General features: G+C 69.5%; 50 protein-coding genes and 1 tRNA gene (2 of these 51 cut by a window edge). 29 read left to right on the top strand and 22 right to left on the bottom strand.

Annotated elements, in window-relative coordinates:
* The 8 genes in view from COA17_RS03915 to COA17_RS03880 are tightly spaced (at most 42 nt apart) and all read left to right on the top strand, a layout consistent with a single transcriptional unit that may run on beyond the window.
* Positions 1 to 160, top strand: partial view of an ABC transporter permease gene (locus COA17_RS03915; RefSeq protein WP_096610255.1) — the final stretch only. The gene continues 656 nt to the left of window position 1, outside the view; 160 of the gene's 816 nt are visible here — the last part of the coding sequence; its start codon lies off the left edge, out of view; it ends in the stop codon at positions 158 to 160.
* Positions 157 to 918, top strand: coding sequence for an ATP-binding cassette domain-containing protein (locus COA17_RS03910; protein ID WP_096610253.1), 762 nt, complete (start codon positions 157 to 159; stop codon positions 916 to 918). The genes COA17_RS03915 and COA17_RS03910 overlap by 4 nt, the downstream gene beginning before the upstream one ends.
* A 42-nt stretch (positions 919 to 960) precedes the next feature.
* Positions 961 to 1,440 carry a CopG family ribbon-helix-helix protein gene (locus COA17_RS03905; RefSeq protein ID WP_096610251.1) on the top strand — a complete coding sequence of 160 codons (480 nt, stop codon included), beginning with the start codon at positions 961 to 963 and terminating at the stop codon, positions 1,438 to 1,440.
* Positions 1,437 to 2,261 (top strand): urea amidolyase associated protein UAAP1, encoded by an 825-nt coding sequence (locus COA17_RS03900; protein WP_066485520.1) that lies wholly within the window; start codon positions 1,437 to 1,439, stop codon positions 2,259 to 2,261. The genes COA17_RS03905 and COA17_RS03900 overlap by 4 nt, the downstream gene beginning before the upstream one ends.
* 17 nt (positions 2,262 to 2,278) lie before the next feature.
* The gene (locus tag COA17_RS03895; RefSeq protein ID WP_096610249.1) at positions 2,279 to 2,920 is read left to right on the top strand and encodes an urea amidolyase associated protein UAAP2; all 642 of its coding nucleotides are present in this window, start codon (positions 2,279 to 2,281) and stop codon (positions 2,918 to 2,920) included.
* Positions 2,917 to 6,513, top strand: coding sequence for an urea carboxylase (gene uca / locus COA17_RS03890; RefSeq protein WP_096610247.1), 3,597 nt, complete (start codon positions 2,917 to 2,919; stop codon positions 6,511 to 6,513). The genes COA17_RS03895 and uca overlap by 4 nt, the downstream gene beginning before the upstream one ends.
* On the top strand, positions 6,510 to 8,273 hold the full coding sequence (atzF, locus tag COA17_RS03885; protein ID WP_096610245.1) for an allophanate hydrolase: 1,764 nt from the start codon (positions 6,510 to 6,512) through the stop codon (positions 8,271 to 8,273). The genes uca and atzF overlap by 4 nt, the downstream gene beginning before the upstream one ends.
* Positions 8,274 to 8,290: 17 nt before the next feature.
* The gene (locus COA17_RS03880; RefSeq protein ID WP_425442671.1) at positions 8,291 to 9,220 is read left to right on the top strand and encodes a Vgb family protein; all 930 of its coding nucleotides are present in this window, start codon (positions 8,291 to 8,293) and stop codon (positions 9,218 to 9,220) included.
* Between the two features lie 488 nt (positions 9,221 to 9,708).
* On the opposite strand, the gene COA17_RS03875 is transcribed toward COA17_RS03880, so the two are convergent.
* The 5 genes from COA17_RS03875 to COA17_RS03855 all read right to left on the bottom strand — a co-directional run bounded on the left by COA17_RS03875 (position 9,709) and on the right by COA17_RS03855 (position 14,258).
* Entirely contained in the window at positions 9,709 to 10,044 is a 336-nt protein-coding gene (locus COA17_RS03875) for a UrcA family protein (protein ID WP_342746832.1), read from the bottom strand.
* A gap of 116 nt (positions 10,045 to 10,160) precedes the next feature.
* Complete coding sequence (locus COA17_RS03870; protein WP_245857402.1) at positions 10,161 to 10,550, bottom strand: hypothetical protein; 390 nt, start codon at positions 10,548 to 10,550, stop codon at positions 10,161 to 10,163.
* Complete coding sequence (locus COA17_RS03865; protein ID WP_096610239.1) at positions 10,537 to 12,138, bottom strand: tetratricopeptide repeat-containing sulfotransferase family protein; 1,602 nt, start codon at positions 12,136 to 12,138, stop codon at positions 10,537 to 10,539. Before COA17_RS03865 ends, COA17_RS03870 begins: the two co-directional genes overlap by 14 nt.
* Positions 12,139 to 12,141: 3 nt before the next feature.
* Positions 12,142 to 13,059 (bottom strand): sterol desaturase family protein, encoded by a 918-nt coding sequence (locus COA17_RS03860; protein WP_066487688.1) that lies wholly within the window; start codon positions 13,057 to 13,059, stop codon positions 12,142 to 12,144.
* Positions 13,060 to 13,319: 260 nt separating this feature from the next.
* Positions 13,320 to 14,258, bottom strand: coding sequence for a LysR family transcriptional regulator (locus COA17_RS03855; protein WP_066487695.1), 939 nt, complete (start codon positions 14,256 to 14,258; stop codon positions 13,320 to 13,322).
* A gap of 119 nt (positions 14,259 to 14,377) precedes the next feature.
* On the opposite strand from COA17_RS03855, the gene COA17_RS03850 reads away from it, so the two are divergent.
* The 4 genes from COA17_RS03850 to COA17_RS03835 all read left to right on the top strand — a co-directional run bounded on the left by COA17_RS03850 (position 14,378) and on the right by COA17_RS03835 (position 18,129).
* Complete coding sequence (locus COA17_RS03850; RefSeq protein WP_096610237.1) at positions 14,378 to 15,385, top strand: isopenicillin N synthase family dioxygenase; 1,008 nt, start codon at positions 14,378 to 14,380, stop codon at positions 15,383 to 15,385.
* Positions 15,382 to 16,248: a hypothetical protein gene (locus tag COA17_RS03845; protein ID WP_096610235.1), complete on the top strand. Its 867-nt coding sequence runs from the start codon at positions 15,382 to 15,384 to the stop codon at positions 16,246 to 16,248. Before COA17_RS03850 ends, COA17_RS03845 begins: the two co-directional genes overlap by 4 nt.
* A 196-nt stretch (positions 16,249 to 16,444) precedes the next feature.
* Complete coding sequence (locus tag COA17_RS03840) at positions 16,445 to 17,488, top strand: sterol desaturase family protein (protein WP_245857400.1); 1,044 nt, start codon at positions 16,445 to 16,447, stop codon at positions 17,486 to 17,488.
* Positions 17,485 to 18,129: a hypothetical protein gene (locus COA17_RS03835; RefSeq protein WP_342746826.1), complete on the top strand. Its 645-nt coding sequence runs from the start codon at positions 17,485 to 17,487 to the stop codon at positions 18,127 to 18,129. The genes COA17_RS03840 and COA17_RS03835 overlap by 4 nt, the downstream gene beginning before the upstream one ends.
* A 16-nt stretch (positions 18,130 to 18,145) precedes the next feature.
* Here COA17_RS03835 and phhA read toward each other — a convergent pair whose 3' ends face one another.
* Positions 18,146 to 19,009 carry a phenylalanine 4-monooxygenase gene (phhA, locus tag COA17_RS03830; RefSeq protein ID WP_096610231.1) on the bottom strand — a complete coding sequence of 288 codons (864 nt, stop codon included), beginning with the start codon at positions 19,007 to 19,009 and terminating at the stop codon, positions 18,146 to 18,148.
* 67 nt (positions 19,010 to 19,076) lie between these two features.
* Entirely contained in the window at positions 19,077 to 20,870 is a 1,794-nt protein-coding gene (locus COA17_RS03825; protein ID WP_096610229.1) for an ABC transporter ATP-binding protein, read from the bottom strand.
* A gap of 297 nt (positions 20,871 to 21,167) precedes the next feature.
* On the opposite strand from COA17_RS03825, the gene COA17_RS03820 reads away from it, so the two are divergent.
* From COA17_RS03820 to COA17_RS03765, 12 genes are all read left to right on the top strand, one after another.
* On the top strand, positions 21,168 to 22,856 hold the full coding sequence (locus COA17_RS03820; RefSeq protein ID WP_096610789.1) for a DUF4153 domain-containing protein: 1,689 nt from the start codon (positions 21,168 to 21,170) through the stop codon (positions 22,854 to 22,856).
* Between the two features lie 235 nt (positions 22,857 to 23,091).
* A complete protein-coding gene (locus tag COA17_RS03815) occupies positions 23,092 to 24,528 on the top strand; it encodes a methyl-accepting chemotaxis protein (protein WP_096610227.1) in 1,437 nt (478 codons plus the stop codon).
* Between the two features lie 152 nt (positions 24,529 to 24,680).
* Entirely contained in the window at positions 24,681 to 26,222 is a 1,542-nt protein-coding gene (locus COA17_RS03810) for a methyl-accepting chemotaxis protein (RefSeq protein WP_070321453.1), read from the top strand.
* A 193-nt stretch (positions 26,223 to 26,415) separates the two neighbouring features.
* Positions 26,416 to 26,685, top strand: coding sequence for an STAS domain-containing protein (locus COA17_RS03805; RefSeq protein WP_070321454.1), 270 nt, complete (start codon positions 26,416 to 26,418; stop codon positions 26,683 to 26,685).
* Positions 26,686 to 26,704: 19 nt separating this feature from the next.
* Positions 26,705 to 28,930 carry a chemotaxis protein CheA gene (locus tag COA17_RS03800; protein ID WP_096610225.1) on the top strand — a complete coding sequence of 742 codons (2,226 nt, stop codon included), beginning with the start codon at positions 26,705 to 26,707 and terminating at the stop codon, positions 28,928 to 28,930.
* Positions 28,927 to 29,799 carry a CheR family methyltransferase gene (locus COA17_RS03795; protein ID WP_245857397.1) on the top strand — a complete coding sequence of 291 codons (873 nt, stop codon included), beginning with the start codon at positions 28,927 to 28,929 and terminating at the stop codon, positions 29,797 to 29,799. Before COA17_RS03800 ends, COA17_RS03795 begins: the two co-directional genes overlap by 4 nt.
* A complete protein-coding gene (locus COA17_RS03790; protein ID WP_066489545.1) occupies positions 29,796 to 30,836 on the top strand; it encodes a protein-glutamate methylesterase/protein-glutamine glutaminase in 1,041 nt (346 codons plus the stop codon). Before COA17_RS03795 ends, COA17_RS03790 begins: the two co-directional genes overlap by 4 nt.
* Positions 30,833 to 31,384: a chemotaxis protein CheD gene (locus COA17_RS03785; protein WP_066489592.1), complete on the top strand. Its 552-nt coding sequence runs from the start codon at positions 30,833 to 30,835 to the stop codon at positions 31,382 to 31,384. Before COA17_RS03790 ends, COA17_RS03785 begins: the two co-directional genes overlap by 4 nt.
* Before the next feature lie 35 nt (positions 31,385 to 31,419).
* On the top strand, positions 31,420 to 31,794 hold the full coding sequence (locus COA17_RS03780; protein WP_066489543.1) for a response regulator: 375 nt from the start codon (positions 31,420 to 31,422) through the stop codon (positions 31,792 to 31,794).
* A gap of 11 nt (positions 31,795 to 31,805) precedes the next feature.
* Entirely contained in the window at positions 31,806 to 32,267 is a 462-nt protein-coding gene (locus tag COA17_RS03775) for a chemotaxis protein CheW (RefSeq protein WP_066489537.1), read from the top strand.
* Positions 32,268 to 32,342: 75 nt separating this feature from the next.
* Entirely contained in the window at positions 32,343 to 33,332 is a 990-nt protein-coding gene (locus COA17_RS03770; RefSeq protein ID WP_245857395.1) for a chemotaxis protein CheB, read from the top strand.
* A 5-nt stretch (positions 33,333 to 33,337) separates the two neighbouring features.
* Positions 33,338 to 33,652 (top strand): hypothetical protein, encoded by a 315-nt coding sequence (locus COA17_RS03765; protein ID WP_096610221.1) that lies wholly within the window; start codon positions 33,338 to 33,340, stop codon positions 33,650 to 33,652.
* A 7-nt stretch (positions 33,653 to 33,659) separates the two neighbouring features.
* Here COA17_RS03765 and COA17_RS03760 read toward each other — a convergent pair whose 3' ends face one another.
* The 4 genes from COA17_RS03760 to lepA are packed head-to-tail and all read right to left on the bottom strand — an operon-like array spanning position 33,660 to position 37,547.
* Positions 33,660 to 34,268 (bottom strand): ATP-binding cassette domain-containing protein, encoded by a 609-nt coding sequence (locus tag COA17_RS03760; RefSeq protein WP_070321515.1) that lies wholly within the window; start codon positions 34,266 to 34,268, stop codon positions 33,660 to 33,662.
* Positions 34,258 to 34,944, bottom strand: a complete 687-nt coding sequence (modB, locus tag COA17_RS03755) for a molybdate ABC transporter permease subunit (protein ID WP_070321516.1) — start codon at positions 34,942 to 34,944, stop codon at positions 34,258 to 34,260. The genes COA17_RS03760 and modB overlap by 11 nt, the downstream gene beginning before the upstream one ends.
* Complete coding sequence (modA, locus tag COA17_RS03750) at positions 34,941 to 35,702, bottom strand: molybdate ABC transporter substrate-binding protein (protein WP_096610219.1); 762 nt, start codon at positions 35,700 to 35,702, stop codon at positions 34,941 to 34,943. Before modA ends, modB begins: the two co-directional genes overlap by 4 nt.
* A 48-nt stretch (positions 35,703 to 35,750) precedes the next feature.
* Positions 35,751 to 37,547 (bottom strand): translation elongation factor 4, encoded by a 1,797-nt coding sequence (gene lepA / locus COA17_RS03745; RefSeq protein WP_070321518.1) that lies wholly within the window; start codon positions 37,545 to 37,547, stop codon positions 35,751 to 35,753.
* Positions 37,548 to 37,673: 126 nt separating this feature from the next.
* Here lepA and COA17_RS03740 point away from each other — a divergent pair, with 126 nt between their 5' ends.
* The gene (locus COA17_RS03740; RefSeq protein WP_231792300.1) at positions 37,674 to 38,669 is read left to right on the top strand and encodes an SH3 domain-containing protein; all 996 of its coding nucleotides are present in this window, start codon (positions 37,674 to 37,676) and stop codon (positions 38,667 to 38,669) included.
* A 38-nt stretch (positions 38,670 to 38,707) separates the two neighbouring features.
* On the opposite strand, the gene COA17_RS03735 is transcribed toward COA17_RS03740, so the two are convergent.
* The 5 genes from COA17_RS03735 to COA17_RS03715 form a co-directional block, all read right to left on the bottom strand.
* Complete coding sequence (locus COA17_RS03735; RefSeq protein ID WP_066491450.1) at positions 38,708 to 39,226, bottom strand: AAA family ATPase; 519 nt, start codon at positions 39,224 to 39,226, stop codon at positions 38,708 to 38,710.
* Positions 39,223 to 39,825, bottom strand: coding sequence for a nicotinamide riboside transporter PnuC (pnuC, locus tag COA17_RS03730; protein WP_066491457.1), 603 nt, complete (start codon positions 39,823 to 39,825; stop codon positions 39,223 to 39,225). Before pnuC ends, COA17_RS03735 begins: the two co-directional genes overlap by 4 nt.
* A 47-nt stretch (positions 39,826 to 39,872) precedes the next feature.
* Positions 39,873 to 40,928 carry a LacI family DNA-binding transcriptional regulator gene (locus COA17_RS03725; RefSeq protein ID WP_096610217.1) on the bottom strand — a complete coding sequence of 352 codons (1,056 nt, stop codon included), beginning with the start codon at positions 40,926 to 40,928 and terminating at the stop codon, positions 39,873 to 39,875.
* Positions 40,929 to 41,036: 108 nt separating this feature from the next.
* A complete protein-coding gene (locus COA17_RS03720; protein WP_096610215.1) occupies positions 41,037 to 42,836 on the bottom strand; it encodes a glycoside hydrolase family 9 protein in 1,800 nt (599 codons plus the stop codon).
* A 2-nt stretch (positions 42,837 to 42,838) separates the two neighbouring features.
* The gene (locus tag COA17_RS03715; RefSeq protein WP_096610213.1) at positions 42,839 to 45,970 is read right to left on the bottom strand and encodes a TonB-dependent receptor; all 3,132 of its coding nucleotides are present in this window, start codon (positions 45,968 to 45,970) and stop codon (positions 42,839 to 42,841) included.
* A gap of 185 nt (positions 45,971 to 46,155) precedes the next feature.
* Here COA17_RS03715 and COA17_RS03710 point away from each other — a divergent pair, with 185 nt between their 5' ends.
* The 3 genes from COA17_RS03710 to COA17_RS03700 are packed head-to-tail and all read left to right on the top strand — an operon-like array spanning position 46,156 to position 50,470.
* Positions 46,156 to 47,634, top strand: a complete 1,479-nt coding sequence (locus COA17_RS03710) for a tryptophan halogenase family protein (protein WP_245857394.1) — start codon at positions 46,156 to 46,158, stop codon at positions 47,632 to 47,634.
* The gene (locus COA17_RS03705; protein ID WP_096610209.1) at positions 47,631 to 48,974 is read left to right on the top strand and encodes a tryptophan 7-halogenase; all 1,344 of its coding nucleotides are present in this window, start codon (positions 47,631 to 47,633) and stop codon (positions 48,972 to 48,974) included. Before COA17_RS03710 ends, COA17_RS03705 begins: the two co-directional genes overlap by 4 nt.
* Positions 48,971 to 50,470 carry a tryptophan halogenase family protein gene (locus COA17_RS03700; RefSeq protein ID WP_096610207.1) on the top strand — a complete coding sequence of 500 codons (1,500 nt, stop codon included), beginning with the start codon at positions 48,971 to 48,973 and terminating at the stop codon, positions 50,468 to 50,470. Before COA17_RS03705 ends, COA17_RS03700 begins: the two co-directional genes overlap by 4 nt.
* An 8-nt stretch (positions 50,471 to 50,478) precedes the next feature.
* On the opposite strand, the gene COA17_RS19840 is transcribed toward COA17_RS03700, so the two are convergent.
* The 4 genes from COA17_RS19840 to nagZ form a co-directional block, all read right to left on the bottom strand.
* Complete coding sequence (locus tag COA17_RS19840; RefSeq protein ID WP_245857391.1) at positions 50,479 to 51,882, bottom strand: family 16 glycosylhydrolase; 1,404 nt, start codon at positions 51,880 to 51,882, stop codon at positions 50,479 to 50,481.
* Positions 51,883 to 51,908: 26 nt separating this feature from the next.
* Entirely contained in the window at positions 51,909 to 53,336 is a 1,428-nt protein-coding gene (locus COA17_RS03690; RefSeq protein ID WP_096610205.1) for a GH1 family beta-glucosidase, read from the bottom strand.
* Positions 53,337 to 53,513: 177 nt separating this feature from the next.
* Positions 53,514 to 53,590: transfer RNA gene (locus COA17_RS03685), tRNA-Pro, on the bottom strand.
* 108 nt (positions 53,591 to 53,698) lie between these two features.
* Positions 53,699 to 54,703: a beta-N-acetylhexosaminidase gene (gene nagZ, locus COA17_RS03680; protein WP_096610203.1), complete on the bottom strand. Its 1,005-nt coding sequence runs from the start codon at positions 54,701 to 54,703 to the stop codon at positions 53,699 to 53,701.
* Positions 54,704 to 54,826: 123 nt separating this feature from the next.
* Between nagZ and COA17_RS03675 the strand changes: the two genes are divergently transcribed.
* Positions 54,827 to 55,693: a MipA/OmpV family protein gene (locus tag COA17_RS03675; RefSeq protein ID WP_096610201.1), complete on the top strand. Its 867-nt coding sequence runs from the start codon at positions 54,827 to 54,829 to the stop codon at positions 55,691 to 55,693.
* Positions 55,694 to 55,703: 10 nt separating this feature from the next.
* Here the strand turns inward: COA17_RS03675 and COA17_RS03670 are convergent, their stop codons facing one another.
* Positions 55,704 to 56,444: an SPOR domain-containing protein gene (locus COA17_RS03670; protein ID WP_066489128.1), complete on the bottom strand. Its 741-nt coding sequence runs from the start codon at positions 56,442 to 56,444 to the stop codon at positions 55,704 to 55,706.
* Positions 56,444 to 57,671 carry the 3' portion of an arginine--tRNA ligase gene (gene argS / locus COA17_RS03665; RefSeq protein ID WP_096610198.1) on the bottom strand. Its footprint extends 500 nt past the window's final position, so only the last 1,228 of its 1,728 coding nucleotides appear in the window; the start codon falls outside the window, past its right edge; the stop codon is at positions 56,444 to 56,446. Before argS ends, COA17_RS03670 begins: the two co-directional genes overlap by 1 nt.

Here is a 57,671-nt window from a genome sequence, read left to right as displayed (position 1 = left end):
CGGGCTGGGCTACCGCATCTTCCTGGTGCGCCGTTACTTGGCGATGGACGTCATCATTCCCTACGTCGCGTGGATCGCGCTGCTGGCGATCACGATGGACGCGGCGTTCGTCTTCCTCAGCCGGCGGCTGTTCCCCTGGGCGCATGGAGGCGGGCATTGAGCACGATCCTGAGTCTGCGCGACATCTGGGTCGAATATGGCGACAAGATCGTTCTGGAGCGCGTCAACCTGGACGTCGCCGCCGGATCGTTCGTGTCGATCATCGGCCCGTCCGGGGCAGGAAAGAGCAGCCTGCTGCGCCTGATCCTGGGACAGGAGGCGCCGACGCGCGGACGCATCCTGCTCGACGACATGCCGCTGACGCCCGAATGCGGGCCGGACCGCGGCGTCGTGTTCCAGCGCTATTCGGTGTTCCCGCACCTCTCGGTACTTCGCAACACGATGTTCGGGCTGGAATGCGCGCAGGCGCCGCTGACCGCACGGCTGTTCGGCCAGCGCCGCCGCGCGGCGGAGGAGGAGGCGGCCGAGATGCTGCGCGCGGTCGGGCTGGGCGACAGCCTGCACCTGTACCCAGCGCAAATGTCGGGCGGGATGCAGCAGCGGCTGGCGATCGCGCAGGCACTGTTGAAGCGGCCGCGCATCCTGCTGCTCGACGAGCCGTTCGGCGCGCTTGATCCGGGCATCCGCTCCGACATGCACGCGCTCATCACCCGCTTGTGGCACGACTATGCGCTGACGATCGTGATGGTGACGCACGACATCCGCGAGGCGTTCTCGCTGGGGACGCGCGTCCTGGCGCTCGACAAACGCCGCCACGATCCGCACGCGCCGCACCGTTTCGGCGCCACCGCGGTCTACGACCTGCCGCTGCGCCCGCGCACGCCGCCACCGGCATCGGACGATGCTGCAGCTGCGTAATATTACGATTGACGTTGTTTGTAATAATTGAGAGGGTCACTCATGACCACAGAATCCACCAGTCTCGCCCGGCTCAGCATGAGCCTGCCGGCCGACCTGTTCCGGCAGCTCGACACGATGGTCGAGGAACGCGGTCTGCCGTCGCGCTCCGGGCTGATCGCCGAACTGATCCGCCACGCGCTCGCCGAACATGAAGCGTTCACCCGTCCCGACAAGATGCTCGCGGGCACCGTCACGCTGGTCTATCGCGGCGACCGCGGCCGCGTGCGCCACCAGCTGGCGCAGATGCAGGCCGATTACCTCAAGGAAGTGATCTCCTCGCAGCACGTCTTCCTGGAGGACGACCAGTCGCTGGAAGTGCTGCTGGTGCAGGGGCCGGCGGTGCGGCTGAAGTCGCTGTGCGACGCGCTGCGCCGGGTGCGCGGCGTCCAGCAGCTCCAACTCGTCACCACCACCTCGCTGCTGCCGCCGCTCCACGAACAGGACGGCGCCGCCGCGCCGCTGACGGGAGCCGCCGCATGACCGCGCCGCTCGCCGATCCGAATGCCGCACGCGATCATGCGCGGTCGATGGCCGGTACCGTCGTGGAGGCGATGCCGATGCTGCCGCCGGTCGCCGACGACCTGCCGGCCGGCGTCGACCCCGCCGATCTGGTCTGGGAAGAGACGATCGCCGCCGGCGGCTATGCCACGCGCCGCCTGTCGCGGGGGTCACGGGTGCGGCTGATCGACCTGCGCGGCGACGCCTGCGCATCGTTGCAGCTGTTCAATGCCGACATGCCGACCGAGCGGCTGAACGTCGCCGATACGGTGAAGGTGCAGTGGAACGCCTATCTGGAACAGGGCAAGCTGCTGCTGTCCGACATGGGCCGGGTGCTGATGAGCATCGAGGCGGACGACGCCGGCACGCACGACACCTTCTGCGGGCCGTCCACCCCGACCAGCAACGCGGCGCGCTACGGCAATGGCGCCAACAGCGGCCCGCACCCCAATGCGCGCGACCGCTTCCTGCTGGGCGTCGCCAAGCACGGGCTGGGGCGGCGTGACGTCCATCCCTGCGTGACGCTGTTCAAGGGCACGCGGATCGAGGCCGACGGCACGGTGACGCCGGTGACCGGCCCGTTCGCGCCCGGGCGCAGCGTGGTGCTGCGCGCCGAGATGGACGTGATCCTGGTCGTCGCCAACTGTCCGCATGTCCTGGACCCGCGACCGGCGTGGACGGTCACGCCGCTGCGCGCCACCGCGTGGCGCGGGCCGGTCACGCCCGAGGATGACGCCATCCGCATTGCGACGCCGGAGGGCCTGCGCGCCTTCCGCAACGTCGAAGACTATTTCCGCCGGTGAAAGGGACTATTGGTCGCATGAGCGCCGATCCGTATCTGTCGGGCCTGCCCGGCCCCGTCGTCCACGACGTTGTCGTCCCCGCCCGCGCGCCCTGGCTGCACCATGTCGCCGCCGGCCAGACGCTGCGCATCGTCGACCTGGAGGGCAACCAGGCGGTCGACTTCCTGCTATACGCCGCGGCCGACGACGCGGAACGCTATAGCGCGCAGGACACGATCGCGGCGCAGGGCAACCTGTTCCTGCGCGAGGGCACGGTACTACGCTCGAACGAAGGGCGCGCGATGATGACGATCGCGGCCAGCGCGGTCGAATATCACGACACGATCGGCGGCGCCTGTTCGTGCGAATCCAATACCCTGCGCTACGGCCATCATACCAAGGCGCAGCACGCCTGCGTCGAGAATTTCCTGGAGGCGAACCTGATCGAGGGCCGCGGCAAGCGCGACATCGTGTCGAACATCAACTTCTTCATGAACGTGCCGGTCGAGGCCGACGGCGCACTGGGGATCGTCGACGGCATTTCCGCGCCCGGGCTGACGGTGGACCTGCGCGCGGAGATGGACGTGATCGTCGTCGTGTCCAACTGTCCGCAGATCAACAACCCGTGCAACGCCTTCAATCCGACGCCCGTGCGCATGATCGTGGCGGCCGCGGCATGAGCGTGACGACCGTCCTGATCGCCAATCGCGGCGCGATCGCCACCCGCATCATCCGCACGCTGCGCCGCATGGGGCTGCGCTCGGTCGCGGTCTATTCCGAGGCGGACGAAGGCTCGCTCCACGTTGCCGAGGCGGACGAGGCGGTGTGCATCGGCGCGGCGCGCGCGGCGGACAGCTACCTCAACGTCGCCGCGATCCTCGATGCGGCGCGCCGCACCGGCGCGGATGCGATCCATCCCGGCTATGGCTTCCTGGCGGAGAATGTCGATTTCGCGGAGGCGTGCGCGGCGGCCGGGATCGTGTTCATCGGCCCCACCTCCGACAATATCCGCACCTTCGGACTGAAGCATAGCGCGCGGGCGCTGGCCGCCGCGCATGGCGTACCGCTGGCGCCGGGCACCGATCTGCTGACCGACGAGGAAGAAGCCGTCGCGGCGGCGAGCACCATCGGCTTCCCGGTGATGCTGAAGGCGACCGCGGGCGGCGGCGGCATCGGCATGCGCGTGTGCGAGGATGAGGCGGCGGTGCGCGATGGCTTCGCCGCGGTCGCGCGCCAGGGGCTGGGCAGCTTCGGCGACGCGGGCGTGTTCCTGGAACGCTACATCCGCCGCGCGCGGCATATCGAGGTGCAGGTATTCGGCGACGGCGCCGGCCGCGTCGTCGCGCTGGGCGAGCGCGACTGTTCGCTTCAACGCCGCAACCAGAAGGTGGTGGAGGAGGCCCCCGCCCCGCTGCTCCCCGCCGCGGTGCGCAGCGCGCTGATCGAGGCGGCAGTGCGGCTGGCGCAGGCGGCGAATTACCGCTCCGCGGGCACCGTCGAATTCCTGTACGATGCCGAACGGGAGGAGTTCTTCTTCCTGGAGATGAACACCCGCCTCCAGGTCGAGCATGGCGTCACCGAGGAGGTGATGGGCGTCGACCTGGTCGAATGGATGATCCGCGGCGCCGCGGGCGACTTCGCCTTCCTCGACACCCCGCTTGGCGCGCCGCGCGGCCATTCGGTTCAGGTGCGCCTGTATGCCGAGGATCCCGCGCTCGACTACCGGCCGACCTCCGGCACGCTGACCCACGTCGCCTTCCCCGCCGATGCGCGGGTGGAGACGTGGTGCATGGCGGGCAGCACCGTCAGCGCATGGTACGACCCGATGCTGGCCAAGCTGATCGTCCATGCCGACGATCGCGACGCGGCGGTCGCGGCAATGCAGGCCGCGCTGGCGGCGACGCGGATCGACGGGATCGAAACCAACCTGCGTTGGCTTCGCGAGGTGGTGCGCGCCGACGCCTTCACCAGCGGCGAGGTATCGACCCGCGCACTCGACACGATCGACTATCGCCCGCGCGCGATCCGCGTCGTCAGCGGCGGCACCGCGACGACGATCCAGGACTGGCCCGGTCGTCAGGCAATGTGGGCGGTCGGCGTGCCGCCGTCGGGGCCGATGGATGACCAGTCGTTCCGGCTCGGCAACCGCCTGCTCGGCAATGCGGAGGGGACCGCCGGGCTGGAAGTGACGATGACCGGCCCGACGCTGGCCTTCACCGCCCCTGCGCGCATCTGCCTGACCGGCGCCGATTTCGGCGCGACGCTGGACGGGATCGCGGTCCCGCTGGGCGTCGCGATCGACGTGGCGGCGGGTCAGACGCTCGCGCAGGGCCGGGCGCGTGGCGGCGGGATGCGGGGCTATATCCTGGTCGCCGGCGGGTTCGACATCGCCCCCTATCTCGGCAGCTGCGCGACGTTCGAGCTGGGACAGTTCGGCGGCCATGCCGCCCGCCGGCTGCTCGCCGGGGACACGCTGCACCTGGGCGATACGCCTACCGAGGTGCCGCTGGACACGGTGGCGCTGCCGGCGCTGTCGAACGAATGGACCGTGCGCGTCCTGTACGGCCCGCACGGCGCGCCCGATTTCTTCACCGACGACGATATTGCGACGATCGTCGATGCCGAATGGCAGGTGCATTACAACAGCAACCGCACCGGCGTGCGCCTGATCGGCCCCAAGCCGCACTGGGCGCGCCCCGACGGTGGTGAGGCGGGGCTGCACCCGTCAAACATCCACGACAATCCCTATGCGATCGGCGCGGTGGACTTCACCGGCGACATGCCGATCATCCTCGGCCCCGACGGCCCGTCGCTGGGCGGATTCGTGTGCCCCTTCGTCATCATCGCCGCAGACCGTTGGAAAGTGGGGCAACTGGTGCCGGGCGACCGCGTGCGCTTCGTGCCGGTCAACATCGACGATGCGACGATGGCTGACACGCTGCAACGCCGGTTGGTCGAACAGGGCAGGCCCGCCGATGCCGGCCCCGCGCGCCCGATCGCGACGCTGTCACCGGTGCTGGCGGAACTGCCCGCCGGCAAGGGGCGCCCGCGCACCGTCTATCGCCAGCAGGGCGACCGCAACATCCTGGTCGAATATGGCCCGATCGTCCTCGACCTGGAGCTCCGCATCCGCGTCCATGCGCTGATGACCGAGCTGGAGCGGATGGCGGTGCCGGGGATCGTCGATATCGTGCCGGGCATCCGCTCGATCCAGTTGCACCTCGACGGGCGGCAGCTCGATCAGCGCGCGGCGCTGGCGCTGCTGATCGCTGCGGAGGACCGGCTGGGCGATCTGGAGGATGTCACCATTCCGTCGCGGATCGTGCACCTGCCGCTCAGCTGGCGCGACCCCGCTACGATCGAGACGATCCAGAAATATATCGGCGCGGTGCGCGACGATGCGCCGTGGTGCCCCGACAACATTGAGTTCATCCGCCGCATCAACGGCCTGCCCGATGTCGCCGCGGTCGAAAATCTGATCTTCGAGGCCAATTACCTCGTCATGGGGCTGGGGGACGTCTATCTCGGCGCGCCGGTCGCCACGCCGATCGACCCGCGCCACCGGCTGGTAACGACCAAGTACAATCCGGCGCGCACCTGGACGCCGCCCAACGTCGTCGGGATCGGCGGCGCGTATATGTGCATCTACGGTATGGAGGGCCCGGGCGGCTACCAGCTGTTCGGCCGGACGTTGCAGGTGTGGAACACCTATCGCCAGACCGACTCGTTCGTCGACGGAAAGCCATGGCTGCTGCGCTTCTTCGACCAGATCCGCTTCTACCCGATCAGCGCCGAGGAGCTGGTGGAGTGGCGCCGCGACTTCCCCAGTGGGCGGCGCGCGTTGCGCATCGAGCCGTCGGAGTTCCGGCTGGCGGATTATCGCGCCTTCCTGGCCGAAAATGCCGAGGACATCGCCGCATTCGAGGCACGGCGGCAGGCGGCCTTCGACGCCGAGCGCGCCGACTGGCAGCGCCGCGGCGAGTTCGACCGCGTCGCCACCCTGACCGAGGAGGACGCGCCTCCCCCCGCCGCGATCGAGGTGCCGGCGGGCGCCGACGTGATCGAGGCGCCGTTCGGCGGCAGCGTGTGGAAGCTGCTGGTCGCGGCGGGTGACGCGGTCGAGGCAGGCGACACGATCGCGGTGATCGAGGCGATGAAGATGGAATGCCCGGTCGAAAGCCCCGCCGCGGGCACGATCGCCGCGCTCTATATCGAGGAACGCCAGCCGCTCCAGCCCGGATCGCCGATGCTGGCGCTGAAGGCGCACGCATGAACGCGCGGCTGAGCGCCACCGCCATCGCGGCGGACGTCGCCGCCGGCCGCACCAGCGCGGTCGCGGTGGCGCAGGCCGCGCTGGACCGGATCGCCGCCTATGACGCGATCCAGCCGCAGGTGTGGATCGCCCGCGTCGCCCCCGAGGCGCTGATCGCGGCGGCGCGCGGGGTCGACGCGCGGGTTGCCGCGGGCGAGGTACTGCCGCTGGCGGGTGTGCCCTTTGCGGTGAAGGACAATATCGACGTCGCGGGGATGGAAACGACCGCCGCCTGCCCCGCCTTCGCCTATCGTGCCGAGCGGTCGGCGACGGTGGTGGAACGGCTGATCGCAGCCGGTGCGCTGCTGCTGGGGAAAACCAATCTCGACCAGTTCGCGACCGGGCTGGTCGGCACGCGCTCGCCCTATGGTATCCCGCGCAATGCCAGCAATCTTGCCTATGTCAGCGGCGGATCCAGTTCGGGATCGGCGGTGGCGGTGGCGGCGGGGGTGGCGGCGTTCGCACTGGGCACCGACACTGCGGGGTCGGGCCGCGTGCCCGCCGCGTTCAACCATTTGATCGGGTTCAAGCCCAGCAAGGGCCGCTGGAGCACGCGCGGGCTGGTGCCGGCGTGCCGCACGCTCGACTGTATCACCGTCTTCACCGACGACACCGCCGATGCGCGGCTCGTCGACGGCGTGCTGGCCGGTTTCGACGCGGATGATCCCTATTCGACGCCACTGGCCGATCGCGGCGTCGCGGCGGGGCGGATCGGGGTGCCGCGCCGCGGGCAGCGAATGTGGTTCGGGGATGCGCAATCGGAGTATCTCTACGACCGTGCGCTGGCGACGCTGGCGGCGGGTGCGGAGATCGTCGAGATCGACATTGCGCCGCTGCTGGAGGCCGCGCAGCTGCTGTACGGCGGGCCATGGGTGGCGGAGCGGACGGCCGCGATCGGCGATCTGCTGACCCGCGCGCCCGATGCGATCGACCCGACGGTGCGTGCGGTGGTGGCGCCGGGCGCGGACATCGACGCGGTGACGCTATGGCGCGGGATGTATCGGCTGGCGGAGCTGAAACGCCATGCGGACATGCTGTTCCAGGACATTGATCTGCTGGCGTTTCCGACGACGGGCACCACCTATCGCGTCGCCGAGCTGCTGGCCGCGCCGGTCGCGCTCAACAGCAACCTGGGGTTCTACACCAATTTCGTGAACCTGCTGGACATGGCGGCAGTCGCGGTGCCCGCGGGCGTGCGCGACAATGCGACCGGGTTCGGGATCACGCTGATCGGGCCGGCGGACAGCGACCGCGCGCTGCTGGACGTGGCCGATCGCTATCTGGCGGCGGCCGACCTGCCGCCGCCGCCACCGCTGGATACGGGGGACAGAATGGACAAGGTGAAGCTTGCGGTTGTCGGTGCGCATCTGAAGGACATGCCGCTGCACTGGCAGCTGACGTCGCGCGAGGCGGTGTTCGTAGGGGCCTTCCAGACCGCGCCGACCTATCGTTTGTACGCGATGGCGGACAGCGTGCCGCCCAAACCGGCGCTGGTGCACGACGAAAGCGGCGCCGGAATCGCGGTCGAGGTATACGAACTGGACGTCGCCGCCTTCGGCAGTTTCGTGGTCGAGGTGCCCGCGCCGCTGGCGATCGGCACGGTCGTGCTGGCGGACGGCAGCAGCGTGAAGGGCTTTGTCGCGGAGCCGCGCGCGCTGACGGGGGCGCAGGACATCACCGATCTGGGCGGCTGGCGCGCCTATATCGCGCAACGCGCGTGAGGAGGAACACGGATATGATGCGTTGGGGGGCAGCATTTGCGGCGATGGCGCTGACGGGCGGCATGGCACCGGCGGCGATGGCGCAGAAGGAACAGGTCATTTCCGTACCCGGTTTCGCCGACTTTCTGGCGGTGGACGGGACGACGGTATGGGCCACCAATCGCGGCCGCGTGGAGCAATGGTCGCTGGACGGAAAGCGCGCTGACGTGCCGATGGGGCGGCCGTGCGGCGCGATGGCGTTCGCCAACGACACATTGTGGGTCGCCGATTGCGAGAAGCGCGCGCTGACCCGCATCGACGCGCGCACCGCCGCGGTCGTCGCGACGATTCCCACCGGCGTCGCCAATCCGGCGGGCGAGCTGAACGTCGTCGCCGGCGCGGGATCGATTTGGATCGCCAGCGACGACAAGGGTGCTGTGTCGCGGATCGACCCAGCGACCAACGCGATCATCGCCACGGTCAAGGTCGCGCCGGGCACCTGGTATCTGGCGTTCGGCTTCGACGCGGTGTGGGCGGTCAGTGCGAACGGCCGCGTGCTGCAACGCATCGATCCGACCACCAATGCCGTCACCGCCACCGTACCGCTGGGCGCGCAGCCCGGTTTCCTGGCGGCGGGCGAAGGCGCGGTGTGGGTGCAGGAACAGGGCGACGGCACGCTCGCACGGATCGACCCGGCGACCGCGAAGGTGACCGGCCGCGTCAAAGTGGGCGCGAAGCTGGCCTATGGCGATATCGACACCGGCGGCGGCAAGGTATGGCTGCGCACCACCGAGGACCAGACGTTCGCGGTGATCGATGCCGGCACGCTGGCAATCGACGCGCGCGTCGGCAAGCCGGTGGGCAGCGGCGCGCTACGCTATACCGACGCGGGCGTGTGGACCAGCGCGCATGACCATCACACGTTGTCGTGGTGGCCGGCGCCGGTGACGGGGGGTGCGGCGAAGTAAGGCGCGGCGCTGAAGGCGAAGATCGGTTCGCGCAGAGGCGCAGAGAGGGCGCGATTCCGGCGGGTTGTCGTATCCGTTGCAGCGAGGCTTTGGCCGCGATGGTGAAGCGGCCCCGTGTCGGTCGTCCGGCAATACATGATCGCGGAAGAAAGGGCGTTCACCCGAGGGCGCGAAGGGCGCTCCGCTTGCCGTCCGCGTAGCGGCTTCATTTTTACCCGATGGGAAGAATGACGCTTCGCGTCCCCGCCCCCTCTCTGCCCCTCCGCGTCTCCGCGCGAACGGCCCGCTTCTTCGCATGATCCGGCGCGCAGATGGTTATGGTCAGGCGCCGCGCGCCAGCTCCTGATCGCTCGGCGTGGCTTCCGTACCCCCGCCCCTGTTCGTCAGCGACGATCGGGGAGAAGCTTATCCACAACGCGCGAAACGCCAGCGCGGCCCGGCACCTTGCGATGCCGGACCGCGCAGGCGCGTTCGGCAATCCGATCGGATCAGCGCAGCGAGGCGAGCTGGGTCACGCGCGGCGCGGCGAGTGCGGCCTGGCGCGATTCGATCTGGTTGCGGATGTCGGCGATCACCTGCGTGCGGCATGCGCGCGCCTTGTCGGCCAGCGCGAGGTGGACGCCGGCGAGACGATCGTCGCCGCACACCGCCTGCGCGGCCGCGTCCATGCGGATTGCCAGACGCTGCTGACCATCGGCGGTGGTCAGGTCGATGCCCTTGAGCTGGAGGACCGCGGCATCCTTTGCCAGCGGATTTTCGCTACCGGCGGCCTGCGCCGCGCCGGTGAATGCCAGGCCGAGCACGGCCGCGGCGATCAATCCCACCTTCATCACTCTCTCCTTCCGCCTTGTCAGCGGCCGTTCGCGCAGCGCGCGACGGCGCACGCCACATAGGGACGTGCGACAAATGCGGCAAGAAGGGGGCGGCAATTAAATCTGCATCAATGTACGCGGACCGTGAGCATGGCGAGGTCGATCCGGCGGCCGAGCAGCCCGATCGGCAGATCCGCCAGCTGCGTGGTAGTCGCCCCATCCCCCCCGCGATCGGCGGTGGTGACGCTGAGCGTCCGTGCGCGTGACGGCGACCAGGCGCGCAGCGTGTCGAGCGGCAGGCGCACGCGCCAGCGGCGCCCGCCCTCCACCGCGACCGGGTGATCGTTGATGAACACTTGCGCATCGGCACTGGCGCGCCGACCCGATACCAGCAGGCAATCGGCGACCGGGCAGGACGCCAGCCGCGCCCGCGGCGCTTCCGCCGCCGCCCCGCCGGCCGCCAGCATCGCCGCGCCGGCGGCCAGCAACACGCCGATGGTCGCGCTATTCCACCGCAATGCCCGCCTCCTCCAGAATCCGTCGCGCCGGTTCCAGCACCTCGGCATGCCGCCGCCAGCGCGCGACCGCATTGCGGTAGAGCGGCCGGCGCACCTGCGCCGCGCTGGGCGTCGAGACCGGCGCATCATTGGCATGGAAATCGAGGCAGGCGTCGGCCCACGACAGCCCGCAATGATCGAGCAACCGCCGCGTCTGCGCGGCCTGATCGGCGACCAGATCCTCATACGACAGATCCAGCACGCGGCCGGGCAGCGCATCGCGCCAATGCGCCATCAGCCGGTCGAACCGCACGTAGTAAGCGGCGATGTCGCGCAGGTCGTAGCTATAGTCGTAATAGCGCGAGCCGATCGCGAACAGGTTGCGAAAATTGCCCAGCACCGTGTCCAGCGGATGGCGGCGCAGGCAGACGATCCGCGCGTTCGGCAGCGCGCGCGCGATCGTGCCGACATAATGGAAATTGCCCGGAAACTTGTCCACGAAGCGGCGCGACGGATCGCGGCGATGGTGGCGCGCGCGGCGAAGATAGTCGCGCCCGATCGCGGCGGGATCGGAGGCGGCCGCGCGCAGGATCGTATCGGCGTCGAGCACGGTCGGCGTGCGCGTCCCCGCCGCCGCCTTGACCGCCAGCGGCATCGCCTGAAGCTCGCCCGCGCTTTCGACATCGGAGTGCGAGGACAGGATACGGTCGACCAGGGTGGTGCCGGTGCGCGGCATCCCGATAACGAAGATCGGCGCGTCGTCGGCCGCATCGATCGCGCGCGCCGCGGCAGCGACGGGCGACGCGCACTCGATCGCGTCGAAGATCGCGGCATCCCGCGCGAACGAATAAGGCAAGGTGGCGCGGTGTTCGGCGTTGGTCGCGCACAATGTCGCCAGCGCGCGGTCGGCGGCGCCAATATCGTCCAGTTCCTTGGCGAGCGCATAGCCGAGCAGCAGCCGCGCGCGGCCGTCGCGCGCACGGTTGCGCGCCGCCGCAAGCCGGTCGACATGGTGCCGTTCCGGCGCCTGCTTGCGCAACCCGGCGAGCAGATGATGGGCGCGGGCATCGTCGGGCGCGCGCGCGATCAACGCCTCCAGCGCCGCCTCCGCCGCGTCGGTGCGCCCCAGGAAGCCGAGCGCCGCGGCCTGATTGTAGCGATAGGACAGATTGTCCGGCGCCAGCGCCACGGCGGCGTCGAAATGCGGCAGCGACGCCGCATGATCGCCGAGCCGCGCATAGACGCAGCCGATCGTGTCGCGGTTGAGCGCATCGGTCGGCGGAGCAGCCTCGGCAGCGTGCAGGGTCGCGGCCGCATCGCCGTCGCGGCGGACCGCGACATAGAGCCGTGCCAGCTGCGCGCGATATTCGCCGCGCGGGTCGATCGCCACCGCACGCTCGATCCCGGAGATCGCCACCGCGACGCGCCCCGCCGCCGCATCGGCCAGCGCGGTCAGGAAATGTCCCTCCGCATCGTCGGGATCGGCGGCCAGCAGGGCGGCGGCGTGATGGCGGGTCGCGGGCCAATCACCACGGGAAAGCGCCGCGCGCGCCGCCGCTGCCGTGGTGCGGGTGGCCGCATCATCCGGCAAGGCGAGCGCCGCCGACATGGCTCAGCGCGCCACCGCTTCGCTGCCTTCGCCGCCCTCGCCCGCCATCGCGCGCCGCGCCGCGATCTTCTCCATCGCCGGGCGCAACGGGAACATCGTCTGTTCGAGGATCGACAGGCGGCGGCGGTCGTCTTGCCCCACCACGACACCCTCACCCTCGCGATAGGTGCCGAACAGCCGGTCGAGCAGGATCAGCGAATTGCCGTAGTTGGTGCGCGTTTCGTCATAGCCGGTCGAATGATGCAGGCTGTGGTGACGGATCGTGGTGAAGAAGAAGGAATAGAAGGCCGGCGGGTTCGCGCGGACATTGGCGTGCGCGAAGGTCGACACCACTGTCAGCACGCTCAACCCGCAGAACAGCGCCGCCAGCGGCACGTCGAACAGCGCGATGACGCTGAGGCTGATGAGCAGCAGTTCCAGCGGGTTGCCGACCGCGCCCTTCATCGCGTTGAGCTGCGTCAGATGGTGATGCGGCGCGTGAGTGTACCACAGGAACGTATTGTGCATCGCGCGATGCATCCAATACTGGCCGAATTCGATCACCACGATCACCAGCGCGACCTGTGCCAGGAACGGCATGTGCATCGCCCATTGCGTGGTGATGCCGGCCCACGCCTTGAACGCGCGCAACGGATCCTCCGCCAGATGCGTCGACAGCCACGAGATGACGGTGGCGTTGAACACGACATAGGCCAGATCGGTCGCGAATTCGCGCCGGTCGATCCGCCAGCCTTCATGGCGCTCCGCGATCCATTCCAGCCCCTGGACGAAGATGGTCACCGCGGCGACCATCAGGATCATCGACAGCGGATTGTCGGTCCAGCGCGCCGGCGCAAGGCCCCAGAAGGCGACCACCGCCGCCACCGTGGCGGGCGGCAGCAGATCGATCAGCGTCTGGCGGATATCGCGCGTGCCGCTCATGCCGCCGCTCCGTGATGCGCGCCGGGCGCGGGCAGCCCCCCGACCGCCCGGGCCCGCGCGGCAAGCGCCGTCATTACCAACCGAGCCGTGCCCGCCATCAGCCGCCGTGCCATCCCGCCGATCGACTGCCCGTCACCTGTCATCGTATCGCTCTGCCTCGCCGCCGCCATGCGATCAGGTTGCGCGAGCACGCGGGACGCGTGGGAGAGACTAATCTTCTATGGACGGCATAGATGTGACCTATGCCCTGCCGCGATCGATCACGAGCGGCGCTGCGCCCGGATGCGGCGATAGACCTCGTCGATGAACAATTGCGTCGCGGTGTCGCGCGACGGCTGCGCGCGGGCGAGCAGGAAGATGTCGTAGGCGGGTTCGAACTCGGTCAGCAGGATCGGCCACAGCTTGCCGGCCTTCACCGCATCCTCCGCTGCCAGCACCGGCAGGAAGCCGATGCCGACGCCGGTGACGATCAGCCGCCGCGCTTCGTTGACGTCCTCCGCCAATCCGTTGACGCGCGTACCCAGGCGATAGCGGCGGCGCAGCCGGGTGATCGCCTCGATCTCGTCATCGCCGGTGAGGACGAAGCCTTCGTCCTTCAGCTCGTTCAGGCGGCCGACGCGATAGCCGAACAACGGGTGGCTGCGCCCGCAGTACAGCTGCTGGCGCTCGACGAACAGCGGTTCGTACACCAATTCGCCGCGGTCGCCGCCGTCATAGCCGATGCCGATCTCCACCTCGCCGCGTTCCAGCGCGTCGAGCACCTGGCGCCATGGCGACACGCGGATCTCGATATGGATGGCGGGATTGCGGCGATGGAAGCTGGCGAGCGCCTCGTCGAGTTCGGGGGAAACGATCGCGGACACCATCTGGATGCGCACGATCCCCTCGACCCGCCGCGTCGCCTGCGCGACCTGGTGCGGCATCATCCGTGCCGATTCGAGCATCTCCTCGCACAGCGCCATCATCGCCTTGCCCGCGGCGGTCATCTCCACCCCGGCGGCGGTGCGCCGCAGCAGCGTGGCGCCGACATGCTCCTCCAGCCGCTTCAGCGCGGCGCTGATGCTGGGCTGCTGCTTGTTGAGCTGGCGCGCGGCGGCCCCGATGCCGCCGGCGCGGACGATGTCGACGAACGTGCGCATCAGGTTCCAGTCGACCCGGCTGGCGAATTTGCGATCGGTGCTGACCACCCGTTCGTCCATCGAAACGCCCCCCAACGTCGCGGCGACGAGATGCCGCGCACACGTCATAGACAGCATTGATGCGATTCATCAACAATCGCCATCTTCCGCTATGCCCCAGCGCGCGGTTTCCTTGCGGCATGACCGATGCCAGCCCGCTTCCCGTCGTCGATATCTCCGGCCTGGCGAGCGCCGATCCCGCCGAGCGGCGTGCGGTCGCCGCGGCGCTCGACCGGGCGTGCGTGCGCTCGGGGTTCCTGTACGTCACCGGGGCGCAGTTCGACCGCGCGCTGTTCGACCGCCTGCTGGCGACCGCGCGCAGCTATTTTGCGCAGGACAGCGCCGCCAAGATGGCAAGCTATATCGGCCAGTCGGCGAACCACAGCGGCTATGTCCCGGTCGGCGAGGAACGGTTCGCGGGCAGCCCCGGGGACCTGAAAGAGGCGTTCGACGTCAACAACGACTATCCGCACGACCACGGGCGCCGCCCGCTGCTCGGCCCGAACCTGTGGCCGGCGATGCCGGGGTTCCGCGACGGGGTGCTGCCCTATTACCGACATCTGAGCGCGATCGGTGCGCAGCTGTTCGGCGCCTTCGCCACCGCGCTGGGGCTGGCGGAGGATCATTTCGCGCCGCACCTGCGCCACCCGCCCAGCCAGCTGCGGCTGATCCATTACCCGCACGCGCCCGAGGCGGACGACCGGCCGGGGATCGGCGCGCACACCGATTACGAATGCTTCACGCTGCTGTTCGCGACCGGCCCCGGGCTTCAGGTGATCGACCCGGACGGCCGCTGGATCGACGTGCCGCAGCGCGCCGACGCGATGGTGATGAACATCGGCGACATGATGGAGACGCTGTCGAACGGCCGCTACACCGCGACGACGCACCGGGTGCGCAAGGTGCCGGACGAACGCTATTCCTTCCCGTTGTTCTTCACGCTGGACTATGACTACGTCGTCGCGCCGCTGATCCCCGGCGACGGCACACGCCACTATCCCCCGGTGGCGAGCGGGGCGCACCTGTTCCACCAGACCGCGCAGACCTTCGCCTATCTGAAGGAACGGCGCGCGCGTGGCGAACTGGTGCTGGACGACGCCATGCCGCCGCCCGGATCGTTCGGGCGGCGCGAGGCGGCGGCGGCGTGACGATCGGGGAGCTGCTGGCCGCCGCGCCGGCGACGCCGTTCGAACCGCCCGCCTTCCCGCCGCATCTGCTGGGGGCGTTCCGGCGGCGCAGCATCACCCTGTGCAGCGGCGTCACCGACGAGACGACGGTCGTCTACTGGTTCCAGTCCCGCCGCTTCACGATCGACATCCGCCTGCCCGACGGCACCGCCACCCCGGCCATCGACCGGCAGGGCTGGATCGGCGACACGCGCTGGGACGCGGGCACCGGGCAGATGTCATGGGACATCCGCACCAGCTACCAGCTGCACGACCAATGGCCCGAACCGGCGCGACTGATCGCGATCGGCAATGCGGTGATCGAGGTCGCGCCATCGGGCGCCTATGTCGAGGACTGGCGCCAGCAGGCGACGCGCGGCCCCCTGCTGGGGCTGCGGCTGGCCGCGGCGATCGACATGCGCAGCGGCGCGCGGCTGGACATGGACGGCGCATTGATCGTCGCGGGCGACCATGCCGCGATCGCGCTGTCGCGCCCACCGGAGGACGAGGCGGCGGTGCGCGCCGCGGGCGCGCTGGACCGCGCGGCGCCCGCCGCGGTGGAGCGATACGAGGTGTCGATAGCGACGCATGACGCGACGATCGTGCACAGCACCTGCCCGGCGCGGCGCGGCATGCCGCTGTGGGACGGGGCGATCGAGCGCGCGGAGGGCGGCGTCATGCTGCACGGATCGCCGCGCTGGCCGGGCTATCGGCTGCATTTCGCGATCGACTGCCACGTCCCCGACATGGCGTTCGGCACTTCGACCTCCTGCACGCCCGCCGCCCGCGAATGGCTGGCGCGCGAGGCGGGCCATGTGCTGCGCCACGCCACGGTGGCGCGATGATGCGCGGACATAGGTGGCATCTATGCCTTCCATATTTCGAACACGTCTGGCGCGATGATGGCGTTGTCAGGATGCTGCACCGCGACAGCACGGTGAAATCACGTGCGGGGGCGGGTGCGACCGTCCGGCGGGGCCTGTCCGCCCCGGCCGGCACGGGGCCGCGACCCGGATCACCCGCGGTAAGATCACGAGGGGCATGACTATGCAGGCTAATGGCCAGGCTATCGGACAGCCGACCGGACAGGGAACACGGGTCGGCAAGCGGATCATCGGGGCGCAATCCCCCGTGACGGTCGGGTGGGAGAACGTCCCCCGCGTCGAGGGTTCGCGCGCCAAGGTGCTGTTCTTCACCTGGTTCCAGCCGGCGGTGCTCTTCGCGCTGGTCGCCTTCTGGTATTATGCGCCCAATTCGATCGCCAAGGCATCGACCGCGATCGGCATCGGCATCGCGTTCAAGGCGTTCCTGCTGTTCCTGGAATGGCTGACCCCGCGCCACGAAAGCTGGAAGCTGACGTGGAAGGAACTGACCACCGACCTGTTCTACGTCGGGCTGGGCTATACCGCGCTCAGGATGGTCGAAAGCCAGATCGGCAGCGACGCGATCCTGTCTGCGATCCGCGACAATTTCGCGATGGAAAAGCTGGCGTTCTTCACCAGCCTGCCGCTGCTGGTGCAGGCATTCCTGATCATGTTTATCTTCGATTTCGGGCAATATTGGATGCACCGCGGGATGCACAACTGGTACCCGCTGTGGCTGTCCCACTCGGTCCACCATTACATCACCCAGCTGAACATCAACAAGGGCGCGGTGGGCAACCCGACCGAGCTGTTCCTGATCGGGCTGGGCATCGGCGGGATGTTCGATTTCCTGCCGCGCGCCGCGTTGCTGGCCGGGGCGATCGGCATGTCGGTCAGCACGTACCAGCACATCAACGTGCGCTTCAACACGCCGGGCTGGTGGCGTTTCCTGTTCAATACCACCGAACATCACAGCGTCCACCATTCGCAGGATTTCGAGGGCAGCCGCAGCAACTACGCCAACACCTTCATCTTCATCGACCGTATCTTCGGCACCTGCGTCGACGGTGAGGCGGAGTTGCTGGGCATGGAAGGCGGGCGCCGCATGTCGATCCGCGAACAGATGACCTATCCCTTCACCGAAGCGTGGAAGACGATGAAGGAGAAGCTGTCGCGCCGCCCCGGCACCGCATCGGTCGCCGACGCGGTGCCGGCGGAATGAACGCGGCCAGCCTGACCGTGCCCGGCCCGACCGCAAGGGGTGTGATGAATCGCCGCTTCTTCGAATCGATCTGGCACATCCGCGGCAGCGTGCCGCTGCCCCCCGAACAGTCGCGCGAGGAAGCGTTCACCCGGCTGGCGCCGCTGTTCCGCGAAACCGGCACCAGCCACGAATGCGTCGACGACACGCTGCGCTTCACCAAGAAGGACCCCGCCGCGCAGGACAAGATGGCCGTGTTCGACCATGGCGAGTTGCAGATCCGCGACGACGGCGCGGGGCGCGCGCTGCATTACCACATGGTCAGCCGGATGCTGCTGTTCTGCTTCCTGGCGCCGTTGCTGTTCGTGGCGTTCGGGCAGGCGACGATCCTGATCGGCAAATATGAGGCAGCCAAGGAACAGGCCGCGCCGAAGAAGCCCGAAAAGCCCCCGGTCGTGCGGACGCTGAACCCCATCGACAAGATGCTGGGCGCCCCCGCCCCCGAACCGCCGAAGAAGGACAAGAAGCCGGAGGGCAAGAAGGCCTCCGCCACGTCCGCCTATGTCTTCGCGGGGATCTTCGCGTTCCTCTATCTGGTCGGCCGCATTCTGGAACAGCGCGCGATCCGCCGGACGCTGGGGCGCCGGCTGGCGGGGGAATGACGGGCCGGCGGATCGCCTAGAGCGCCGCCTTCCCCCGCGCATAGGCCTGCGTACCGCGGGTGTAGATGCGGTCCTCGGGCAGGATCGTATCCACCTCGATGTCGGGCAGACCGGCCAGTTGCTCATATACCGGGCCGAAATCGGTGTTGAGCGTGACGTCGAGCAGATCCTCAAAACTGTCGATCACGAAGTAGTTCTGCTGGAAATCGTCGATCCGGTATCGGGTGCGCAGCAGCCGTTTGAGGTCGAAGCCCAGCCGGTGCGGCGACGGATCGTCGAGCGCGAAGATCGATTCGGCGTGGGACGACACGATCCCCGCGCCATACAGCTTCAGCCCGTCGTCGGTACGCACCAGCCCGAATTCGACGGTATACCAGTAGAGCCGCGCCAGCCGGTCGATCGCACCCATCGCCGCGGCGCGCTGCCCACCGCGGCCATAGGCCTGCATGTAATCGGCGAACACCGGGTTGGCGAGCAGCGGCACGTGCCCGAACACGTCGTGAAAGACGTCCGGTTCCTGAAGATAGTCGAGTTCGTTGGGGCGGCGGATGAAGTTGCCGGCGACGAAGCGCCGGTTGGCGAGGTGATCGAAGAACACGTCGTCGGGGACCAGCCCGGGCACCGCCACCACCTGCCACCCGGTCGCCGCCATCAGCCGGTCGGACAGCTCGGCGAAATCGGGGATGCCGGGCCGCGACAGCCGCAGCACGTCCAGCCCTTCGAGGAATTCCGGCGCGACGCGGCCGGGCAGCTGCCGCAGCTGGCGCGCGAACAGCGTGTCCCAGGTGGCATGTTCCTCGGGCGTGTAGCGGTCCCAGCCCTGGGGGATGGTCCAATCGTCGGCGGTGCCGGCGGGGCGGATGAGCGTGGTATCGGCCATCCGCCCCTTTTGCCGCCGTTCGCGCGCGAAATCATGCGCAATCTCGCCGCGGCGGCACCCACGCGCGTCAGGCGATCTCCGCCGCCGTGCCCGCCTGATGTTCGAACAGCCGCCGGTAATGGCCGCCGCCGAGCGTCAGCAGCGCGTCGTGCGTGCCGTCCTCCACGATCCTGCCGTTCGCGAACACCAGGATCCGGTCGAGCGCGCGGACGGTCGACAGACGGTGTGCGATGACGATCGCGGTACGCCCGATCATCAGCCGCTCCATCGCCTGCTGGATCGCCGCCTCGCTTTCCGAATCGAGGCTGGAGGTCGCCTCGTCCAGGATCAGGATCGGCGCATCCGCCAGGAAGGCGCGCGCGATCGCGACGCGCTGACGCTCGCCGCCCGACAGCTTGACCCCGCGTTCGCCCACCAGGGTGCGATAGCCGCGCGGCAGCCGCATGATGAAGTCATGCGCATTGGCCAGCCGCGCCGCCTCCTCGACCTGTGCCGCGGTGGCGCCGGGGCGACCGTAGCCGATGTTCTCCGCCAGCGTGCGGTGGAACAACACCGGTTCCTGCGGCACGATCGCCACCTGTTGCCGTAGCGACCGCTGCGTCGCGCGCGCCACATCCTGTCCGTCGATGGTGATCGTTCCGGCATCGACATCGTACAGGCGCTGGATCAGCTTGACGAAGCTGGTCTTGCCCGATCCCGACGGGCCGACCAGCCCGACGCGCTGCCCGGCCGGAATGTCGACCGACAGATGCTCGTACAGCGGCCGGTCCTGTCCGGCGTAGCGGAACGTCACGTCGGCGAAGCGGATCGCGCCCCGCGTCACGCGGATCGGCTGCGCATCGGCGCGATCGGCGACGCCCAGCGACTCGTCATGCAGCGCGACCAGTTCCTCCATCTCGTTCACCGACCGCTGGAGCTGATGCACATACTGGCCGATGTCGCGCAGATAGCCGTTGAGCACGAGATAGCTGGTGACGACATAGGCCATGTCGCCCGCACTCGCGCGGCCCTGCCCCCACAGCCACAGCGCGGTTCCCGTCACCGCCAGCCGGATCAGCCACAGCAGCACCAGCTGCCCCGACCCCGCCCAGGTGAACGCCATCCAGGTGCGCAGCGTGCGCCGCCGCCATTTGGCGAGCACACGCGCCAGCCGCGCTTCCTCCGCCGCCTCGCCGCCGAACGCCTTGACCACCGCATTCGTGCCGACCGCATCGGCCAGCACGCCGCCGATGCGCGTGTCCCACTGGTTCGACAGCCGCGCGATCGGCGCCAGCACGCGCGTCGCCAGCCCGACCGTCAGCACGATATAGGCGACCGCCCCCACCCCCATCACCGCGCCCAGCAGCGGCCAGTGCAGCGCCAGCAGCACGACCGTCCCCGCCAGCACCGTCAGCGACGGCAGCAGCGACAGGAGCAGCACGTCGTTGAGCAGATCGAGCGCCCACATGCCGCGGGTGATCCGCCGCACGGTCGAGCCGGAGAAGGCATTGCTGTGCCAGTCGCTCGACAACCGCTGGACGCGCGCGAACGCCTCCTGCGTGACGTCGCGCATCATCCCCAGCGTGAACGGGGTGATCGCCCACCAGCCGAGGTGGCGGAACACCACCATCGCACCGCTGAGCCCCGCGATCATCGCAAAGGCATGCCACGCCGCCGCCGGATCGCCGCGCCCGACCGCATCGATCAAGGCGCCGGCATAGGGCGGCCCGAACACCTCGGTCAGCGTCGACAGCAGCATCGCGCCGACGCACGCCGCCGCCAGCGCGGGCCGCCGCCGCCACAGGCGGAAGGTGAAGGCCAGCACCCGGCGCAGCACGGAGGCGCGCGGAAACAGATCGTTGTCGTCGTCGTCGTCGGTCATCGGAGCATGTCGCAGCGCCGGTGGGCGCGCGCCTTCGTGTCAGCGGTAGAGGATCAGGGCGACGGGCGCGCATGGCGCCCCGCCCGCGTCAGTGGCGGCGCAGGCCGCCCAGGCGCAGGTCGGCGATACGCGTGATATGATCGAACATGCTCGCCCCCCGTCTGAATCGCTGAACGCCCCCCGATAGCAGCCCGCGCCCGATCGCGCCAGAGCCGCCCTGCCGGGCGCTTCGCGCGTGGACGATCGCGGCGCGCATGATAGGACATGCCGCGACAGGCACGGCGGGACGGCGGCGAGATGGAACAGGCGCGGACGCAGGACGCGGCGGCGGAGGAATGGCCGGCGCGGGCCTGGGGGCTGGCGGCGGCGGGGGCCGTCATCGGCAGCGCCGCCCACGCGCTGACCGACCATGCGGGCAGTGCCGGCGCGGCGCGCGACGCGCTGTATGCGCTGGCGACGTTCCTCGTGGTCGCCGGCGTCGCTGCGGCGATCGTGATCGAGCGCCCGCGCCCGGCACGGGACCTGATGTTCGCCGCGGCGACCGGCGCGGTCGTCGCGCTGGTGACGTGGTGGAACCTGCCGCTGACGTCCGGCAGCTCGCCCGATATCTGGCGGATCGTCTGCGCGGTACTGGCCGGCGGAATCGCGGTGCCGCTGTACCAGGGATGGCGCGGCGCGCGCGTGGGCGCCGATACGGGGCGGCTGCCCTATGCGGCGATCCACCGCCATGCGTGGACCGACCTGATCCTGTCGATCGGCGCGGTCGCGTTCCTGGCGATCGCGTGGCTGCTGGCGTTTCTGCTGGCGCAATTGTTCGCGCTGATCGGGCTTCGCGTCATCGAGCGGCTGTTGCGCCACGGCTGGTTCGGCTGGCCGCTGTCGGGCGTCGCGCTGGGCGCCGCGATCGGGCTGCTGCGCGAGCGGGCGGCGATGCTGGCCGCGATGCAGCGCGTCGTCACCACGATCCTGTCGGTGCTGGCGCCGGTGCTGGCGACGGGATTGCTGCTGTTCCTGGCGGCGCTGCCGTTCACCGGGTTGGCGCCGCTGTGGCAGGCGACCAGCGCGACGACGCCGATCCTGCTGTGCTGCGTCGCGGGGGCGCTGATCCTGATCAACGCGACGATCGGCGACACGCCCGAGGATGACCCGCGCGCGCCGGTGCCGCGCATCGCGGTGATGACGCTGAGCGGCGCGATCCTGCCGCTGGCGGTGGTGGCCGCGATATCCACCGGCGCGCGGATCGCGCAGCACGGGCTGACCCCGGACCGGCTATGGGCGCTGGTGTTCACCGCGATCGCCTGCGCCTATGGCCTGGCCTATGCCGTTGCGCTGGTGCGGCGGCGACAGCGGCTGGCCGGCGACCTGCGCGTCGCGAACCTGCGGCTGGCGCTGGCGATCGCAGCGGGCGCGTTGTTCCTGGCGACGCCGCTGGCGGCGTTCGACCGGCTGTCGGCGCACGACCAGCTGGCGCGGCTGGAGAGCGGGCGCGTGGCGGCGGCGGCATTCGACTGGACCGCGATGCGGTTCGACTACGGCGCCCCCGGCATCGCGGCGCTGCGCCGGCTGGCGACGCGCGGCATGACCGCGGAGATCCGCACCACCGCCACGCGCACGCTGGCGCGGACGACCCGCTACGACCTGGACCATCTGACCACCCCGCCAAAGGACCGGCTGACCGTCCTGCCGCGCGGCGCGGCGCTGCCCCCGCGTCTGTACGACCGGCTGAGCGATATCGAGGCGTGCGGCCCGTTCGACCATTGCGTCGTCCTGATCCAGCCCGATCCGCGCGAAGTGGTGATCGTCAACGACGCGCATATCACGACATGGCGCGACGACGGCACCCGCTGGCGCGCGGTTCCTGCGCCACGTTTCGTGATCGACGCACGGCAGCGCGCCGCGCTGGAACGCGGCGAGGCGGAGGTGCGCACGGTGGAGCGGCGCCAGTTGTTCATCGGTGGACAGCCGGTCGGCGATCCGCTGCCATAGGGCTCTTACCCCCCGGGTCGGCCGGGGCCATTGAACGCGATCGCAACCATATCCGATACGATCGGATTAAAGCCTTCTCCAGCATGGATCAAAAATGCGTGATCCTGGCACGATAACGCCCGGATTTCCGGGCCGTGCGGGCTCAAACTTAACCCTTGTTTATCGTTTGCGCACATAAATGAGCCGTCGCGTTAGCGCGGGTCAAACATGCGCCATGTGGCGTCGGAGAGGTACAATGCTCTACTGGTTCAAGGCAAAGGCGCCGATCCGGCGCAAGTTCGATGTCTTGTTCTGCCTTTACACCTTTTTGGGGGCGAGCATGATGGCGGCCACCGCGCTGCTCGGCGCGGGCGTGATCGGCGCCAGCACCGCAGTGACCATCGCCGCGCTGGCGTTCGTCACGACCGTCGTCGTCGCGTTCGGATCAAAGAAGCTGATCTGCGATCCGTATGTCGGCACGGTGGTGCGCATGGAGGGGCTGGCAGCGGGCGATCTGAGCACGCCGATCGACTTCACCGATTTCACCGACTGCGTCGGTCGCATGACGAAGGCGATGGACGTGTTCCGCCGCAATGCGGAGTCGGTCAATGCCGCCGCCGAAGCGCAGAAGGTGGTCGTGGGCGCGCTGGGCAACGGGCTGGGCCGGGTGGCCGAGAACGATCTGACCTATCGCATCGACATGGCATTCCCGGCCGATTACGAAAAGCTGCGGACCGACTATAACCGCGCGATGGACGCGGTGAGCCGCGCGATGAGCGCGGTGGCCGAAGCGAGCCACGGGATCAACGGGGGCGCCGCCGACATCCGCCAGGCATCGGACGACCTGTCGCAGCGCACCGAGCAGCAGGCCGCCAGTTTGGAAGAAACCGCCGCCGCGATGGACGAGATCACCACGACCGTGCGCGAAACCGCCGCCGGCGCGCAGCGCGCCAACTCGGTCGTCGGCGAAGCGCGCGGCGAGGCCGAGCAGTCGGGCACGATCGTCCAGCGCGCGATGGACGCGATGGGCGGCATCGAGCGCGCTTCGAGCGAAATCTCCGAAATCATCAGCGTCATCGACGGGATCGCGTTCCAGACCAACCTGCTGGCGCTGAACGCGGGTGTCGAAGCGGCGCGGGCGGGCGATGCGGGCAAGGGCTTCGCGGTCGTCGCATCGGAAGTCCGGGCGCTGGCACAGCGATCCGCGGATGCCGCCAAGGACGTCAAGACGAAGATCATGGCATCGTCCGAACAGGTCCAGTCCGGTGTCCAGCTGGTCAGCGAGACCGGCAGGGCGCTGCAGCGGATCATCGGGCGGATCAGCGAGATCAGCGACCTGGTGGGCACCATCACCACGTCCGCCGAACAGCAAGCGACGGGGTTGCAGCAGGTCAATACCGCCGTGTCGGAAATGGACGGCGTGACCCAGCAGAACGCCGCGATGGTCGAACAGGCGACCGCCGCCGCGCGCAGCCTGGCCGAGGAAGCCGACCGGCTGGTGGCGGAAGTGGGCAAGTTCCGCGTCGGCGGCCAGACCGGCCGCGCCGCGCCCGCCGCGCCCGCCTCGCCGGTGCATGCGCTGCAGGCCCGCGCCGCACAGGGCAGCCGCACGATCGCCCGTCGCGTCGTGGCGGCGGGGGGAGGCGCCGCCGCAGCGCGCGTCGTGGAAGAAGGCGACTGGTCGGAGTTCTGACGCGCCGCATCCACTATCCATGAAGATGGCCGCCGACGATTTCGGCGGCCATTTTTCTATTAGACTTTGGTCTGATTTTTCAGTGCATTAACCGGTTATTGCAAGGTCATGCCGGACAGTCGGCCCACGTCATTCAGGGGGGGACCATCTCTATGTCGGACCGTTCTTCGCAACTTGCGCAGAAGCTGGCCCATTTCGGCTTCACGGAGCGCCACTACCGGCTGTTCCCGACCATCAGCGCCGCGATCGAACGCTTCGGCCCGCAGGCGCTGCGTCGGCTGTACGACCATATCCGCGCCAATCCGGAAGCAGCCGCCTTCTTCGGCTCCAGCGCGGCGATGGACCATGCGCGCGACAAGCAGCAGGACCATTGGCGCAAGCTGTTCTCCGGCCGGCCGGACGATTCCTACGAAGCGCGCGCGATCCAGATCGGCAACGTCCACGCCCGCATCGGCCTGGCGCCCAGCTGGTACATCAGCAGCTATGCCCGCATCCTGTCCGACATCCTGCCCAAGATGCTGCGCTGGTCGCCGCTGCGCCCGCTGGCGCGCCGCAACGATGCCGCGACGCTGCTGGTGCGCACCGCGCTGCTCGACATGGAGATCGCGCTGTCCGCCTATTTCACCGCCGAGGAAGCCAAGCGGCGCGACGTCACCGACCGGCTGAGCCGCGCGCTGACCGCGCTGGCACGCGGCGACTTCAGCGCCCCGCTGGAGGAACTGCCCAGCGATTACGCCCGCATCGCCGCCGATTTCGAGGAAATGCGCCGCAACGTGTGCGCCACGCTGGCGCAGGTCACCGATGCGACCAACCGCATCACGGCATCGTCCAGCGAGATCAACCAGGCGTCGGGCGACCTGTCGCACCGTACCGAGCAACAGGCCGCGACGCTGGAGGAAACCGCCGCGGCGATGGAGCAGATCACCGTCACCGTCGGTGAAACCGCCACCTCCTCCGCGCGGGCGAACGGCGCGGTCGCGTCGATGCGCACCGACATCGACGCATCGGGTGCCCTGGTCGGCGAGGCGATCGACGCGATGCGCCGGATCGAAAGCTCGTCCGGCGAGATCAGCGAGATCATCGCGGTGATCGACGGGATCGCGTTCCAGACCAACCTGCTGGCGCTGAACGCGGGCGTCGAGGCGGCGCGCGCGGGCGATGCGGGCAAGGGCTTCGCGGTCGTCGCATCGGAAGTGCGCGCGCTGGCGCAGCGCTCGGCGGATGCGGCCAAGGACGTCAAGTCGCGCATCACCGCCAGTTCCGAACAGGTCGAGGAAGGCGTGCGCCTGGTCACCCGCACCGGCGAGGCGCTGGGCCAGATCGTCTCGCGGATCAGCGAGGTCAGCGCGCTGGTGTCCGGTATCGCCACCTCCGCCGATCAGCAGGCGACCAGCCTGCGGCAGGTGAACACCGCGGTCGCCGAGATGGACGGCGTGACGCAGCAGAACGCCGCGATGGTCGAGGAAGCAACCGCCGCCGCGCGCAGCCTGGCCGACGAGGCCGAGGATCTGGCGCGCCGGATCGCGATGTTCCGGCTGGACCGCACGTCGCAGGACGTCGCCGCGGCGGCGCCACGCGCCGTCGCCGCGGCCCCCGCGCCCAGGGCCGCCGCACCGGTGCAGCGCCAGCCGCAGCAGCGCCACGCGACGGTGGGTAACGCCGCGCTCAAGAACGACGACTGGTCATCGTTCTGATGATCGCGCGCACCACCGGACGACGTCAACTTAACGTCATCTTAGGGATGCGCGTTCATGATGAGGAACTGGACGGTCACACGATGGTGACCGGCGGTTTCGGGGGGGATCGCAGGCGCTGCGCGCATCGTTCTCCCACCCGATCGTCGGCCTCCACCGGATGCACCGCCCGCCTTTCGACCCTCGTGGCAGGATGACCATGACGCTCGCTCTCTCTTCCCGACTCGACACCGGCGCCGCCGGCCCGCTGCGGCAATCGCTGAAGAAGCTGGTCGAGGAGCGCGCGCCGCTCGCGATCGACGGCAGCGCCGTCGAGCAGATCGGCCAAGCCTGCCTGCAGGTGCTGTACGCCGCGCGCGCCACCGCCGCCGAACAGGGCCTGTCCTATCAGCTGGCCAACCCCAGCGAACCGCTGGTCGAGGCCGCGTCGCTCGCCGCGCTCGCCGTGTTCGACCCCGCCTGAACGAAGAAGGATCGCACCCATGGATCTCGACGCCATCCAGCAGATCTTCTTCCAGGAATGTGAGGAAGGCCTGGCGGGCATGGAAGGCAGCTTCGCCGCCATCCGCGCCGATCAATATGACGCCGAAACGATCAACGGCATCTTCCGTGCCGTCCATTCGATCAAGGGCGGTGCCGGCGCGTTCGGGCACGAACGGCTCCAGGCCTACACCCACCAGTATGAAACGCTGCTCGACCTGCTGCGCAGCAACGCGCTGACGCTGACGCCGGCGCTGGTCGACCTGATCGTCGCCGCGTTCGACATGCTGGCCGATCACGTCGCCGCCGCGCGCGACGGCGGCACCGCGCCGGACGATGCCGCGATGCTGGCGCGCCTGATCGCCGCCGCGAACGGCGATGCGGACGCCGCCGAACCCGCCGCGCCGGTCGCGGTGGTCGCCGATCCCGTCGCGGCCCCGGTCGAAGCGAGCGCCGGGATCGCCGACGATTTCGACGATCTGATGGCGATGCTGGACGACGTCGGCGGGCCCACGGGCGGCGGCGACGACAACGGCGATGAGGCCGCCGCGCCCGCCGCTGCGGAGTGGCGCGTCCATTTCCGGCCCAATCCCAACGCGTTCGACAATGGCGCCGAGCCGCTGCTCCTGGTGCGCGAACTGGTGCGCATGGGCGGCCGCGTAATCGCCTGCGACACCGGGACGCTGCCGTCGCTGACCGCGATGGACCCCGACTCCTCCTATCTCGCCTGGGAAGTGGCGATCCCGGCCAGCGTCGATGCCGAGGATATCAAGGCGGTCTTCGAATTCAGCGAGGGCGGCACCGTCACGATCAACACGGCCGAGGAGCCGGCGGTCGCCGCTGCGCCCGTCGCCGCCGACCCCGTGATCGAGGCCGCACCCGAACCCGTGGTGCCCGAGCCGGTTGCCGCGCCTGCACCTGCGCCGGCACCGGCGCCCGCGCCCGCGCCCGCCCCGGTCGCGGTGGCAGCGCCCAAGCCCGTCGCCGCCGCCCCTAAGCCGGCGCCCGCCCCTGCCCCGGCTCCCGCGGCCGCGGCGCCGGTGGTCGCGCAGACGATCCGCGTCGATCTCGACAAGCTGGACCGGCTGGTCAACCTGGTGGGCGAGCTGGTGATCACCCAGGCGATGCTGGCGCAGCGATTGTCGTGCAACGACATGGGCGGCGTGCCCGAACTGACCGACCTCGACCACCTGACGCGCGAGCTGCAGGAATCGACGATGGCGATCCGCGCGCAGCCGATGAAGACCGTGTTCAGCCGCGTCCCGCGCATCATCCGCGAGTTGGAAGGCGAAACCGGCAAGCGCGTGCGGCTGGAGATCGAGGGCGAGATGACCGAGGTCGACAAGACCGTGGTCGAACGCATCGGCGAGCCGCTGACCCATCTGATCCGCAACGCCGTCGACCACGGGCTGGAAACGACCGAAGAACGCGCCGCCGCGGGCAAGCCGTCCGAGGGCGTCGTGCGGCTGTCGGCCGCGCACCAGTCCGGCCGGATCGTCATCACCGTCGCCGACGACGGGCGCGGCATCGATCGCACCCGCGTGCGCGCCAAGGCGATCGAACGCGGCATCATCGCCCCCGACGCGGCGCTGAGCGACGAGGAGATCGACAACCTGATCTTCGCGCCCGGCTTCTCGACGGCGTCCACCGTCTCGAACATCTCCGGCCGCGGGGTGGGTATGGACGTGGTGCGCAAGAACGTCCAGGCACTGGGCGGGCGCATCGGCATCCATTCGAAGCTGGGCCAGGGCTCCAGCTTCTCGCTCAGCCTGCCGCTGACGCTGGCGGTGGTCGACGGAATGATCGTGACGGTTGGCGACCAGACCTATGTCATCCCGCTGAGCCACATCGTCGAAAGCCTGCGGCCCAGCGACCGCGCGGTGACGGCGATCGGCCCGGACGGCGCGGTGCTGGACGTGCGCGGATCGTATGTGCCGATCTACCCGGTCGGCGAGCAGCTGGGCATCAACCAGGGCGAGCGCGATCCGGGCAAGGCGGTGCTGATCGTCGTCGAGGGCGCACAGGGTCAGGCCGCGCTGCTGGTCGACACGATCCAGGACCAGCGCCAGGTCGTCGTCAAGAGCCTGGAGGCCAATTACCAGGCGATCGACGGGCTGGCCGGTGCCACCATCCTAGGTGACGGCCGCGTCGCGCTCATCATCGATGTCGATGCGCTGACGGCGCGCCGTGTCCGCGCGCCGCGCCCGGTCCTGGCGCACGCCGCGTGAACCGCGGCGCCACCCTTCCGGCGGCCCCGCCGCCACCAGTGCGCGAGTTCGGGTTCGAGCCGCAAGACCATCGCGCGATCGCGACCATGGTCTATGACGAGCTGGGCATCCTGCTGCCCGAAGGCAAGGCGCAGCTGGTGTACGGCCGGCTCGCCCCGCGGGTCCGCGCCTGCGGCCTCACCTCGGTCGGCGACTATGTTAAGCTGATCGAGCGGGACGAGGCCGAACGGGGCCGCGCGCTCGATTCGCTGACCACCAACCACACCAGCTTCTTCCGCGAGAACCACCATTTCGACGATTTCGTCGAACGGATGTGGCCCGGGCTGGTCGAGCGGGTGAACAACGGCGGCCGCGTGCGGCTGTGGTCGGCGGCCTGCTCCAGCGGGGAAGAGCCCTATACGTGGCTGATGGCAGCGCTGGGCACCGACAAGGCGGCGGCGCAGCGGCTGCTGAAGCGCGATTTCAAGCTGCTGGCGACCGACGTGTCGCCCAGCGTCCTCGAAACCGCGCGCGCCGGCCGCTATGCGGCGGCGACGCTGCGCACGGTGCCGTCGGCGCTGCGCTCCGCCTGGGTGCGCGGCACGGGCGATGCGCTGTCGGTCGATCCGCTGCTGACGGAGGCGATTTCGTTCCTGCCGCTCAACCTGCTCGGCGACTGGCCGATCAAGACGCGGTTCGACACGATCTTCTGCCGCAACGTCATGATCTATTTCGACGATCCGACCAAGGCGCGACTCCAGTCGCGGCTTGCGGACAAGCTGGAGGTCGGCGGGATGCTGTACATCGGCCATTCCGAACGCCTCGCTCCCGAGGTCGCCCGGCGCTTCGAATGCGTCGGCCGCACCGCTTACCTGAAAGTCTCCGCATGAGCGTTCGTGCCCTGGTCGTCGACGATTCCATCACCATGCAGGCGCTGATCTGCCGGACCCTGTCCGCCGATCCCGCGATTGAGGTGGTCGGCACCGCCGCCAGCGCCGACGAGGCGCGCGCCAAGATCAAGGAGCTGGACCCTGACGTCCTCACCCTCGATATCGAGATGCCGGGGCTGAGCGGGCTGGACTTCCTGGAGCGGCTAATGCGGCTGCGGCCGACCCCGGTCGTGATGCTCTCCACGCTGACGTCCGAGGGCGCGGAAGCGAGCATCGCCGCGCTGGAACTGGGCGCGTTCGACTGTTTCGACAAGCTGACGCTGCGCAACCAGGCCGATGCGATCCGCCTGCCCGGGCTGGTGCGCGCCGCATCCGCGACCAAGAACCGCATGGTCCGCCCGATGCCGATGGCCGCGCCGGCCAGCGCCCCGTCGGCACCGGCCGAGGCCGCCGAATATCGCCCGCGCGAGGGCGCGATGATCGCAGTCGGCGCATCGACCGGCGGGGTCGAGGCGCTGATCGAACTGCTGACCGGCTTTCCGGCCAATTGCCCGCCGACCGTGATCGTGCAGCACATGCCGCCCAGCTTCACCGCCAGTTTCGCCGCGCGACTCGACCGGCTGTGCCGGCCGTCGGTGGAGGAAGCGCGCGCGGGTGCGCCGCTGGTTCCGGGCAAGATCTATCTCGCGCCCGGCGGCGACAAGCATCTGGAGATCGCCGGAGGGCTGAAACGCCACTGCCGGCTGGTCCCCGGCCCACGGGTCAGCGGGCATCAGCCGTCGGTCGACCAGTTGTTCCACTCGGTGGCGCGAGTCGCCGGTGCGGATGCGGTCGGCGCGATCCTGACCGGGATGGGCGGCGACGGTGCCGAAGGGATGAAGGCGATGCGCGATCGCGGGTCGATCACCATCGGCCAGGACGAGGCGACCAGCGTCGTTTATGGCATGCCCGCCGTCGCGCACCGCATCGGCGCGGTGACACAGCAGCTGCCGCTGCGCCGGATCGCGGCGCGGCTGCTGCAGGAATGCCGCGCATGAACGCGCTGACCCGCCAGGACGGCCTGCGCCGCCTGACCGTGGCGCAGGGCGAAACCCGCGTCAGCCGCGATGCCGACGTGGTGCTCACCACCGTGCTGGGCAGCTGCGTCGCGGCCTGTTTCTACGATCCGGTCGCGAAGATCGGCGGCATCAACCACTATCTGCTGGCGGAGGGGCAGGCGACCGACGCCGCCTCGATGCAGCGATACGGCGTTTATGCGATGGAAGTGCTCATCAACGAAATGTTGTCGATGGGTGCGGTACGACACCGCATGAAGGCACGGATTTTCGGAGGTGCGACGATGCATCGCGGTTTCAAGGACATCGGCGGGGCGAACATTGCCTTCGCGCGCCGTTTCCTGGCGGACGAGCGGATCCCGCTGGTCGGCGAGGACGTCGGCGGGACCGGTGCGCGCCGCGTCGAATTTCGTGCCGCGCTGGGCCTGGCCCGGTGCCGCGTCGTCAACGACGCACCGCCGCCCGCCGTCATTCGTCCCGTGCCCGTCGCGCCGCCGCCGGCCGCGCTGGGCGACGTCGAGTTTTTCTGATGACCACCTCTCACCCTGCCAGGGAGCCGCATACCGTGACCAAGACGATCATGACCGTGGACGATTCGCCGAGCATGAGAATGCTGCTGCGCGCCGCGCTGACCGATCTGGGATACCATGTGATCGAGGCCGAGGACGGTGTCCACGCGCTCGAGACCCTGGCGGATTTCCAGCCGGGCGAAGAGCCGGACCTGCTCATCACCGACATCAACATGCCCCGCATGGACGGTTTCGGCCTGATCGAGCATCTGCGTGACGAAGGGAACCGCACGCTGCCGATCCTGGTCCTGACCACCGAAAGCTCGGACGAGAAGAAGCAGCGCGCGCGCCGTGCCGGCGCCACCGGCTGGATCGTCAAACCCTTCCACCCCGAAAAGCTTGCCGCCGCGATCCGGCGCGTGCTGCACTGAGGAACCGCACCATGACCGTGGAAACCAACACCGCCTCGCGCCAGCTCATCACCTTCCAGCTGGGCGACCAGTATCTGGGCGTGGACATCATGGCGATCCGCGAGATTCGCGCCTGGTCGCCGGCGACGCCGCTGCCCAACGTGCCCGAATATGTCCGCGGCGTCGTGAACCTGCGCGGCGTAGTGCTGCCGGTGCTGGACCTGCGCTATCGCCTGGGCTGGGGCATGACCGAGCCGAGCGCGCGCCACGTCATCATCGTGGTGCGGATCGGTGATCAGTTGCAGGGCGTCATCGTCGATGCGGTCAACGACATCGTATCGGTGTCGGCGGACGACATGCAGCCGCTGCCCGACATGGGCGACGCGGCGGCGGCGCAGTTCCTGGACGGGCTGGCGACGATCGACGAGCGGCTGATCCTGATCCTCGCGCTGGAGCGGCTGGTGGAGCGGGTGACGCTGGCGGATGCCGCCTGATCGTCGTACAAACTCCTTGTTATCAACAGTAACCGCGTAAATTCAGGAGCAGGTTGAGCCATGGCCGGAACTAGGGTGTTGGTCGTCGATGATTCGCTGACGATGCGCGCGCTCATCTCCGGCGCGCTGGAGCGGATCCCCGGGGTAGAGGTGGTCGGCATGGCGGACGGCGCCGCCGAAGCGCGGTCGCTGGTGGAATCGGCGCATCCCGACGTGATGACGCTGGACGTCGAGATGCCGGGCATGAGCGGCCTCGATTACCTGGCGGAGATCATGGAGACGAAGCCGATGCCCGTCATCATGTTCTCCACCCGGACGCAGGAGGGCGCGGCGGAATCGATCGAGGCGCTGCGGCTGGGCGCGCTGGATTGCTTCCCCAAGCCGCGCGTCGCCGCGCCAGCGGAATTGGACGCGATCATTGCCAAGCTCGCCAAGCGGCTGAAGGCCGCCAAGAAGGCCGACATGAAGCCGCCGAAGGCCGCCAAGCCGGCGGCGCGCATCGCGCCGATCGACTGGAACGGCCGCCTGCTGCTGGTCGGCGGCGATGCGTCGAGCACCAAGGGGCTGTTCGACCTGTTCGGCGCCTTCCCCGCCAATTGCCCGCCGACCGTGGTCGTCCAGCATCTGGGGCCGGGGCTGGTCGAGAGCATGGCCGAGAAGCTGGCCGAGCAGGTCGCGCCCAAGGTGGTGATCGCCGCGGAGGGCATGGCGCTGGAACAGGGCACGATCTACCTGGCGCCCGCCGCCGATGCGCATCTGGTGATCGACCAGTGGCCGTCGGGGTCGCTGCGGCTGCTGGCGCGCGATCCGGTGGCCGGGGAACGGCCGTCGATCTCGCTGCTGTTCGCCTCGGCCGCGAAGGCTGCCGCGACCAACGCGGTCGGCGTGCTGCTGCTGGATGCCAATGAAGACGGCGCCGGGGGACTGAAGGCGCTGTCGGCGGCGGGCGGCTATGCCTTCGCCCCGGCAGAGGGCGGCGGGTTCAACCTGACGCGCGGGCTGGTGTCGCAGCCGGTGGCCACCGACGCGCTGGCGGCCGGCGTCCTGAAGATGTGCAGCAAGTAACCGCCATGGGCAGCGCCTTTCACCCCAAGGACGCCGCGATGCCCCGCACGCTGGTCCAGGCGCTGGCGGAGGAACTGGTGCGCGCGTCGAACATCCTGGGCGACCTGGCCTATGACCTGGGCAGCGATGGCGACACGCTGCGCCGGCATATGGCCAGCCTCCAGGCGATCGATCATGTCACGCAGATGCAGCTGGCGATCGCCGACCTGCTGCGCGCGCCGGACGAGATCACCGCCAATGCGGGCCGCGTCACGCTGGAGGACATGGCGGTTCGGCTGCGCGGCGCGCTGGACGGCACCACGGGCGCGGACGCCGCCTGACGCGCGGTCAGACGCCGATCGGGATGATGCGGTCGCCCAGCCGCTCCGCCTCGGCGCGGTCGTGCGTGACCATCAGGATCGGCACCTCGCGCGCATCGCGCACGCGCTCGATCGCGCGCATCGCCTCTTCGCGCCGCGCGGGGTCGAGCGACGACAGCGGCTCGTCGAGCAGCAGGAACGCCGGTTCGCTGAGTAAGGCGCGACCGATCGCGACGCGCCGCGCCTCCCCGCCGGACAGTGAGCGCGGCCAGCGATCGAGCAGTGCGGCGATGTCCAGCACGCGCGCCACGGCGTCCAGCCGGCGATCGTCGCGGGCGCCGTACAACAGGTTGGCGCGCACGCGGCGGTGCGGGAACAGTCGCGCGTCCTGAAAGACATAGCCGACATTCCTGCGCTCCGGCGGCAGGTCTATGCCCGCGCCGGCATCGAACAGGGCTCGGCCGTCCACGCGGATATGACCGCGCGCCGGACGCAGCAGCCCGGCGATCATGTCCAGCAGGCTGGTCTTGCCCGCGCCCGACGCGCCGACCAGCACGGTCAGCCCGTCGCCGGCAACGAAGCGCGCGCCGACCTGCGCCGCGCCGCGCCATGCGGCGACGTCCACGTCAAAGGACACGCACGCCCTCCCCCGCGCGGCGCACCAGCAGTTCGGACACGATCAGCGCCGCCAGCGACAGCGCGACCGACACCGCCGCCAGCCGCCACACCTCGGCTTCGCCGCCCGGCCGCTGGAGCGCGGCATAGATGGCGAGCGGCAGCGTCTGCGTTTCGCCGGGGACGTTCGACACGAAGGTGATCGTCGCGCCGAACTCCCCGATCGAGCGCGCGAAGCCCAGCACCGCAGCCGCCGCGACGCCCGGCGCGGACAGCGGCAGCGTGATCGTGGCATAGGCGCGCCACCGCCCCGCCCCCAGCGTCCGCGCGGCCTGTTCCAGCCGGCGGTCGACCGCCTCGATCGACAGCCGCATCGCCCGCACCATCAGCGGAAAGGCCATCACCGCCGCCGCGATCGCCGCGCCGGTCCAGCGGAACAACACCGACACCCCCAGCCAGCGTTCCAGCACCGCGCCGACCGGGCCGGCGGGCGCGAAGGCGATCAGCAGCACCCAGCCGGTCACTACCGGCGGCACCACCAGCGGCAGATGGACCAGCCCGTCGAGCAGCACCTTGCCCGGAAAGCGCCAGCGCGCCAGGATCCAGGCGACGACGAAGGCAGGTGGCAGCGCCGCGAGCGTCGCGACGCCGCCGATCAACAGGGTCAGCCGGACGATGCCCGCCAGTTCGACGCTCAAGGACGGACGAACCCGCGCTGCGTCAGGATCGCCTGCCCGCCGCGCGACAGCAGGAAGCGGCGGAAGCCCTCCGCCTCGCGCTCCGCCTCGCCGCCGGTCAGCCGCGCGACCGGATAGACGATCGGTGCGTGGCTGCGTGCCGGGAACACGCCCGCGATCCGCACCCCGCGCGCCGCCAGCGCATCGGTGGCATAGACGATGCCATAGGGGGCCGCGCCGCGCTCCACCAGCGCCAGCGCGGCGCGGACGTTTTCCGCGCGCACCACGCGCGGCGCCACCGCATCCCACGCGCCCAACCGGCGCAGCGCCGCCTCGCCATATTTGCCCGCCGGCACCGCGGCGGGATCAGCCATCGCCAGCGGTCCCGCCGCCAGCACCTTCGCCAGCGCCGCGCCGCGCGTCGCCACTACCGATCGACCGCTGGCGGGGCCGACCACCACCAGCCGGTTGCGCACCAGCGTCGCGCGCGTGCCCGGCACGATCAGCCCGGCCTTCGCCACCGCATCCATCCAGTCGGTGTCGGCCGAGACGAACAGGTCGGCGCGCCCGCCCGCGGTGATCTGCCGCGCCAGCGCGGAGGACGCCGCGAACGACAGCACCGGGCGCGGATGCCCGCGCGCCGCCCAGGCCGCGGCGGCATCGGTCAGCGCCTCCTGCATGCTCGCCGCCGCCAGCACCAGCGGCGCGCGCGACTGCGCGGTGGCCGGGACGGCGAAAAGTGCCAGCAGGGCGAACAGCAGGACGATCAGGCGACGCATCGCGTCACCATCGCACCGTATCCGGTCGGATACAACCAACGGAAGGGATCAGTTCTCGTCGCCCATCCGCAGCGCCGCGATAAAGGCTTCCTGCGGGATCTGCACGGAGCCGTATTCGCGCATCTTCAGTTTGCCCTTCTTCTGCTTTTCCAGAAGCTTGCGCTTGCGGGTGATGTCGCCGCCATAGCATTTGGCGGTAACGTCCTTGCGCATCGCGCTGATCGTCTCGCGCGCGATCACCTTGCCGCCGATCGCCGCCTGGATCGGGATCTTGAACAGATGCCGCGGGATCAGTTCCTTGAGCCGCTCGCACATGCCGCGCCCGCGCGTTTCGGCGGTGCCGCGGTGGACGATCATCGACAGCGCGTCGACCGGCTCCTCGTTGACGAGGATGCTCATCTTGACCAGGTCGCCCTCACGGTGCCCGATCTGGTGATAGTCGAAGCTGGCATAGCCCTTCGACAGCGATTTCAGCCGGTCGTAGAAGTCGAACACCACTTCGTTGAGCGGCAGTTCGTAGGTCGCCTGCGCGCGCCCACCGACATAGGTCAGGTTCTTCTGGATGCCGCGGCGGTCCTGGCACAGCTTCAGGATCGAGCCGAGATACTCGTCGGGGACGTAGATGACCGCCTCGATCCACGGCTCCGCGATCGACGCGATCTTGTTCGGATCGGGCATGTCGGCGGGGTTGTGCAGATCGATGTGCCCGCCGTTGTGGGTCAGTTCGATCTGATACACCACGCTCGGCGCGGTGGTGATGAGGTCGAGGTCGTATTCGCGCGTCAGCCGTTCCTGGATGATCTCCAGGTGCAGCAGCCCCAGGAACCCGCAGCGGAAGCCGAAGCCGAGCGCCGCCGACGTCTCCATCTCGAAACTGAACGAGGCATCGTTCAGGCGCAGCTTCGATATGCTCTCACGCAGCTTCTCGAAGTCGTTGGCATCGACGGGGAACAGCCCGCAGAACACCACCGGCTGCACTTCCTTGAACCCCGGCAGCGCCTGCGCCGCGGGCTTCTTGGCATCGGTCAGCGTGTCCCCGACGCGCGCCTGCGCCACGTCCTTGATCTGCGCGGTGATGAAGCCGATCTCGCCCGGCCCCAGTTCGGCGAGCTGCTCGATCTTCGGCCGGAAACAGCCGACGCGGTCGATCAGATGCTGCGTGCCGGCCTGCATGAAGGTGACCTGCTGGCCCTTCTTCAGCGTGCCGTCGATCACGCGCACCAGGATCATGACGCCCAGATACGGGTCGTACCAGCTGTCGACCAGCATCGCCTTGAGCGGCGCGGCCGGATCGCCCTTGGGCGGCGGGATCCGCTCGACCACCGCGTCCAGGATCTCCTCGATCCCGATGCCCGACTTGGCGCTGGCCAGCACGGCATGGCTGGCGTCGAGGCCGATGACGTCCTCGATCTCCTGCCGCACCTTCTCCGGCTCGGCGGCGGGCAGGTCGATCTTGTTGATGACAGGCACGATTTCATGGTCGTGCTCGATCGACTGATAGACGTTGGCCAACGTCTGCGCCTCGACGCCCTGCGCGGCATCGACCACCAGCAACGCGCCCTCGCACGCCGCCAGGCTGCGCGATACCTCATAGGCGAAGTCGACGTGACCCGGCGTGTCCATCAGGTTCAGGACATGGCCCTTCCATTCCAGGCGCACGGTCTGCGCCTTGATGGTGATGCCGCGCTCCTTCTCGATCTCCATGTTGTCGAGCACCTGCGCGCTCATCTCGCGCTCCGACAGGCCACCGGTGCGCTGGATCAGCCGGTCGGCGAGCGTCGACTTGCCATGGTCGATATGGGCGATGATCGAGAAATTGCGGATCTTGTCGAGCGGTGTGGCCATGATCCTCGCGCGCCTAGCGCAGCAACGGGCGCGGTGCTAGGGGCAGGCGCGTCATTGGGTGGCCGCTCGCCTTCCCGGACGGATCGTGCGGTGCAGGGGAGCGGCATGATGCAAAGGGGTAATGCGATGAGGAACCGTTCGTTCGCCACCATGCTGACGGGGGCGGCAATGTGCGCCGTCCTGGCGACCGCCGCACCGGCATCTGCGCAGCGGCTGGCGGGGCCATCGTCCGGCCAGAAGCTTCAGGAAAAGACCGCGGCGGACGTACCCCATTGCACCCGCAAACTGGGCACGCTGTCGATCGTCGACGGCGACAATACGTCCTACTGGACCGCCTGGTCGCTGGCCCCGCCGTCGAAGCTGCTGAAGGTTCTGGTCGCACGCTCGGGCTGCTTCAACCTGGTCGACCGCGGCAGCGGCCTGAACGCCGCGGAGCGTGAACGCGCGATCGGCGGCAACTTGGGCCTCCAGCGCGGCTCGAATGTCGGGCAGGGCCAGGTGAAGGCCGCCGACTACGTGCTGGTCGCCGAAGTGCAGGGCGCCAACAGCGACACCAGCGGCAGCGGCGTCGCCGGCGGGATCGGCGGCCTGCTGGGCGGGCGCGTCGGCGGCCTGCTGGGCGGCATCAAGAGCAAGAAGATGGAGGCGAACACCGTCCTGTCGCTCACCAACGTGCGCACGACCGAGACGATCGCCACCGAGGAAGGCTATGCCGCGAAGAACAACCTGTCGATCGGCGGCGGCGGCTTCTACGCGATCGGCGGCGCGGTCGGCGGCGGATACGACAATACCGACATCGGCCGGATCGTGACGCTGTCGTTCATCCAGGCCTATTCGAAGATGGTCGGTTCACTGGGCCTCATCACCCCCGGCGCGGCGGGCACGGCGCAGGCCGCCCCGGCCAAGACCTTCACCGCGCAGGCGCCGGTCGCGCTGCGCGCCTCCGCGGTCGCATCGGCCAAGGTGATCCGCACCATCCCGGCGGGCAGCATCGTCTATCCCACCGGCAACAAGAACGGCCTGTGGTGGGAAGTCGCCGACGAGAACGACAATGTCGGCTGGGTGCTGAACACCAAGCTGGCGCCGACGCAGCAGGCCGCGAACGCGCCCGACATCCACTGATCCGGGTCGGCGGCCGCGCGCGCGGGCGCGGTCGCCGCTCAGCTGGCGGCGCGGATCGCGTCCAGCGCGTTGAGGTAGCGCCGGCTCCCCTCCCCCGTGACCAGCGCCCAGCGCACGCCGCGCCGCTCCAGCTCGCGGCGCGACAGGTCCATGAAGCGCGCGCGCTCGGCGGTGCCGCCGTAGATGCGCACGCTGTCCGCCTGCCACGGCAGATCGATGTCGAACAGCAGATACAGGTCGGCCGGGCTATTCCATGCCGCGAGCCACGGATCGCGGCGGCCGAACATCATGTCGGCCCACACCGCGGTCATCAGCGGATCGGTATCGAGGATGACGGGCGTCGCGCCCGATGCAACCGCGGCGCGCGCCTTCGCATCCTGCGTCCGCGCGATCGTCACCAGATCGGCCATCGTCAGGTCGGTGCCATATTGCTCGCAATAGGTTCGGCCGAATTCGGGGACGAACGCCGAATCGAAATGCGCCGCCAGCCGCGGCGCCATCGACGACTTGCCGGTGCTTTCCGGCCCGTGCAGGCAGATCGAGCGCAGCCGTGTCATGCCGCCACCACCCCCGCGCCGCGATCGGCGCCCTGCCCCGCCGCCGCCGCGGCATTGCGCCACCACGCCACCAGCCCGATCACCGCGAGCAGCAGATAGACGAGGTACAGCGCCGCGAACAGGAACAGCCCCTTGGCCAGATACAGCGGCACCGACGCGACATCGACCGCGATCCATAGCGCCCAGTTCTCCAGCTTGCGGCGCGCCATCAGCAGCTGCGCCGCGACGCTCGCGGCGGCGATCCCGGCATCCCACCACGGATAGGACGCGTCGGTCCAGCGGTGCATCGACATGCCCCACACCAGCGCCGCCACGACGATGCCCCCGCCCCACGCCAGCCGCGCGCGCGCATCGAGCCGCTCGACCGCCACCGTCCCCGTCGCGGCGGAGGAACGCGACCAGTGGCGCCAGCCATAGAGGTTCGCCGCCACGAAGAAGACCTGCAGCAGCGCGTCGGAATACAGCCGCTCGCGAAAGACGACGATGCCCAGCAGCACCACCGAGGCGATCCCGGTCGGGAACGTCCACACACTGCGCCGCCCCGCCAGCGCGACACAGGCAATGCCCAGCAGCGTCGCGGTCCATTCCATCCCGGTCATGACGCCTCCCTAACCATGGCCGCGCGAATCCGCCAAGAGGGGGGCACTCAGCGCGACGGGGGCGGTGCGATCGATCCGCGGGGCACGAAGGTGGACGGGATCACCAGCGGTTCGCCGTCCACCGGGCGCCCCATCGTCCGGTCGATGATGAGCTGCGCCGCGCGCGCCGACACGTCGGCGATCGGCTGCGACACCGCCGCCAGCGGGGGATGGGTATAGCGAACGATCGGCGTATCGTCGAAACTGACCAGCGACAGCGCATCGGGCACCGCCAGCCCGCGTTCGCGCGTGACATCCAGCGTCGCCAGCGCCATCTGATCGTTGCTGGCGATGATCGCGGTCGGCGGCGACGGCAGGTCGAGCAGCGCCTGTGCCGCGCGCGTGCCGGACGCGAAGCTGAAGTCGCCCGGCGCCAGCAGACCGGCGGTGTCCAGCCCGGCGGCGGCCATCGCATCGCGCCAGCCCGCAACGCGCCACGCGCTCTGTTCGTATTCGTCCGACCCGGCGATCAGGCCGATGCGGCGATGCCCCAGGTCGATCAGGTGGCGGGTCACGTCGCGCGCCGCGCCTTCGTCATCGGTGCTGAGCGCGAAGCCCGGACCGGGCGCGGACGAACCGATCCGCGCGAACACGATCTGCCGCTTTTCCAGGAAATCGAGGATCAGCGGATTGGCCGAATGCGGCGGGGTCAGGATCACGCCGTCGGGTTGCAGCGCCGCGATCGCGCCTGACAGCTCGCGCTCGATATGCGCGCTGTGCGTATCGACCAGTTCCACGATCATGCGATAGCCGTGCGCCGCGCACGTCAGCATCCCGCCCAGCAGCATCTGGTTGACCCAGTCGCTGCCCTGCCGGCTGCGCCAGTCGGCCAGCGTGCGTTCGCGGTCGTTGAGCGCGACGATCAGATAGGATCGCGACCCGCTCATCCGTTGCGCCGCGATCGACGGGACATAGCCCAGCCGCGCGATCGACGCCTGCACCCGCTCGGCCATCTCGGGGCGAACATTGGGTTCGTTGTTGATGACGCGGCTGACGGTCTGGAGCGAGACGCCCGCGTCGGCCGCGACATGGCGGATCGTGACGGCCTGTCGCCGGCGGGCCATAAGATTACTCCGTCGCGGCCAAGCGGTGCCGACCCGCTCGGCACCTGTCGGCATGATGCGCCGATTGTTGCCCGCACCCGCGGCTGTCAAGCGTCGGCCACCCCATCGTCACCGCCCGCGCGTTTCGTCCAGGAACGCCGCGACCCATATCAGCGCGGCGTTCCAGTTGATCGCGACCTCGTTCTGCGAATAGGCGCGCGCATCGTCGCGCCAGCAGGTCTGCGGGCGGCATTTGCCCACCATCGTTCTCGCGACCGGATCGGTCATCGCCGAACTGTTCGGCCCGCCCGACAGCGCGCCCGGCGGCGGCGCGGGAAAGCGCGCGTCGATGCCGGCGCCCCAGAAACGGTGATGCGGAAAGCGCATCGGGCGCGCGCCGATGCCGGAGACATAGGACCGGTCGAGCGGGTTGCGCCCGAGCACGTAATCCAGCGCATCGCGCGCCGCCCCGCGATAGGCCGCGCGGTGCGTCAGATCCCAGGCGGTGCCCAGCACCACGGCGCGCGACAACAGGTCGCCGTTCGATCCCCATTGCGTCGCGCCGGGCGCGGCCGGGTAGCGATAGGGCTGCCGCGCGTCGTCGGACAGGTAGGCATCGGCGCTCGCCAGCAGCGCGCGTCGCTGCGCCGTGACCAGCGCGGGCGGAAAGGCGGCGGGGTGGCGCAGGATCGCGATCGTCCCCGCCGCGCCGGTCGTCGCCCAACCGGGCGTCGCGACCGACGAGACACGCGCGAAAGGCGATCGTTCGACCATGCGCAGCGCATCGGGATCGCCGGTCGTCGCGGCGATTTCCGCAGCGGCCCAGAAGAATTCGTCGTCCAGCGCCGCATCCTCATAGGCACCGCTGCCGGTGAAGCGCGGCTCCGCGAACACCGCCGGTTCGCGCCGCGCCGCCGCGAAGGCGCTGAGCGCCGCCGCGCGACATCGCGCCGCGAACGCCGGGTCGATATCGCGCCACAGCCGCGCGGCCTGCGCCGCGACTGCCGCCAGGTTCAGCGTCGCGGCGGTCGACGGCGGATAGAGCGCGCGCGTGCCGTGATCGTCCTCGACGCGGATCGGAACCGGCGCCCAGACGGTGTCGCCCAGCTTGTGCCACGCCATGCCGCCCGCCGCGATGGTGCGCGCCGCGCGCCCGTCCGGCGTGGCGACGATCGCCCGCGCGCCATCGGGCAGCTGCATCCGCAGCATCCATTCGATTTCGTAGCGCGCCTCGTCCAGCACATCCGGCACGCCGTTTCTCGCCTCCGGCAGCGCCAGCGCGCCGTCGCGCAGCAGGTCGAACGCGGGTGCGCGTTCCCAGGCGTCGAGCATCATCCACACCGATATGCCGGCGTTGACGACATATTTCCCGCGGTCGCCGGCATCGTACCAGCCGCCCACCACGTCGTACCGCGCCGCGCAGCCCGGCCAGCGCAGCCCGCGTTCGTCCACGCCGGCAAAACAGCGCGCCGTTTCCCCGAGATGCCCCGCCGGCCGCGCCAGATCGGGGCGCTGGACGTAGCGCGCCAGGATCGGCACGCCGGCGCGCTGCTGATAGAAGAACGACATCGCATCGCGCAGCAACGGCGCGAAGGGACGCGCGGCGACCGTGACAGGACGGCTGACCGCGCCGCCCGCCTCGACCCGATAGCGTCCGGGCGCCAGCGCGCGCGGCAGTTCGATCGCGGTCACCGCCTCGTCCGCATCGACGGCGTAGCGCGCGGCGGGCGCGACGCCGCGCTGGACGACGCGCCCGGCATCATCGCGCACCCGCCATGCCACCGGCCCGGCGGCGCGCGTGACCACCACGATCCGCTGCCCGGCGGCCGGCTCTAGCCCCAGCTGGCTGACCCGCACCGCCGACACCGGCGGCTCGGCGACGGCAACCGGCGCCGACAGCGCCGCCACCGCCGCGAGCAGGTGTCGCATCCTCAGAACTGGATGCGCGTGGTCAGCGCGAAGCGCCGGTCGTTCTTGAAATAGCTGCGCGGTGCCAGCTGTCCTTCGGCGTTGATGACCGAATAGGTCTTCGTCACGCTGTCCAGCAGGTTGACCGCCTGCACGCCGATCTTGAACTGCTTGGTGACCGTGTACAGGATCGTCCCGTCCAGCTGGCCGAAGCTGCCCGAATAGATCGGCAGGAACGGCGCGATCTCGTCACGCACCGTCAGCACGTACTTTGACCGCCAGTTATACGCCGCGCGCAGCGACAACGGCCCCTTTTCATAGAAGACGGTGGCGTTGACCGTATGCTTCGACAAACCTTCCAGCGGCAGCCGCGACACGTCGATCGTGGTGGTCGGCGACGTCGCCTGCGCCGCGCGGCCCTGCGGGATGTTCGACGGATCGACATAGGTGTAGTTGGCCTGCACCCCCAGCCCCGACAGGAAACCGGGCAGGAAATCGTAGGTCTGCTGGTACGAGACCTCGAACCCCTTCACATTGCTGTGGCCTTCGGCGTTCTGCGGGCCGACGAACAGCACGTCCTGCGTCACGCCATTGTTGGTATAGGACCGCGTCTGCGCGACGTTCGAGACGATGACGTTGCTCAGATCCTTGTAGAACAGCGCCGCGGTCAGCGTGCCGACGCGCGCGAAATACCATTCGGCGGTCAGGTCGAACTGGTTCGCCTCCACCGGGCGCAGCAGCGCGTTCGAGTTGCGCGTCGTCCCGTCCAGCCGGAAGACCGAGATGCCGGTCGCCGGCGCGATCTGGATCGTGCTCTGCAACTGGTCGAAGCCGGGCCGCGAGATCGCCTTGGAATAGGCGAAGCGCGTGATGAGGTTCGGCGTCAGCCCCACCTTCAGGTTGAAGCTGGGCAGCCAGTGGTCGAAGCGGTTGCGCGTCACCTGGTTGACCGCCGCGCCGTTTGAGAAGGCGAGGATCGACTGCTGCTGCGTCGGGGTCAGCTGACAGAAGGGGCTGGTCTGCGCCGGCTGCGAGCAGAAAGCGCCAACGCTGCCGCCGCTGCCGATGATCTGCGCCTGCGTCGGGAAGGTGAAGAAGCCGTCCGCATCGTCGGTCGTCTGGACGTAGCGCAGGCCGATATTGCCCGACAGCTTCACCCCGCCGAGCAGGTCGGTGCCCTGCGTCCCGAAGTCGAGCCGGGCATAGGCCGCCTTGGTCTCTTCCGAATTGGTATAGACCTCGTTCGGCAGGAACGGCGTTCCCGGCAGCACGCCCGCGCGCTGGCCGGTCGGGGTCCAGCCACCGGCGTTGGCGCCCTTCTGCGTCTGCCAGATGGCGTTGATCGCCTGCGCCTGCGCCGCGGTCTGCGCATAGTTCGCGGCCGGATTGCCGTTGATGTAGAAGGAACCCAGCCCCGCCGGGCCGTTGCCGCGATACTGGTTGTCGAAGCTGTCGAAGCCATAGGTGCCCGGCTGCGTGTCGGCGAAGGTCACGGGACCGCTGCCCGACCACGTCTCGCTCAGCACGCCCCAGTTGTAGAGCGTGTAGCGCACCGTCTGGTCGCGGTCGGCATAGCGCGCGCCGACCTTCGCCCGCTTCAGGAAACCGGCATCGTCGAAATCATAGGTCGCATCGCCGCGGAAGGCCCATTCGTGGCCCTTGTTGTCCTCGAAATGGTCCATCGCCGCGCGATAGTAGCTGTTGCGCGGATCGGCGAAATACGCGCCACTGTCCTGGCCGTTGGGCGCCAGGAAGCGGATGTCCGGCGTGTCGCCGGTGACGTCCAGCGCCACATCCGCGAACGTGCCGCCATAGACCGAGAAGTCAGTCTGCTTCGTGGTCGATTCGACATACTGGCCGTCGAAGTTGAACGACAGCCGGTCGGTCGCCTGCCACTTCACGTTACCGCCGAAGTCGTTGGTGATCGCGCGCGCCTGCACCCCGCGGTTCGACAGCTGGGTGATCATGCCGCGCTGCTGCCCGCCCGCCGGGGTGTAGCCGCGGTCGATCGAGATCACGCCGGTGCGGAACAGCCCGTCGTCGCCATAGGTGTAGCTGGTGCCCGCCGCCGGGAAAGTCAGCCGGTCGATCGCATCGGGCGCGGTTTCCACCGTATGTTCGCCCCACGTCTGCTTGGCGTCGCTGCGCACGAACTGCAGCGTCGCCAGCAGCGACTTGTCGTTCGATTCGAACTGCAGCGCCGCGGCCGCGCCGAACCGCTCGCGGTTGAACTGCTGCGTGCGGGCGCCGGCACCCACCGGGGCATAGACCAGCTGCCCGGCGGCGAGGCCCGGCATCGTGTCCGTCTCGTTCACGCCATCGCCATTGATGTCGCGCGATCCGTTGAAGCGCGCCTGGTAATTGGTGACCTGAAGCCCGTCGGCGCGGCTGAACAGCTGCGAATAGGACGCGCCCGCCATCACGCCGAACCGGCCGATCGCAGTATCGAAATTGTGCGTGATGAGCCCCGACACCGCCGGCCCGCCCCTCTCCGCGAAATCGCCGTAGTTCATGTCGGCGGACAGATAGGCGACCGAGTCGCGGCTATCGAACGGCTTGCGGGTGTTGAGGTTGACCGAGCCGGCGATGCCGCCCTCGATCTGGTCGGCGGTCATGTTCTTGTAGACCTCGACCGAGCCGAGCAGCTCGGGTGACACATCCTGGAAATTCAGCGCCCGGCCGCCGTTGGCGGAGAAGGTGTCGCGGCCGTTGAATTCCGAGCGGACGTAGTTGAGGCCGCGGATGACGACGCCCGATCCCTCGACCGAGAAATGGTCCGGGTCGCTGCCCGCGGCAAAGCGGGTGATCGACACGCCCGGCACGCGCTGCAACGCCTCGGTCACCGAACGGTCGGGCAGCGCGCCGATGTCCTGCGCGGTGATCGCGTCGACGACGGTATCTGCGTTGCGCTTCAGGTCCTGCGCATTGGCCAGGCTGGCGCGAATGCCGGTGATGACGATCTCATTGCCTGCCTCTGCGGCGTCGGTCGTTGCGGCGTCCGGCGCGGGCGTGGCGGCGTCACCCTGCGGCGGCGTGGCGGGCGCGACCTGCGCGATGGCCGGCGCAGCGATCGCCAGCGCCCAGACGGATGCGCCGGTGCCCAGCAATTGCGTGATGCCGCGACGCGCGACGCGCGAATCGATCCGATGGCTCATTCGATATCCCCCCCCGAAGCGGTACGTTTTTCGTCGGCCGATTCCGGCCGCTCCCGATGCGCCATACGCGCAAAGGGAACGTTCACAATAGACAAAAACGCAAAAGTTTCTAGAGCGTCCCAACGCGGGCATCCGACTGTGGTAACGTTACCACAGCGGGCATGGCGGCGGAGGGGGCGAAGGCGATGCGGGTGGTGATTGTCGGCGGCGGCACGGCCGGATGGATGACCGCCGCCGCGCTCGCCCGGCTGGTCCCCGCCGCGCAGGCCGAGATCGTACTGGTCGAATCGGATGAGATCGGCATCGTCGGCGTGGGCGAGGCGACGCTGCCGCACATCCGCGCGTTCAACACCCGCATCGGTATCGACGAGGCCGATTTCATGCGCGCCACCGGCGCCACCTTCAAACTGGGGATCGAGTTTCGCGACTGGGCGCGGATCGGCGACAGCTACATCCACCCGTTCGGGGTGTTCGGGCGCGATACCGACGGGGTCGGTTTCCACCATTATCTGGCGCGCGCCGGGCAGATCGAGCGACTCCAGGACTTTTCGCTGCCGGTCGTCGCGGCGCGCGGCGCGCGCTTCGCCCCGCCCGCCGACGATCCCGAATCGCTGCTATCCACCTATGGCTATGCCTATCAGTTCGATGCCACCCGCTACGCGCCGTATCTGCGCGTGCGGGCGGAGGCGGACGGCGCGCAACGGATCGAGGGGCGCGTGGTGGCGGTGGATCGCGATGCTGACGGCGGGCGCGTCACCGCGGTGCGGCTGGCGGACGGACGCGCGGTGGCCGGCGACCTGTTCGTCGACTGTTCGGGGTTCCGCGCGCTGTTGATCGGCGACACGCTGCGCGAACCGTTCGAGGATTGGTCGCGCTGGCTACCGTGCGACCGTGCGGTCGCGGTTCCGTGCGCGTCACAAGGGCCGCTGCTGCCCTATACCAGCGCGGTAGCGATGCCCGCGGGGTGGCGCTGGCGCATCCCGCTGCAGCACCGTGTCGGCAACGGCTATGTCTATTCCAGCGCGCATGTGGACGACGATGCCGCGCGCGACGCGCTGCTCGCCGCGATCGAGGGGCCGGCGCTGGCCGAACCGCAACTGCTGCGCTTCCACGCCGGGCGACGGCCGCGCGGCTGGGTCGACAATGTCGTCGCGATCGGGCTGGCGGGCGGGTTCCTGGAGCCGCTGGAATCGACCAGCATCTACCTGATCCAGATCGCGATCACCGCCTTGGTCGAGCTTTTCCCGGACGGCGCGATCGACCCCGCCGACCGCGACGAGTTCAACCGCGTGCTTGGGATCGAATATGACCGCATCCGCGACTTTCTGATCCTCCATTACCACGCCACCGAACGCGACGATGCGCCGTTCTGGACGCGGATGCGCACGATGGAGGTGCCCGACACACTGGCGCGCAAGATGGCACTGTTCCGCGCACGCGGGCGCGTCGAAACCTATCGCGAGGGGGTGTTCCTGGAGCCGAGCTGGATCGCGGTCTATCTGGGGCAGCGTATCGTGCCCGAGGGGTACGACCAGCGCGCCGACGCGCCCGACGCCGCCGGGCTGGCGCGCGCGGTCGAGCGGCTGCACGCCGTCACCGCCGCGGCCGCGCGCGCGATGCCCGACCACCGCGAGTATATCGCGACGATCGGCGCCGCGGCATGAACGCGCCGATCCGCACCATCGCGGTCGTCGGTGACGGGATCGGCGCCTGGACCGCCGCCGCCGCACTGGCGGTGCGGCTGCCCGGTGTGCGCGTCGCGCTGGTCCCGCACACCGCCCGCCACCGCGCGATGGTCGACACGGTCGGCGCCACCACCCCGGCCGCGCTGCCGTTCCATGTCGATATCGGCTGGGACTGGCGCGACGCGCTGGCGCGCACGGGCGGGGCGATCCGGCTGGGGACGCAGGTGACGGGGCGTGACGATTACGTCCATGCCTATGGCGCGGTGGGTCAGGCCGCGGGCGCCCGCCCCTTCCCCGCCGTATGGGCGGCGCACGGCATCCGGCCGTTCCACCATTATGCGGCGGGTGCGCGGCTGGGGCTAGCGGCCAAGGCGCCCTCACGCGACCCGGCGCTGGCCGACGCGATCTTCGGGCTGGTGCTCGATCCGGACCGGTACGCGCGCGCGGTGGAGGGCTATGCCCAACATCGCGGCGTGATGGTGCCCGCCGCCCCGCTGGCGGAGGTGGCGCGCGGCGATGCGGGCGTGGCGGCGCTGCATCTGGCGGACGGTACGCATCTGATCGCGGACCTGTATGTCGATGCGACCGGGCGCGAACGGCGGCTCGCCACGCCGGACGATGCGGCGGCGTGGGAGGACTGGAGCCGCTGGTTCCCGTACACCGCGCTGACCACCGCCACGGCACCGGCGGAAATGCTGCTCCCCTCGCTCGACCGCATGACGATCGCGGACGGCGCGATCACGGTCGCCAGCCATCTGCCCGACCGCACGATCCACCTGCGCCTCGCCCGCGCGGGGGCGACGGATGCGGAGACGCTCGCCCCCGGTCGTCGGCAGTGCGGCTGGAGCGGCAATGTCGTCGCCGTCGGAGAGGCGCATGTCGTCCTGCCGCCGATGCAGGGACTGCCGTTCCACTGGCTTCACACCGGGATCGACCGGATCGTCGCGCTGCTGCCGGGGCGGGACTGCGCCGCGGTGGAGGTCGATCACTACAACCGCACCGCCAATGACGAGGCGGACCGGCTGCGCGACCTGTTGCTGGCGCATCTGCCGCTGGCGGACGACGCGCCCGAGACGCTGCGCGATACCGTCGTCGAATTCGCGCGCCGGCTGCGCTGGCGCCAGCGCGATGGCGAGGGCTTTGCGCGCGACGACTGGGCGCAGATCCTGTTCGGGCGCGGCATCCGCCCCGCGCACCTGCCCGACGGCGGCGACGCCGAACAGGGGCGGCGCCTGCTGGACGATATCGACCACCGCCTGGCCGCCGCGGTTGCCGCCGCGCCCGATCATCGCACCTTTCTGGAAGGACTGACCCGATGACCGCGCTTCCCGTTCGCGAGGTGGTGATCGTCGGCGGGGGCACTGCCGGCTGGATGGCCGCCGCCGCGCTGTCGCGTTTCCTGCCGCGCACGCGCACGCGCATCCGCCTGGTCGAAAGCGAGGAGATCGGCACGGTCGGCGTCGGCGAGGCGACGATCCCCACGATCCAGACGTTCAACCGGATGCTGGGCATCGACGAGGATGCGTTCGTCGCCGCGACCGGCGGGACGTTCAAGCTGGGCATCCAGTTCGAAAACTGGCGCGCGATCGGCGACCGCTATTTCCACCCGTTCGGGCAGTTCGGCCACGATATCGACGGGCTGGCCTTCCACCAATTGTTCCTGAAGCTGGCCGGGCAGCGGCGCTGCGCCGACCTATGGCATTACGCCCCATGCGCGGTGGCCGCCGCGGCGGGGCGGTTCGCGCGCATCGCGGAGGGGGAAGCCCCCTTCCCGCTCCCCTATGCCTTCCACTTCGACGCCGGGCGCTATGCCCGGTTCCTGCGCGACTATGCCGAGGCGCGCGGGGTGGAGCGGATCGAGGGGCGGATCGCCGACGTGGCGCAGCATGCCGACACCGGCTTCGTGCAGGCGGTGCGGCTGGCGGATGGCCGGCACGTCGACGGCGAGCTGTTCGTCGACTGCTCCGGCTTTCGCGGGCTGTTGATCGAAGGCGCGCTCGCCAGCGGCTATGACGACTGGTCGCACTGGCTGCCATGCGACCGCGCGGTCGCCGTCCCCACCGCGCGCGATCGCGCGCCGGTCCCCTATACCCGCGCGATCGCGCAGGGCGCCGGCTGGCAATGGCGCATCCCGCTGCAACACCGCACCGGCAACGGCTACGTCTATTCCAGCGCGCATGTCGACGACGATGCCGCGCAGGCCGCGCTGATGGGCGCGGTGGAGGGCGAGGTGCTGGCCGATCCGCGCCGGCTGTCGTTCGTCACAGGGCGGCGGCGGCGGTTCTGGAACCGCAACGTCGTCGCGCTGGGGCTGGCGGGCGGGTTCCTGGAGCCGCTGGAATCGACGTCGATCCACCTCATCCAGACCGGCATCGCCAAGTTGCTGGCGCTGTTCCCCGATGCCGGTTTCTCAACCGTGGAAGCGGAGGAATATGACCGGCTGATGCGCAGTGCCTATGATGGCGTGCGCGACTTCATCATCCTCCACTATCACGCGACGCAGCGCGACGACACGCCGTTCTGGCGCCACGTGCGCACGATGGAGGTGCCCGACACGCTGCGCCGCAAGATCGAGCTGTTCCGCGTCCATGGCCGCTTCTTCCGCTACGACGACGAACTGTTCTCGCTCGCCAGCTGGACCGCGGTACTGCTGGGACAGGGGATCGTGCCCGCCGCCTATGATCCGGTGGCGGACGTGCTGGACGAAGATCGGCTGGCCGAGACGCTGGAGCGGATGCGCCATGCGATCCTGGCGCAGACGCGCGCAATGCCGTCCCATGCGGACTTCATCGCGCGCCACTGCGCGGCAGGATAGCGGCGCGATTACCTCGCCGCCGGCGCGCCCCAGAAGCGGACATGCTCGACGGTCATCCGCTGCGGGAAGGCCGTGTCGTCGATCCCCTTCGCCCCGGCCCAGTCGCCGCCGACCGCGACGTTCAGGATCAGGTTGTATGCGCGCGTGAACGGCCATTCGCGCATCCCGTCGCCGGGCTTGCGCTCCACGCGCATGTACGATCTGCCATCGACGCCGATGGTGATCGCATCGGGTTGCCAGTCGAGCTGATAGTCATGCGCCGCGGTGCAGGCGCCCGTCACGCGCGTCTGCGCGCCGCGCTGGCTGTTGCTGGCGTGATTGTAGGCGGCGCTGTGTACGGTCGCATGCGACATTTCCGGCTCGGACCCGACCATCTCCATGATGTCGATCTCGCCCGCGTCGGGCCAGGCGCCATCGGGGGGCAGCAACCAGATCGCCGGCCAGATCCCGCGCCCGCACGGCAGGGTCGCGCGCACCTCGTAGAAACCGTAGCCCAGCGTCCGGCGCGTCACCATCCGCGCGGAGGTGTAATCCTGCCCGCCCCAGTCGGCGAAGCGCGCCTTGGGCAGCGTCTCGCGGCGCGCCTCGATCACCAGCGCGCCCTTTTCGATCCGCGCGTTCTCCGGGCGGCCGTCGGCATAATATTGGCGCTCGTTATTGTACCAGCCGGCGGCGTTGCGCGCCGTGTCGAAACGCCAGTTGGCGGCGTCGATCGCGGCGCCGTCGAATTCGTCGGCCCAGGTCGGGCGACCGGCGGGCACCGCCATCGGGCGATGCGCCTCCTGGTTGGTCGCGCCCATCGCGTGCGCGGTCGATGCCGGCGGTGCGGCGCTGGCGGCGGCAGCGGTGGCGGCGCCCGCCTTGCGCTTCAGATCCAGCACGAATGCCGGCCCCAGATCGACCGTCAGGTTCGCGACCGACAATTGCAGCGACGCCTGCAATTCCCCCGCCGGGTAATCGCGATCGGCGACACCGCGCAGCTCTACCATCGCCCAGTCGCGCCCGATCGTCGGCGCGCCCTTCAGCACCTGGTCATAGGGAGCATGCGATTGCGTGATTCCCGCGAAGGGCAGCGTCACGCGCTCGCCCGCCGCCGCCTTCGGCGCGCGCGCCCAGAAGGCGAAGACCAGCGGATCGCCCTTCGCCACCGCGCGGGTGATCGGCACGTTGGCGCCATCGTCCCACGGGTGCGCGCCGGGCGCCTTCACCTCGATGCGGATCGCGCGGCCGCCCTGCACCCCGGCATCGTCGATCGCGCGCGCCTTGTGGTTCGACCCATAGGGCACCCAGCCGGCCGACACGTCGTTGACGGCATAGGACAGGATATCCGTCCCCTGCTGCGCGACGCTCGGCGCCGCCATCGCCCATGCCAGCGCCGACAAAATCGCGGCGCACCGTTGCGTCCTGCGCATCCTTCCCTCTCCCCTGTTATCCGTCGTCAGACGATGCGGTTGCGGCGGATCACTTCGCGATACCAGCGCGCGCTCAGCTTGGGCACGCGGCGCTGCGACGCGAAGTCGACGTAATGGATGCCGAACCGTTTCGAATAGCCGTCGGCCCATTCGAAATTGTCCATCAGGCTCCACAGGAAATAGCCCTTGAGCGGATAGCCCTCCACCGCCGCACGGCGGAACTGCGACAGATAGCCGCGCAGGTACATCACCCGGTCGGCGTCATCGACGCGGTCGCCCGCCAGCGTATCGTCCGCCGATGCACCGTTCTCGGAGATGTACAGCGCCTTGGGCTTCCACATCTCGCTGACGTTGCGCACCGTCCAATAGGCCGCCTCCGGCCCCACGACGAGCCATGGCGAGGCCATCCGCGGCGAGGACGCGACATGCGGCACGACCTTATAGCCCTTTGGCCCGTCGTCGGCGCGTACCCATTCGGGGGTGTAGACGTTGAGCGACACGAAATCGAGCGGACTGGCGATGATCGCCATGTCGCCGTCCTTCACCTTCGGCGCGGCGGCGCCTTCCTGCGCGAGATATTCGTCGAGGTAGCGCCCCTCCATCACCGCGGTCAGGAACATCGCATTCTCGATCCGCGTCGCCTTCTGCGCGGCGGCGATATGCTCGGGCGTCTCCATCACGGGCGTGAAGGCGATCATGTTGTCGGCGATGCCCACCTGCGTGCCCGGCTTCGCCTGCGCGCGGATCGCCTGCACCGCCAGCCCGTGCGCCAGCACGCCATGGTGGCGCACCTGGTTGACCCCGGCGGGCGGCAGCTTCAGCCCCGGCGCGTGCAGCCCTTCCTTGTGCGACAGGTCGGTGAAGCAGCGCAGTTCGTTGACCGTCATGATGTGCTTCACGCGGTCGGACAGCTCGCCCGCCATGTAGCCGGCATAATCGGCGAGCGCATAGGCGGTGTCGCGGTTCTGCCACCCGCCCGGCAGCGCGGCGGGATAGTCCCAGTGGAACATCGTCGCATGCGGGGTGATCCCGGCCGCCAGCAGCGCATCGACCAGCCGATCGTAATAGGCGACACCCTTCGCATTGGGCTTGCCGCGCCCATCGGGGAAGATGCGCGGCCAGGCGATCGAGAAACGATACGCGCCGACGCCCAGGTCGCGCAGCAGCGCGATATCCTGCGGGTAGCGATGATAGCTGTCGCAGGCGACGTCGCCGGTATCGCCATTGGCGATCTTCCCCGGCGTGTGCGCGAACACGTCCCAGTTGCTGCGCCCGCGGCCGTCCTCGGCGACCGCACCCTCGATCTGATAGGCCGCCGTCGCGCAGCCGAACACGAAGTCCTTGGGGAAGGACAGGTCGAGCGGCGCGGCCTGCGCCAGCGTCGACCAGCCGGATGCCAGCACCCCGGCGCCCGCAGCGGTCGCCCCGCCGCGCATGAAATCCCGCCTCTTCATCACCCTCTCCCATCGTCGTGCCCATGGCCACGTTCACGCCGCGCCATCTGCCGACGACATTGTTAACGTTCCCATCTCAACGTGTCGAGCCACTTCACGTGACGCGACAGCGCCACCGCCGCGTGATGGGGCCAGCGCCCCAAATGGGGAATGATCCAGCGATGTCTGAAAGGTAATTGGTCGGGGAAAGAGGATTCGAACCTCCGGCCCCTGCGTCCCGAACACAGTGCTCTACCAGGCTGAGCTATTCCCCGACCAGGGTGCCGCCCGGCCGATCGGCCGGCGACAGGCCGCGGCTTATATCAGCGGTTCACGGGACTTCAAGCACCGATTTCGCAGCACGGCATCGCGCCCGACATCCGCTATTCCGCGAACGCCAGCAGCCGGTCGCGCGTGTCGATCAACCCCGCCATGTCCCCCGCCGCCGGGGTACGGCCCGCCATCGCACGGTCCAGCCGCGCACGGGAAGGCGGGGCCATATCGTCCAGCCGCGCGACGATCGCCTCCATCTCCGGGATCGGCGCATGGCATTCCAGCACCACGTCGCACCCCGCAGCGATCGCCCCCGCGGCCTTTTCCGCCGGGGTGCCCGACAGCGCCTTCATGTCGAGATCGTCGCTCATCAACAGGCCGTCGAAGCCCATGCGGCCGCGGATCACCTCCTCGATCACCACCGGCGACAGCGTGGCGGGGCGGTCGCGGTCCCATGCCTCGAACACGATATGCGTGGTCATCCCCATCGGCGCATGCGCGAGCGCGCGGAACGGCGCCAGATCCTCCTCCAGCGCGGCGGCGTCCGCCGTCACGGTGGGAAGCGCGAAGTGCGAATCGAGCAGCGCCCGGCCATGCCCCGGCATATGCTTGACGACCGGCACGACGCCACCCGCGATCAACCCCTCCATCGTCGCGCGGCCGATCGCGGCGACGCGCATCGGATCATGTCCGAACGCGCGGATCGCGATCGCCTCGGTCGTCCCCGCGCGCGCGACATCCAGGATCGGGTGGCAATCGACCGTGATTCCCATGTCCGCCAGCATCAGTCCCAGCGCGTGGGCGTTGGCGCGCGCCGCCTCGATCGCGGACATCGGCGCGATCTCGTACAATCGGTCGAAGGCGGGGCCGGCAGGAAAGGCGGGCCATTCCGGGGGCGCCAGCCGCGCGACCGGCCCGCCTTCCTGATCGACCAGGATCGCCACGTCGTCGCGCCCCTCCAGCTCCCGCAGCGAATCAGTCAGCGCGCGCAGCTGCGCGCGGGTCTCCACATTACGTTTGAACAGGATGTAGCCGGCCGGGCGCGCCGCGCGGAAGAACGCGCGCTCGGCATCGGTGAGCGACGGGCCGGACAGGCCGAAGATGACGGGCTTCATGCCGCGCCTTTACGGCGGATGCGCGCGCAACGCGAATGCCGCGCCGGCGCCGGGGCATAACCGCGCGGAACCAGTACGCTGGCAGAACGATTGTCCCGGACCGGTTCCAGAAAGGATCGCCGCTTGCCCCGCACCCTCGCCCACCTTCCGATCGCCGCAACGCTCGCGTTCGCGGTGTCTGCCACGCCCGCCGCGGCGCGGCCGCGCGACGACGCCAGCCCGCCGCGTGCGAAGGTGAAGACCCCGCGCGGCGGGCTGGACATCGTCGGCGATCGCGACACGCGGCCGCGCCGCATCCGTGTGATGCTGGGGCCGCAGTTCAACCCCGCCTTCCCCGGTGACGACCGGATGCGCCTGTCCCCGATCGTCAGCATCTCCAAGGCGCGCGGCAATGATCCCTTCCCGTTCGGCGCGCCGGGCGACGGCAATGCGCTGACGCTGATCCACGCCGGCCGGTTCGAGGCGGGGCCGATGTTCCAGCTGACCGGAAAGCGCGATGCCGACGATCTGGGCGGCGGCCTGCCGCGCGTGTCACGCTCGCTGGAACCGGGCGTCTTCGCGCAGGTATGGCCGATCGACGCGGTGCGGCTGCGCGCCGACGTGCGGCACGGCGTCACCGGCCATAACGGCCTGATCAGCCAGCTGGCGGCCGATTATGTCGCTCGCGACGGCGACCGATGGCTGTTCTCGCTGGGGCCGCGCGTGCAATTGTCCGATCGCCGCTATCAGCGCGCGTGGTTCGGCGTGGACGCCGACACCGCCGCGCGCACCGGGCTGGCGCGCTTCGATCCGTCGGGCGGTGCCCATGCGGTGGGCGCGGTCGGCCGCGCGATCGTCGCGCTGGACCAGCGATGGTCGGTGCAGGCAGTCGGGCGGTGGGACCGGCTGATCGGGGATGCCGGCGACTCGCCGATCATCGGGCGCGCCGATTCGCGCAACCAGGTGTCGGCCGGGGTCGCGCTGGGCTATACGTTCACGATCGGGCGCTAGAGGCGCGCGGTCAGCTGGTGACGAAGCACCCCTCGCCCGCCACCTTCAGCCGGCCGCAGATGTCCGATGCAGCGTTCGCGCTGCCCGCATTGACGCGCAGGCGATAGACGGTGCGCCCGTTGACGGTCGCCGGCTGCACCACCTTGCCCAGCGTTGCGACATAGCCGAAGCGCTTGGCCAGCGCGCTCCACGCCGCATTGGCCGAAGCCTCGCTGGGGAAGGCGCCCAGCTGGATCAGCGCGCCACCCGATGCCGCGCCGGGCACCGGTGCGCTCGGCGCCGTCACGGGGCGCTGCGCGCGCAGCGGGGCGCTTGCGTCCGGCACCTTGGCGGTCGCGACCGGCGCGCCACCGGTGGCGACGCGCGCGGTCGGCGCGGGCGCGGGGGCGCCACGGGTGATCGGCGCCTCGGGCACCGCGCGCAGGTCGATCGCCCCGTTCATGTTGCTGCCGGCGCTGGCGGCGATCGCCGAATCGCCCTCGCCCTTCACCTTCAGCCCGCCGGGATCGTCGGGACGGACCTTGTAGTCGCCCTCCTGCGCCGCGATCAGCGCGCCTTCGCCGTTGACGCCGCGCGCGCCCTGCATCTTGTACAGGCCGAACAGGATCGCGCCCAGCACGACCAGCCCCAGCAGCACCATCACCATCACGCGCGCGACGGGCGCGCCCTCAGGCTCGTCCGCCACGACCGTATCCAGCCACGGCAGGCGATCTTCATCGCGCGGCGCGCCGATCGGTTCGGTCGGTGTCATCAGTGCATCTCCGTGACCGCCTCCACGCCCATGATGGAGAGCCCGTTCCGGATAATCCGCCCGATCGCCGCCGCCAAGGACAAGCGCGCGGCGGTGACGCCATGGTCGTCGGGCACTAGGAAACGGCGTTCCGGCTTGTCATTGCCGACATTCCATTGCGCGTGAAATTCAGCCGCCAAGTCATAGAGATAAAAGACTATCCGGTGCGGCTCACGCGCCGCAGCGGCGGTTTCCACGACGCGCGGGAACTGCGCCGCCAGCTTCACCAGCGCCAGTTCCTGCGTATCAAGCCGGGACAGATCGGCGCCCTCGGCCGAAATCCCCGCCTCCGCGGCACGGCGGTGCAGCGAATGGACCCGCGCGTGGGCGTACTGGACGTAGAAGACCGGGTTCTCCTTCGACGCTTCCACCACCTTGGCGAAGTCGAAGTCCATCTGCGCGTCGGACCGCCGGGTCAGCATCGTGAAGCGCACCACGTCCTTGCCGACTTCGCGCACGACATCGGCCAGCGTCACGAAATTGCCCGCCCGCTTCGACATCTTCACCGGCTCGCCGCCGCGCAGCAGCCGCACCATCTGCACCAGCTTGACGTCGAAGCGGGTCTTCCCCTCGGTCAGCGCGGCGACCGCCGCCTGGATGCGCTTGACCGTGCCGGCATGGTCGGCGCCCCAGATATCGATCAGTTGGTCGGCCCCCTCCGCCTTCTGATAGTGATAGGCCATGTCCGCGCCGAAATAGGTCCAGCTGCCGTTCGACTTGCGGATCGGGCGATCCTGATCGTCGCCGAACTGCGTCGAGCGGAACAGCGGCAGCTCGACCGGCTCCCAATCCTCGGGCGTCTCGCCCTTGGGCGCTTCCAGCACGCCGTCATAGACCAGGTCACGCGCGCGCAGCACCGCCTCGGCGGCCTCCGGCTTCTTCGCGGCCTGCAATTCGGCCTCGGACGAGAAGACGTCGTGGTGGATGCCCAGCAGCGCCAGATCGTCCTTGATCAGCGCCAGCATCGCCGCCACCGCGCGGTTGCGGAACAGCGCCAGCCATTCATCCTCGGGCGCGGCCACATAACGATCGCCGAATTCCTGTGCCAGCGCCTGCCCGACCGCGACCAGATAGTCGCCCGGGTATAGCCCCTCCGGGATCGCGCCGACCTTATGCCCCAGCGCCTCGCGATAGCGCAGGTGCGCCGACCGGGCGAGCACGTCGACCTGCCCGCCCGCGTCGTTGACA

The sequence above is a fragment of the Sphingomonas ginsenosidimutans genome (assembly GCF_002374835.1).
Taxonomy (GTDB): domain Bacteria; phylum Pseudomonadota; class Alphaproteobacteria; order Sphingomonadales; family Sphingomonadaceae; genus Sphingomonas; species Sphingomonas ginsenosidimutans.
Note: the sequence above shows the minus strand (reverse complement) of the source record. Positions and strands in the feature narration are given on the sequence as shown.

Excerpts from the sequence above, each read along its gene's own strand:
- COA17_RS03905 (WP_096610251.1), top strand. The coding sequence starts at position 961 with ATGACCACAGAATCCACCAGTCTCGCCCGGCTCAGCATGAGCCTGCCG.
- COA17_RS03900 (WP_066485520.1), top strand. The coding sequence starts at position 1,437 with ATGACCGCGCCGCTCGCCGATCCGAATGCCGCACGCGATCATGCGCGG.
- COA17_RS03895 (WP_096610249.1), top strand. The coding sequence starts at position 2,279 with ATGAGCGCCGATCCGTATCTGTCGGGCCTGCCCGGCCCCGTCGTCCAC.
- uca (WP_096610247.1), top strand. The coding sequence starts at position 2,917 with ATGAGCGTGACGACCGTCCTGATCGCCAATCGCGGCGCGATCGCCACC.
- atzF (WP_096610245.1), top strand. The coding sequence starts at position 6,510 with ATGAACGCGCGGCTGAGCGCCACCGCCATCGCGGCGGACGTCGCCGCC.
- COA17_RS03880 (WP_425442671.1), top strand. The coding sequence starts at position 8,291 with ATGCGTTGGGGGGCAGCATTTGCGGCGATGGCGCTGACGGGCGGCATG.
- COA17_RS03865 (WP_096610239.1), bottom strand. The coding sequence starts at position 12,138 with ATGTCGGCGGCGCTCGCCTTGCCGGATGATGCGGCCACCCGCACCACG.
- COA17_RS03860 (WP_066487688.1), bottom strand. The coding sequence starts at position 13,059 with ATGAGCGGCACGCGCGATATCCGCCAGACGCTGATCGATCTGCTGCCG.
- COA17_RS03855 (WP_066487695.1), bottom strand. The coding sequence starts at position 14,258 with ATGGACGAACGGGTGGTCAGCACCGATCGCAAATTCGCCAGCCGGGTC.
- COA17_RS03850 (WP_096610237.1), top strand. The coding sequence starts at position 14,378 with ATGACCGATGCCAGCCCGCTTCCCGTCGTCGATATCTCCGGCCTGGCG.
- COA17_RS03840 (WP_245857400.1), top strand. The coding sequence starts at position 16,445 with ATGACTATGCAGGCTAATGGCCAGGCTATCGGACAGCCGACCGGACAG.
- COA17_RS03835 (WP_342746826.1), top strand. The coding sequence starts at position 17,485 with ATGAACGCGGCCAGCCTGACCGTGCCCGGCCCGACCGCAAGGGGTGTG.
- phhA (WP_096610231.1), bottom strand. The coding sequence starts at position 19,009 with ATGGCCGATACCACGCTCATCCGCCCCGCCGGCACCGCCGACGATTGG.
- COA17_RS03825 (WP_096610229.1), bottom strand. The coding sequence starts at position 20,870 with ATGACCGACGACGACGACGACAACGATCTGTTTCCGCGCGCCTCCGTG.
- COA17_RS03820 (WP_096610789.1), top strand. The coding sequence starts at position 21,168 with ATGGAACAGGCGCGGACGCAGGACGCGGCGGCGGAGGAATGGCCGGCG.
- COA17_RS03815 (WP_096610227.1), top strand. The coding sequence starts at position 23,092 with ATGCTCTACTGGTTCAAGGCAAAGGCGCCGATCCGGCGCAAGTTCGAT.
- COA17_RS03810 (WP_070321453.1), top strand. The coding sequence starts at position 24,681 with ATGTCGGACCGTTCTTCGCAACTTGCGCAGAAGCTGGCCCATTTCGGC.
- COA17_RS03805 (WP_070321454.1), top strand. The coding sequence starts at position 26,416 with ATGACCATGACGCTCGCTCTCTCTTCCCGACTCGACACCGGCGCCGCC.
- COA17_RS03800 (WP_096610225.1), top strand. The coding sequence starts at position 26,705 with ATGGATCTCGACGCCATCCAGCAGATCTTCTTCCAGGAATGTGAGGAA.
- COA17_RS03790 (WP_066489545.1), top strand. The coding sequence starts at position 29,796 with ATGAGCGTTCGTGCCCTGGTCGTCGACGATTCCATCACCATGCAGGCG.
- COA17_RS03785 (WP_066489592.1), top strand. The coding sequence starts at position 30,833 with ATGAACGCGCTGACCCGCCAGGACGGCCTGCGCCGCCTGACCGTGGCG.
- COA17_RS03775 (WP_066489537.1), top strand. The coding sequence starts at position 31,806 with ATGACCGTGGAAACCAACACCGCCTCGCGCCAGCTCATCACCTTCCAG.
- COA17_RS03765 (WP_096610221.1), top strand. The coding sequence starts at position 33,338 with ATGGGCAGCGCCTTTCACCCCAAGGACGCCGCGATGCCCCGCACGCTG.
- modA (WP_096610219.1), bottom strand. The coding sequence starts at position 35,702 with ATGCGTCGCCTGATCGTCCTGCTGTTCGCCCTGCTGGCACTTTTCGCC.
- lepA (WP_070321518.1), bottom strand. The coding sequence starts at position 37,547 with ATGGCCACACCGCTCGACAAGATCCGCAATTTCTCGATCATCGCCCAT.
- COA17_RS03740 (WP_231792300.1), top strand. The coding sequence starts at position 37,674 with ATGAGGAACCGTTCGTTCGCCACCATGCTGACGGGGGCGGCAATGTGC.
- COA17_RS03735 (WP_066491450.1), bottom strand. The coding sequence starts at position 39,226 with ATGACACGGCTGCGCTCGATCTGCCTGCACGGGCCGGAAAGCACCGGC.
- pnuC (WP_066491457.1), bottom strand. The coding sequence starts at position 39,825 with ATGACCGGGATGGAATGGACCGCGACGCTGCTGGGCATTGCCTGTGTC.
- COA17_RS03725 (WP_096610217.1), bottom strand. The coding sequence starts at position 40,928 with ATGGCCCGCCGGCGACAGGCCGTCACGATCCGCCATGTCGCGGCCGAC.
- COA17_RS03720 (WP_096610215.1), bottom strand. The coding sequence starts at position 42,836 with ATGCGACACCTGCTCGCGGCGGTGGCGGCGCTGTCGGCGCCGGTTGCC.
- COA17_RS03715 (WP_096610213.1), bottom strand. The coding sequence starts at position 45,970 with ATGAGCCATCGGATCGATTCGCGCGTCGCGCGTCGCGGCATCACGCAA.
- COA17_RS03710 (WP_245857394.1), top strand. The coding sequence starts at position 46,156 with ATGCGGGTGGTGATTGTCGGCGGCGGCACGGCCGGATGGATGACCGCC.
- COA17_RS03705 (WP_096610209.1), top strand. The coding sequence starts at position 47,631 with ATGAACGCGCCGATCCGCACCATCGCGGTCGTCGGTGACGGGATCGGC.
- COA17_RS03700 (WP_096610207.1), top strand. The coding sequence starts at position 48,971 with ATGACCGCGCTTCCCGTTCGCGAGGTGGTGATCGTCGGCGGGGGCACT.
- COA17_RS19840 (WP_245857391.1), bottom strand. The coding sequence starts at position 51,882 with ATGCGCAGGACGCAACGGTGCGCCGCGATTTTGTCGGCGCTGGCATGG.
- COA17_RS03690 (WP_096610205.1), bottom strand. The coding sequence starts at position 53,336 with ATGAAGAGGCGGGATTTCATGCGCGGCGGGGCGACCGCTGCGGGCGCC.
- nagZ (WP_096610203.1), bottom strand. The coding sequence starts at position 54,703 with ATGAAGCCCGTCATCTTCGGCCTGTCCGGCCCGTCGCTCACCGATGCC.
- COA17_RS03670 (WP_066489128.1), bottom strand. The coding sequence starts at position 56,444 with ATGACACCGACCGAACCGATCGGCGCGCCGCGCGATGAAGATCGCCTG.